This window comes from Shewanella halotolerans (assembly GCF_019457535.1).
GTDB lineage: Bacteria > Pseudomonadota > Gammaproteobacteria > Enterobacterales > Shewanellaceae > Shewanella > Shewanella halotolerans.
On the sequence record NZ_CP080417.1, the window covers coordinates 1,900,746 to 1,958,416 of the forward strand.

Below are 57,671 nucleotides of genomic sequence, written 5' to 3' on the forward strand. Positions count from 1 at the left end.
GAGTAGCAGGCGCTCGGGTCGGTAAGGGGTTTTGAGTCGTATGTGCATATCAACCTCCATAGAATGGCCTTAGACTACTCTTTAATGAGAATTATTCTCAACTAAATTTACACGTAAGCATAAGATTGCCTTTCTGTATTTGCGCCAACGCTGCGAGTGGTTTAAAGTTACTGTTAATTTATACAGTGATTTGATGTCAGCATGATCTTATACATAGCAGAGAAGCCCAGCCTAGGGCGCGCAATCGCCGATGTGTTACCTAAACCCCATAAGAAGGGCGAGGGCTATATTACGGCGGCCAACGGCGACACTGTCTCCTGGTGCATAGGCCACCTGCTGGAGCAGGCCGAGCCCGACAGCTATGATCCCGCCTTTAAGTCCTGGTCGTTCGACCACCTGCCCATAGTGCCGCAGCAGTGGAAGATGACCCCTAAGAGCAAGACTCGGGGTCAGCTCAGCGTGCTGAGAAAACTGGTCAAGCAGGCCAGTCAGCTGGTCAACGCCGGGGATCCCGATCGCGAAGGTCAGCTGCTGGTGGATGAGGTGATCTCCTATCTGGGGGTTAAGGGCGACAAGCTCGAACAGACCCAGCGCCTGCTGGTGAGCGACCTCAACCCCCAGGCCGTTAAACGTGCCTTGGGGCAGCTGCGTAGTAACCGAGAGTTTATCCCCCTGTCGACCTCGGCGCTGGCACGTTCTCGCGCCGACTGGCTCTATGGCATGAACATGACCCGCGCCTATACCTTGCAGGGGCGCAAGGTGGGCTATCAGGGAGTGCTCTCTGTCGGTCGGGTGCAGACGCCCCTCTTAGGCCTGGTGGTGCGCCGCGATGAGGCGATTGAACACTTTGTCAGCAAGCCTTTCTATGAGGTGCTGGCCAACCTCTACACCCAAGAGCAGGCGCATTTTAAGGCCAAGTGGCGCCCCAGTGAGGCCTGCCAGCCCTATATGGATGAGGAGGGGCGGGTGTTATCTAGGCGCCTGGCGGAAAATGTGGTGGGGCGGATCACAGAGCAGAGCGCTCGGGTGACAGATCTGCAGGCCAAAGACAAGCAGCAGGGGCAACCCTTACCCTATAATCTGTCGGCGCTACAGATAGATGCGGCCAAGCGCTTCGGCATGAGTGCCAAGGCGGTGCTCGATACCTGTCAGTCCCTGTATGAAAAACATAAGTTGATCACCTATCCACGCTCAGATAGCCGTTATCTGCCCAAGGAGCAGCTGGCCCTGGCGCCTAGCGTTATCGATGCCGTGCTCAAGGGGGCGGGTGAGCTTACGGCTCAGTGCGCCGCGCCAGATCCCAAGATAGTCTCCAAGGCCTGGAACGATGCCAAGGTCGATGCCCACCACGCCATAGTGCCCACAGAGAAGGTGGCTAATCTGAGCGCGCTGACTCAGGCCGAGAAGCAGATTTACCTGCAAGTGGCCCGTCAATATCTGGCGCAGTTTTACCCTGTCTATCGCTACCATGAGACTCAGGTCGAGGTGGAGATCGCCGGCGGGCATTTTCATACCAAGGCCAAGCAGGAGATAGCCCCCGGCTGGAAGCAGCTGTTCCCCAAGCGCGCCGATGACAAGGCAGATAGCGAGGGCTATGAGGCGCTGGCTCAGCTGCCGCCGCTGCATAAGGGACAGACACTGCATTCGGGCCAGGGGGAGCTTATCGAGAAGCAGACCCAGCCGCCCAAAGCCTTTACCGATGCGACCTTACTTAGCGCCATGACGGGGATCAGCCGCTACGTGACCAACCCAGAGATCCGTAAGATCCTCAAAGAAACGGATGGCCTGGGCACGGAGGCGACCCGCGCTGGGATTATAGAGTTGCTGTTCAAGCGTGGCTTTCTGGCGCGTCAGGGGAAGTCTATCGTCTCGACCCCGGTTGGCCGCGGCCTCATCAACAGCCTGCCGGAATCGGCCACCACGCCGGATATGACGGCGCTGTGGGAGAGTCACCTGGATGCCATCAGCCGTAAAGAGGCCAAGTACCTAAGCTTCATGGCGCCGCTAGTCGAGTCGCTCAATGGGCTTATCATGCAGGCCGGTGCCCAGCTGCCCAAGGCCTTGCAAGGTGTCGAAGCGCCTAAGCGTTCGTTTAAGAAGCGTGGCTATGGTAATCGACGCGGCGGTGCGACAGGCGTTAAAGGCAAGGCTAGCGGGGCGAAAAAGACTGCGACTAGAGCCGCGGCTAAGGCAAAGGCCTAAATAAGAATCTGAGCAAGAGATAAGGGCATAAGCAAGGGCCTAAGCAAGGGCATAGGCAAGGGCCTGAACGCATGGAAGCTTAAGCGACTCAGACCCTTGGAGTGGGACGTTTAACGTTTTATCAGCTGTATGGCATAGCCGCCGTTGGCCGCCATGTTGAGATCTAGGCTGTCGCCCTTGGTAACGGTTTTCTTGATCAGCTTATAGTCTTCGGCGAAGTTACCCGCGTTGATGCCATCTTGCAGCAGCTGCATCTCATACTCACCATCTCCCAGAAAGTCCAGGTTGATCCGCTGGCTTCTCGCCTGGGTATTGGTCATGGCGCCTATGTACCAGTTATCACCTGCGCGTCGCGCTATGGTGAAATACTCGCCTATGCTGGCATGCAGCACCTTGAAGTCATCCCATACTGTAGGAATGGCGGCGATGAAGCGCGGGATCTCAGGCTCGGCGCGGTAGCTGGTGGGAGTGTCGGCGAGCATCTGCAGCGGACTCTCGTAGATCACATACATGGCGATCTGCTGTGCCCGGGTGGTGAGGCTCATGGGACGAGACCAGACCTTGTTGAAGTTCTTCTGCTGGGCATTGGCCATGGCGCCCGGGGTGTAATCCAGCGGACCAGCTATCATGCGAATGAAGGGCAGATGCAGGTTGTGGGTCGAGGTTACCTCAGACCATTTGTTATTTTCCAGTCCTCTAACCCCTTCGCGGGTCATCACGTTGGGGTAGGTTCTGTGGATCCCCGCAGGCTTGTAGGATCCATGGAAGTTGACCATTAACTTATATTTGGCGGCCATGGCAGCGGCGCGCCAGTAAAAATCCACCCGCTTGATGCTGTCGCTGTCCATGAAGTCTATCTTGACGCCGTTGATCCCCCATTTGGCGTAGAGTTTAAACGCCTCTTCCAGGTTCTTGTCCAGCGCCGAGTAGGGCACCCAGAGTTGCACCCCGACGCCTTTTTCCTTGGCATGGGCGATGATCGCCTGCATGTCTATGCCTGGCAGCACGGTAAGCACATCTTCCTGTGATGACCAGCCATCGTCGATAAGGATGTTTTCGATACCAAAGTCGGCGGCAAAGTCGGCGTAGTATTGGTAGGTCTCGGTATTGATCCCCGCCTTGAAGTCGACCCCCTTGAGGTTGTTCTCGTTATACCAGTCCCAGGCGATCTTGCCTGGCTTGATCCACGAGGTGTCTTCGATGCGCGACGGCTCGGCCAGGGTATAGCTTATCTGGTTGTCGAGCAGCTCGGCGTCGCTGCGGGCGATGGCCAGGATGCGCCAGGGATAGCTGCGAGACTTGCTGACCACGCCATAGTCCTTTGTGTACTGCTCATCTTTATCCAGCTCAAATGGGTGCACGCCATAGACATTGCCATCGCCTTTGCCCCTTAGCCAGAGACCGGGATAGCTCTGCAGATCTGTCTCGGTCAGCAGTACATTGACGCCATTGACCACAAACAGGGCTGGCAGGCTACCCAGCTCGTCCTTGTCTATCCCCTTGGCGGCGATGGGGGTGAATCTGGGCTGGGTGGCGCTGGCAAACTTCTTCTCGAAGGGGAAGTAGGCGAAGGCGCCCTTGGCGAAGTTAAACTCGGCCTGCTCAGAGGTGAGGGCGCTCTTGCCAGACTGCTGGGCGCTGAAACGATAGGCGACCCCTTCGTCGAAGGCGCGAAACTCCACCCGGTAATTATCTTTAAAACTCAGGCTCAACTGGTTGTATTGGTTGTCTATCTTGGCGGTACGCACCTTGACAACCGGGGTGAGCTGCTCTGAGATGGCACTGTGTTTGACCTCAACAACCTGAGGCGCGTTGCCGAGGGCCGTGCCATCGGCAAAGGTCATGGCGATGTGTGATGGGGCCAAGATGGTCTGGCCGTCGACGCTGACGCGATAGCTAAGTTGCTCCTCGGCGATGACATCGACCAAGATGCTTCCATCCGGGGAGCTGAGTTGATAGGTCTCGCCCACGGCCAGTGCGCTGGGAAGCGTTAGCACTCCTGCCAACATCAGCTGCTTATACGCCTGGGGCGCCGTCAAAAAACGCTGCAACATGTTTCATTACTCCTGATTCATACGGGGAAATTCCCGAAGGTAAGTCATTGAAGCATGTCGATTGACGCCCCGGCGCATGAAAATGGGGCTAATGTTTCCCGAAAAATAACCTTATATCTGGCCTCGTTTGATCTGCCAATGTTTGATCCACCATAAAGGGATTTAGCTGGATTAAAATGTCATAGAAGTTAAGCCGTCCACTGTCGATATGCGTTGAGCGTGTGCTAGTCATTCTAAGGAATTTCCTTAACATCATCGATATAGCTGAGAGCGCTGTCTGCGCAGGCAAATGAAGCTGCCTAGGCGAGTTGGCGTTTAGGGTTTTAAAGGCGCTTCTCGTGCAAGCTCTCCCCTTAGATGGTGGTGGTTTTATAGCAATGACTATCTAAAAACTAAGTCATAGAGTTTGGCTCATTCAAGGCCTGTTTAGCCTAAAAGTCGTTTGCGAAAAAATTATAGATTATTCATTAATATCAGTTTGATAAACTAATTTTCTCGGCGAGAACTGGGCATAAAAAAAGCCCATCACCTAGTGGTAATGGGCGAACAAAACGATTGCTTAAATTGTCTTTGAGCGAATCATTTAACAAGGGAGATTAAAACTTGAAGCGAACCCCCGCACGATAGCTACGACCCCAGCTGGAGATATAGTCTACGTGGTTCTTGTCCCCATTCAGGTACTGCACGTAATCGGGGTCAAGCAGGTTGTTGGCCTCGAAGGTGAGGGTGATATTGTCTGTGACGTCATAGCCCACCTGCATATCCAGCTGGCCCCATTCGTCGACCTGTAGGGTCTCTGAGGTCCAGTCGTTGAGGGCATTTGACCAATACCACTGCTTGCCCAGGCTGTACTCGGAGCGATAGTTATAGGCCACATTGACCTTAAGCCCATGATTCTCGTAGAAGGCGACCACATTGTACTGATGATCAGACAACCCCTTGAACGGCAACGGCTCGCCATCCTCCGTATATTCACCCGACTCGCTGTTGTTATAGGTATAGTTGGCCTGCACACCGAAGCCTGCGAGGGCATCAGGCAGGAAGTCGTCGAAGGTCTGGAGCCAGTTCAGCTCATAACCCCGGATACGCGACTGGTTTTCATCGTCGTTGTAGGGGCGGGTGACCTCGAAGCTGGCGCCATTGATGGTTTCCCGCGTCGGCTCGTAGATCACGAAGCCATGCAGCTCCTTGTAGTAGAAGGCCAGGTTAAGGGTGCCGCTGTCGCTGTAGTACCACTCAAGCGTGGTATCGAGCTGATCGGCATAGTAGGGCTCCAGGCCGGGATCATTCTCATAGATGAAGTTTTCCGGCGGCGTCTTCTCCTCGTTCTGCCAGATAGAGGTAACCGGCGACAGATTGGTTAGCGGCGGACGAGAGATCGCCTGTGACAGCGACAGACGCCAGACCAAATCATCGGTTAGCCCCAGCTTACCGTTGAAGCTCGGCAGTAGCTTGTTGTAGTTGCCTTCAAACTCCACCAGGCCGACGGTATCCACCGCGTCGGTAAACAGGCCGTTTTCATCGAAGGCGATGTTGGCCGGATCCTGAGAGTAGCCCCAGGAAGTAACGGTAGTGTCTATATAGCGCAGACCGAAGTCGAGCATGTAGGGCATGCCGGCAATCTCATCTTCGAGGATCAGCTCGGCGTAGGCGTGAATGGTCTCCTCTTTCACCCCATAGGTGTTGCCGCCGGTGAGGTTAGGTCTGGGCACCAGGTATTGGTCGAACGCCTCGCTGTCCAAGGATCTGTAGTAGTCGAACAGTCCGGGAATGTTGATCCCCGCCCAGGTGTTGGGCAGGTTGGCGTTTGAGCTGCCCATGAAGTCGTCGAAGTTGCCCGGATTGAGCGCTGTTGCTGGTAGCGGCCCCCATAGGGTGTTGCCGGCGATATCCACCTTCTCGCTATCGGGGGCGTTGATCCACTCGCTCTCTGTGGTGCCGTTACGGAAGGTGTAGGCGCTGGGATTTTCCTGGCTCCAGTAGGTCTTGCCCTTGTCCTGCATGTTATAGCCGGTGCCGAACAGCACCTTGCTGATGATGCCATCGTCCGGCTCATAGGTGCCATTGAAGTTGAAGTTACCCGTCTTGTCCTTCACCTTGTCGCCGTCGATGCGGGCATACCAGGCGCCATAGTCGATACTCTCATCCAGCACGGTATCGCCGAAGGAGATGTCGGGCACCTGCTCGCCGTTGTCCCAGTTGACCGTGAGGGTGTCGATGGCGGTACGCACCACCACCCAGCTGACCGCCGCCGAGGCATCTTCTGCCTCAGAGTAGGCCAGGTCGACGTTAAAGTTAAAGTTGTCCCAGATGTAGTTGAGGTTCAGCCCCACCTGCATGGCATCGCTGTCGCGGGGATTTTGAGATTCCAGCAGCTCGGCGATGGCGGGGGAGTCCATGTTGCCTGGCTCACCGATTGTGATGCTGTTGGTGTGACCATCGGCGCCAAACTGCACATCCTGAATGTTATCCAGGTTGGTGCCCTCAAACAGGGCCAGGGAGATCATGTTCCCCGTGGATTCAATCTCATACTTGGTATAGAGGGCGTCGAAGTTGATGTCCAGGTTCGGGGTCGGACGCCACTGCAGGGCCAGCGTACCGCCGCTGCGCTCGCGCTGATCCGTACTTACCATGATGTTAGGCCAGCTGGGGAAGCGGCCCGATACGTTAGGATCGCCATTTGGCATCAGCTCGGCCTCGCTCCACTCGTTCCAGCCCCACTGGGCGCTGTGGCTGTCGAAGCGGGTGAAAGAGGAGGTGTGGTTGGCGGAGATCAAGATCCCCAGCTCGTCGTCGTTAAAGGTCTCGCTGATCAGCAGCGAGGCCTGGGGATCTGTCTCCCCGGCGCGCTCGTTATAATAACCCTCGATAGAGCCGGCTACCTTACTGCCCACGTTGAGGGGCTTGAGGGTGTCGATGTTGATGATGGCGCCTATGCCGCCTTCGGGCAGGGAGGCCTGCTGAGTCTTGTTGACCTGAATGCCGCCAATCAGCTCGGCGGCGATCAGATCAAAGTTAAAGTCGCGCCCGACGGTTTCCGAGGCGATCTTTCTGCCGTTGAGCGTAGTGACGTTGTAGTCGCCGGATAGTCCGCGCACGGTCACGCTCTGCCCCTCGCCGCGTAGGCGGTTAACACTCACCCCAGGGATGCGCTGCATCGCCTCGGCGACGTTGCTGTCGGGAAATTTACCTATATCTTCGGCGACCAGGGCGTCGACCACGTTGTCGGCTTCCTTCTTGATCGACTGCGCCTCTTTCAGACTGCTTAAGATCCCCCGCACCTCGATGACTTCCATCTCGGTCTCATCATTCTGTTGCTTCTCTTCGTCGTCGGCCCCGTAGGCGGGAAGTGAAGAGGCCAATGCAAGGCTAATCGCAAAGGCAAGATAATTTCTTTTCATAGTATTCCCTTCGTGTTTTCAGGCTTTTTGAGCCTTATTGTTTGGGCTGAATTAATTCTTATCAGGCTCAATAAACTAATTTTTGAAATCAGTTCACCCTGATATTTATATCCCCGAGACTGGAGGGGAAACTTCCCGAAATAGTGCCTATGATTTCCAGAAAATATCCTAACGAATATTTAACATTAGGCGCTTTCATGCTCGCTACTTGAGTAAGTTTCACTCTGAACCTTCCTGAAAATCAGGTATAACTTCCCGAAAAATAACTTATGTTTGTTAATCAAATGTATTTGGGTTAGGTTCGCTTGAGGTGGCTTAACCGGGGTTATCCTTATGTTCGAATGGGTCGAGAAAATTTCGTTTAGTGAAGCCAGTCCATTAACGGCGCAGGCGCAGGACAATAAGTTTGGCTTTCATCGCAAGCGGCCAGAGGTGATGGCGCACAGCCATTGGCATGGACACATAGAGATTAACTACCTCTTTGATTGTTCAGCCGATTATTTGATTAACGGTCAGGAGATCTCTGTGCCCGAGGGGCGGATGATCATCTTCTGGGCCTCGATCCCCCATCAGATGACGGCCTGTCATGGCGACGGTGAGATAGTCAATATCTACATTCCGCTGCAGGCCTTCCTCACCTGGATGCTGCCGGGGGAGTTTGTCAGCCAGCTGCTCCACGGCGAGGTGATGGTGTCGGACAGCCTCTATGTGTGCGATCGCCAGCTGACGCAGATCTGGGAGGCGGATATCGCCAGCCAGGAGCCTCTGCTCGCCAGCCAGGTGATCAACGAAATCCGCAACCGTATCCGCCGCATGGCGATAGAGCACTACAGCACCTTTAATCTGGCCCATCGCAGCGGCCATGGGGTCGACAAGCCTGTGTTTGGCGGGCTTAACCATATCCAAACCATGCTGCGCTATATCGCCGACCATTATGATCAGAAGATCACCATAGAAAACGTGGCCATGTCCACCGGGCTGCACAAGAACTATGCGATGAAGCTCTTCAATCGCGTAATGAAAGTCTCAATAAAACAATATATTAACCAGCTACGGCTGCAGCATGCCCAGGCCTTGCTGATCGATACCGAGAATCCTGTGCTGAACATAGCGCTGGAGGCGGGATTTGGCTCGGTGAGCCGCTTCTATGACATCTTTCAGCGCGAGTTCAACATGTCGCCGTTGGAGTTTCGCCGCCGGGTGGGATGAGGGTTATTTTTCGAGAAAGTGTCATTGTTTTTTAGTAAGCCTGTTGCCGCTCTCGCGTGCTTCAATCTGTAAAGCGCTCGCGCTTAGCCCGTCCAGACTGGCTAGTCAATGAAGGCGCAGCGAATAAAGGCTTAGCAGGTAAATAGAGAAGGCTATTTAACAAGAGTCTCTATTTCCTTGGATATTTATCGGCATGAGCCACTTATAAAAAATAATACTGAATAGTAATAACCGAGTGTCTTTGATTATTGGGTAAAGCCTTATCAGCTAATTTTATATTTTGACTTTATAAGCAGCCAAATATTCGAATGACACAAGATGAAAACGTTATTAATACCGAGAAGAGTATGAAAAAAAGCATTTTATTATCGGCATGCGCAATCTCCATCCTATCGGCCTGTTCTTACCAAGCGCCCCGTTCAGGCGATCAGCAAGTCGCCCCTGAAGCCCCTGAGGCCCAAATGCAGTTAAACGACTTGGCCAATACTCTGAATGACCGTTGGCAGTTGGGCGATGAGGGGATCACCTGGCAGGTACAGGACAAGCATGAGGACCATATCGAGATGAGCGGCGAGCAGATCTCGGCCATCATCTACTACGGCAGCGACGAGCAGGGGCAGCTGACCCTGAAGCGTAAGCTGGTCTGGCCCATGCTGCGCACCATTCCTAACGACACCCATGCCAGCCTGATCCATGATTTTCCACTCAGCGTCTCGCCTGAGATCATGCTTGGCGGTAAGCCGCCTGCGAAAGAGTCGCTTGAGCGTGTGACCATAGATGGCACCCTGAATCTAACCAGCCAGCTATCCGATGCCCAGGGCAGCAAGGTGAGTATCAGTCGTACCCTGTCACCCAGCACCACAGGGCCTAAGATGATCGAGCGCTTGCGGTTTACTAACCAGGGCGAACAGGCCATCACGCTGGAGTTTAAGCCTTTAAATTATAAGGTCGAGACGGATGCGGATAAGGGGGTCTATGGCCGCTATCTTATCCAGGCCAGCAGCGATAAGGTGGGGCAGTATAGTCTGGCGCCCGGCAGCGACCTGGAGCTCTTCGTGACTTTCGAGGCCCACAGAGCCGACAGGCAAGTAGGTGAGGCGGGGCCTGGTCAGGCGCTCACTCAAGCGAACGAGCTAACGCCGGCACAAGAGCTAACGCCAGCTCAGGAGATAAGCGCACGTAAGGATTATGTCGCCGAGCTGAATCAAAACCTTCGTCTAGAGACGCCAGATCCTGTGCTCAACAAGATGTTCGAGTTTGCCAAGCTGCGCAGCGCCGAGTCTATCTTCAGGACCAAGGGCGGCCTGATGCATGGCCCCGGCGGCGGTCGCTACTACGCGGCGATCTGGGCCAACGATCAGGCGGAATATATCAACCCCTTCTTCCCCTTCCTGGGGGATAAACGCGGCAACGAGTCGGCCATCAACAGCTTCGCCCACTTTGCCCGTTACATGAACGATGAGGGCCGGGCGATCCCATCCTCTATCATCGCCGAGGGTGACGATTACTGGAACGGCGCCGGTGACAGGGGCGATTGTGCCATGATCGCCTATGGTGCCAGTCGTTTCGCCCTGGCCTATGGTGACAAGCAGCAGGCCCGCGAGCTCCTGCCTCTCATCGACTGGTGTATCGACTTTAGCTACAAGAAGCAGACTCTTGATGGCGTAATAGCCTCCGACAGCGACGAGCTGGAGGGACGTTTCGCCGCAGGAGAGGTGAACCTCAGCACCAACATGCTGACCTATGGCGCGCTGATCTCCTCGGCCTACCTGAATCAGGAACTGGGCCGCACTGAACTAGCCAGCGACTATCGCCAGCGAGCCGAGGCGCTTAAGACCGCCATCGAGGCCTACTTTGGCGCGACCGTGCAGGGGTTCGATACCTATCAGTATTATCAGGGCAACGACAAGCTGAGAGCCTGGATCGCCTTGCCGCTCACCTTCGGCATCTTCGACCGTAAGCAGGCGACCCTGGATGCCCTGCTGTCGGATTATCTATGGAGCCCAGAGGGGATCTACAGCGAGGCGGGCAACAAGACCTTCTGGGACAGGGCAACCCTGTACGCCTTCAGGGGGATCTTCAGCGCCCAGGAGACAGACACCGCCATGCGCTACTTTAAGTATTATTCGCGCAAACGCCTGCTGGGTGAGCATGTGCCTTATGCGGTCGAGGCTTGGCCCGAGGGTAATCAGCGTCACCTCTCGGCCGAGAGCGCCCTCTACGCCCGGGTCGTGACCGAGGGGATCTTCGGCATGGAACCCACAGGCTTTAATCGCCTCAAGGTCGCCCCCTATCTGCCGACCGGTTGGAATAACATGTGTTTAAGGGGGATCCGCGCTTTCAACAGTAAGGTAGATCTCTGCGTCAATCGCACTCAGGCCAAGGGCGATGATGCCTATCAGATCAGCGTTCAGCAGCCTGGTGGCAAGGAGCAGAAGTTCAGCTGGGACGGCAAGGGACCTGTGTCGCTATCACTCTAAACAGTCATTGCCAATAGCGCCTTTCTGTCCTCAACGAGGCGGAAGGGCGCATCTTAAACTGGTTGCGCGTCAGATTTAGATCGCCTTAGCCCAAATCGGAGGCCCTAGCTGTGAGTATCTTATCCATTGCCATCGTCGGTGGCGGCGCCAGCGGCTGGCTGGCCGCCAATCATCTGGGGTTGGCGCTCAAGGGACGTAGCCCTAAGGTGAGCATTACCCTTATCGAGTCGCCCGATGTCCCCACCATAGGAGTGGGCGAAGGCACAGTGCCCATGATCCGCAAGTCACTGCAGGCGTTCGGCATTGAGGAGACGGCGCTGTTCAGGCGCTGCGATGCCAGCTTCAAGCAATCGATCAAGTTCATCAACTGGCGCCACCGCACGCCTGGCAGCGAGATGAGCGACTTTCATCACCTGTTCGATCCGCCGAGTCCCTTTGGTGTGGACCTCAGCGACTTCTGGCTTGATGGGCTCGCAAAGGGTGAGAACCCCATGGGGTTCGATGAAGCCCTGTCGCCCCAGAGTTTCAGCTGCGAGGCGCAAAAGGCGCCTAAGACGCTCGCCTCCGCACCCTATCAGGGTGCCCACGCCTATGCCTATCACTTCGATGCCGCCAAGTTTGCCGAGCTGCTCAGGGAGAACGCCATGGAGCGTTTCGGTGTCGAGCATATTCAGGATCATCTGCTCGAAGTTGAGACGGGCAGGCTTAGGACGGACAGTGTAGAAACGGACATGCTCACAGAGGGCAATGAAAGTAAAAATGATAAGAAGATAGTGGCGCTGCACCTGAGAGAGGGCGGTCGCCGCTGTTTCGACTTTTACCTCGACTGCTCAGGCTTTAGCGGCCTCTTGATGGAGAAAGCCCTCGGCGTAGAGTTCATCTCCCTTGCGGATAAGCTTTGGATGAATAAGGCGTTAGTGACTCAGGTGGCCAGCGCGCCCGATGCGCCGCTGCCGCCCTATACCCAGGCGAGCGCCCATCAGGCCGGTTGGATCTGGGATATCGCCCTGCCCAAGCGGCGAGGCGTGGGGCTGGTCTATTGCGACCGCTACCTGAGCGACGATGAGGCGCGCCAGAAGCTCAAGCGGTATCTGGGTGACGAGCTGCTAAGTGCCGGCGAGTTTCGCAGCCTCACCATGCGGGTAGGGCATCTGCAAAAGTTCTGGCAGGGCAACTGCGTCGCGCTTGGGTTGGCCCAGGGTTTCCTCGAGCCCCTGGAGGCGACCTCTATCCTGCTGACTGACTTTGCCGCGTCACTACTTGCACGAAAATTCCCCACAGACAGTGAGACACTGCCTGTGCTTGAGGCCAGGTTTAACCGTATCGTCGGCCACGCCTGGCAGGCGGTTATTGACTTCGTGGCGCTGCACTATCAGCTGTCGGATCGCAGCGACTCCGCCTTCTGGCGCGACTATCGTACTCATCTGAGTGCCCAGCCAACATCCGAGGAGCTGCCTCGGCGACTCGCCCTGTGGCAACACTTCACGCCCCATCCCGACGACTTCTTCTCTCAGTTCGAGGTGTTTGGGGTGGATAACTACCTCTATCTGCTCTATGGCATGGGCTTCAGTACCCAGCCCAAGGCGCTCGATGATGCGGCGCGCCAGCAGGCCAGGGCGCAGCTGGATAAGATCGCCCACGCCAAGGCTTTTCTGGCGCAGAAGCTGCCGGATCACAGGGCCTTTATCCGGGCGCTAATTCAGGGCTAGTCTCAGGGCTAATCTCTGGCTTAGTCTCTGGCCGAATATCTGGCTAAAGCGAGGTCAGGCTTAAGCCTGGTCAGGCCGATAAGTTCTTACCAGTTCGCGCTGCGCTCTGCCAACGCCTGCTTGAGAAAATCGATAAACACCCTGAGCCGGGCGGGTATATGTAGCCGCTCCGGAGTGAGGGCGTAGATGCCATGTGTCGGCGCCTGGTAATCGCTGAGCACTGGCACCAGAGTGCCCGCAGCCAACTCCTCTTCCACCAGATACCTGGGCATCAGGGCGATCCCCATGCCATCGAGCAGCAGGCGGCGGATCACCTCGCTGTTGTTAACTTTGATGTTGCCCCGGGGCTTGATTCGGCTCACCTCGCCGCGCCGCTCAAAACTCCACTCCAGTCCGCCGCGAAAGTACGAATAGAAGAGGCAGTTGTGCCCTCTGAGATCAGCAAGGCTTCTGGGATGGCCCTGGCGCGCAAGATAGTCGGGGGAGGTGCACAGCAGGCTGTGACAGGGGGCGAGCTTCAACGCTACCAGGCTAGAATCTGGCAGATCGCCTATTCGCACTACCATATCCAGGCCCTCTTTGAGCAGATCCACTACGCGATCGTCCAGGCTCACCTCTAAGTTGATGGCGGGGTATTGGCGGCTAAATTCGCTCAGCAGCGGCGCGATATGACGCTGACCGAAGACGTTGGGCAGGCTCACCTTTAAGTTGCCCTTTACTGCCCCCTGTTGGCTGGCCAGGGCATCCTGGGCCTGCTGCATCAGGGCAGCCGCTTGGTGCACATATTCATAGTACTGCCTGCCGGCATCTGTGAGGTGCAGTCTGCGGGTGGTGCGCTGAATAAGCTTGACCCCTAAGGCCTGCTCTAGGGCGCTGATGCGCTTACTCACCGCCGACTTGTTGATGCCTAAACGCCGCGCGGCCTCGGAGAAACTGCCCAGTTCGACGACCGAGACAAACAGGGGAATGTTGGCGTAGATGTCCAAATATAGTTTCCTATATAGCAACAAAGAGTTTCGAATGTAGCGGATTATCTATTTCATGGAAACAGATTAAAGTGGCGCCATCGAGATTAAGATGACTAATAAGACGCTATTTAGCGTGGAACGAGACGATGACGACAAAGCTAATTCGACAACTTATGCCACAGCTTATGCCACAAGAAGCGGCACAACTTATGCCACAAGAAGCGGCACAACTTATGCCACAAGAACCGAAAAGCCAGGCTTACATTGACCTTAAGCCACAGGCAAGCACGCCACTGAACCTGATGCTTGGGCTGCTGGGTGGAGTGGCCCTTGCGGTGATGATCGCCCTAAACAGCGAACTGGCCAAGTATGGCTCGCCGCTGCTGGCCTCTTGGGTGGCCCATGGGGTCGGCACCCTAGTCGCGCTCCTATTGTTGGGCGCGGTGCGCCTCAGACAAGCTGCCCTTACAAGGCGCAACGGTGCAGCGCCTTGGTGGGCCTATCTGGGCGGGCTGTCCGGCGCCTTCACCGTGGTACTAGGGGCCATGACGGTCAACAGCGCCCTGGGGCTGAGCGCCAGCATCGCCTTCATCATGGCGGGGCAGATCCTCTTTGGTCTGGTGTGCGATAGCCTGGGCTTGTTTGGCATGGCGAGGCGCCGCCTAAATTGGGGGCAGGGCGCATCTCTGACCGTGATGGCCCTGGGTGCACTTGTTGTCTTGCTGGCTCAGGAGGGCGCGTAATGCTAACGCTTCTTCTGCTTGCGCTGCTCAACGGCGTCTGTATCGGCCTGTGTCGCATCCTCAATGGTCGTCTGGGTCAGGCGAGCGATGCCTACTATGCCTCGCTGTGGAACCATGGCGTGGGCTTTGTCTTCTTGAGTCTGTTGCTGGTGTCTATGCCGACTCCGCCCATCGCGGGCCTGCTCGATGCCCCCCTCTATGCCTGGCTAGGCGGCGTCGTGGGCGCCGTGTTTGTGGTACTCAACACCCTGGTCATCTTAAGGTTGGGGGCCACTCTCTGTAGCCTGCTGGTGATCTCGGGTCAGCTGCTGAGCGGCGTGCTGTTTGACCTTGTGGTCAAGGCGGTCAATCCTCTGCAGCTGCTGGGAGTGATCATCATCTTCGTCGGCGTGCTGGCTTTTCGCCGGATGGAGGCGCGTAGTAACAGTCCCAAGCAGCAGCCGCTTCATAATCAGCCGCTTAAGCCAGAAAAAAGGTGATTGTAAATACTTTAGGCTGGGGAGGTGCTAGCTAAAGACTAATGGTCTTCAGCACCGGCGAGTTTGAGAAAGCTTAAATTCGCGGCGAAGCAAGAAAATGGGAAATAAAAGCCCCTTTTCAGGAATGACTGTAAAGGGCAACTGGCCGAGCATAGCGATCACTTAAGAACCAAGGATGTAGATCGCTATTATGTTTCAAAAGACCCAGGCTAAGCCGCAGTTTTCAACCGATGAACACCCCCATCGCCGTTTCAATCCCCTTACCGGCGAGTGGGTGTTGCTGTCACCCCACAGAAGCAAGCGGCCCTGGCAGGGACAGACCGAGGCGCTGGATCTAACCACGGCGCCCAGTTACGACAGCGAGTGCTTCCTCTGTCCGGGCAACAGACGCATCAATGGCGAGCAAAATCCCAAGTACGACACCACCTTCGTGTTTCAAAACGACTTCGCGGCCCTCAATAGTGACGGCCCCAATGCTCAGGGGGAGGACCCGCTGTTTCGCTTCGAGACGGTAGAGGGGGAGAGTCGGGTGCTCTGCTTCTCGCCGGATCACAGCCTGACGCTGGCGCAGCTTAGTCCCGAGGCGATGCAGGCGGTGATCGCCGCCTGGCAGAGTCAGAGTGAGCTTTTGGGGCAGAAGTATCTCTGGGTACAGGTATTTGAAAACAAGGGCGCCGCCATGGGCTGCTCTAATCCCCATCCCCATGGGCAGATCTGGGCCCATAACCACCTTCCCACCCTAGTGGCGACGAAACTGCAGCGCCTTGCGGATTACTACCAGCAGCATCACAGTAATCTGCTGGGCGACTATGTGGAGCGCGAGCTACAGCAAGAAGAGCGCTTAGTGGTGAGCAACCATGATTGGGTGGCGCTTGTGCCTTACTGGGCCAGCTGGCCTTTCGAGACTCTGGTTTTGCCAAGGTTTGATATTAGGCGCATGCCCGAGCTGACCGCCGAGACCCGCGAAAGCCTGGGGGAGATCATAGGCGCGCTCACCGTGCGTTACGACAACCTGTTTCAGTGCGCCTTTCCCTATTCCATGGGCTGGCATGGCGCGCCGTTTGATAGTCAGGACCACCCCGAGTGGCGCCTGCACGCTCATTTTTATCCGCCGCTGCTGCGTAGCGCCAGCGTGAAGAAATTTATGGTGGGGTACGAGCTGCTGGCCGAGATCCAGCGGGACATCACCCCAGAGCAGGCCGCCGCACGTCTGAGGGAACAATCCTCAATCCACTACAAGAGTAGCCATTACAAGAGCAGTCACAACAAGAATAGCCACAGCAAGAATAGCCACGACAAGCAGAGCCAATAAAAACACAGATAAAGCCAGGCTTTAAACAAAAGGACAGAAAGATGAAAAATGGCGAGCTAACTCAAGCCCATACCCTTGCCTTCAACCAGGCCTTCAACCAGGCCTTCACCCAGGCCTTCACCCAGGCCTTCACCCAGGCCTTCGGCCAAGAACCTGCGTTGGTGGCCTATGCCCCGGGGCGGGTCAACCTGATTGGCGATCATACCGACTACAACCTGGGCTGGGTTTTACCAGTGGCGCTCGACAGGGGCACCTTAGTGGCTGCATCTCAGCGCGATGATTTCCAGATCCAGGTGGTGGCCAGAGACATGGACAACGAGCAGGTTAGCTTTTCGCTCGATGACCAGGCAATGGCGCAGATGCCACTGGATAGCGTCTCGCCCTGGAGCAACTATGTGCGCGGCACGGTGAAGATGCTAAGTGCCTATCTGGCCGAGACGGGTCAGCCACCTCTCAGGGGCGCCAGCCTGATGATCACTGGCAATCTACCCAAGGGAGCGGGGCTGAGCTCATCGGCGTCCCTTGAGATGGCGCTTATCAAGGCCTTCGCCGGGCTATTCGATCTTAAGATCGATGGCATCAAGGCGGCGCAGCTGGGCCAGCAGGCGGAGAATGAGTTCGTTGGTTGTAACTGCGGCATCATGGATCAGTTGATCTCGGCGATGGGAGAGGCGGAGCGCGCCATGCTGCTCGATTGCAGCGATCTCGCTATCAATCAGGTAGCCCTACCGCGCAGCCTAAGCCTGATGATCATCAACTCTAACGTGAAGCGGGCGCTGGTGGGCAGCGAATATAACCTGAGGCGCGAGCAGTGCCAAAAAGTGGCGCAGTATTTCGGCGTGAGCTCGCTGCGGCAGGTGAGCTATAAGCAGCTGTGTCAGGCAGAAGCCTCGCTTGAGCCGACCCTGTTTCGGCGTGCCCGCCATGTGGTGAGTGAAAACGCCCGGGTGCTTGAGATGGCAGAGGCGCTAAGCGCAGGCGACAGCGCCCGCATCGGTCGTCTGATGGCCGCCTCTCATCGCTCGCTTCGAGATGATTTTGCCGTGAGCACTCCTGAGGTGGACTGTCTGGTGGCACTGGTTAGCGAGGTGCTGGGCATGGATGGCGGCGCGCGCATGACTGGCGGCGGCTTCGGTGGCTGCGTGGTCGCCCTGCTGCCGGAGCACAAGATAGCCGAGGTGCGCGAGACAATCGCCGCCGAGTATCAGGCCAGGACAGGGCTGACGGCAGATATCTATCTGTGCCATAGCGGGGCGGGGGCCTTCGCCTAAGCGCCTAAAGGCTTAAGTGCTTAAGCCTGTTTGGGGGCGGGCCAGGGGCTCGCTATAGAAAAAGTCATAAGAATAAGAGAAGACGACTATGTTAGAGACACTGGATATTGGCATATTGCTGGTCTACGCCCTCGGGCTGCTGGGGCTGGCGCTGTGGATCTCCCGCCAGGACAAACGTCATGAGCGAGACACAAAGGACTACTTTCTGGCGGGCAAGGCCTTGCCCTGGTGGGCGATCGGCGCATCTTTAATCGCCTCTAACATCTCCGCCGAGCAGATCATCGGCATGTCGGGCTCTGGTTATGCCATCGGCCTGGCCATCGCCTCCTACGAGTGGATGGCGGCGATCACCCTGATCTTGGTGGGTAAGTATATGCTGCCCATCTTCATCAAGAACGAGATCTACACCATGCCCCAGTACCTGGAGCAGCGCTTCGACAAGCGGGTCAAGACCACGCTGGCGCTGTTCTGGTTGTCTGTCTACATTTTCGTCAACCTCACCGCCGTACTCTGGCTCGGCGGCCTGGCGATCGAGACGGTGGCGGGGATCGACTGGCTCTATGGCATGGTGTTGCTGGCGCTGTTTTCCCTGGCCTACTCCCTCTATGGCGGCCTCAAGGCGGTGGCCTACACGGATATCATTCAGGTGGTGCTGCTGATCTTCGGTGGCCTGCTGCTCAGCTATCTGGCGCTGGACAGGGTCGCCGACGGGCAGGGCGTCTGGGCAGGATTCGACAGACTTTCCAGCGCCTTACCGGAGCATTTCGAGATGATCCTGAGTCAGAGTAACCCCCACTACATGAGCCTGCCGGGGATCTCTGTGCTGGTAGGCGGGCTGTGGATCATGAACATCAGCTATTGGGGCTTTAATCAGTACATCATACAGCGCGCCCTGGCGGCCAAGAGCGTGGCCGAGGCGCAGAAAGGAATAGCCTTCGCCGCCTATCTTAAGCTCTTAATGCCACTCATCGTGGTGCTGCCGGGGATCGCCGCCGTGCTCCTCTATCCCGGGCTGGAGTCGCCGGACCAGGCCTATCCTTCCATGATGGCCCTGATGCCCGCCGGGGTGAAGGGGCTGGTGTTTGCCGCGCTGGTGGCGGCCATCGTCTCCTCCCTGGCCTCCATGACCAATAGTATCTCGACCATTTTCACCATGGATATCTATGCCATGGTGCGCCCGGCCAAATCCGAGGGGCACTATGTGTTGGTGGGCAGGCTGTCTAGCTTGATAAGCCTGTTGATCGCCCTGGCGATGGCTCAGCCGCTGCTGGGTGAGTTCGAGCAGGCCTTTCAATATATTCAGGAGTTTACGGGGGTATTTACCCCAGGGATCGTGGTGATCTTCCTAACGGGCATGTTCTGGCGCCGGGCGACCTCTCAAGGCGCGCTGGCGGCGGCGCTGGGCTCGGCTATTTTCTCCTTCGGCCTTAGGTTCTACTGGCCCGAGCTGCCCTTCATGGATCGCATCGGCCTGGTGTTCCTGCTCTGTCTGGTCCTTAGCGTGCTGGTATCCCTCATGGGGCGCTCTCTCGAAGAGGGGACGAGTGTGGCTTTAGGCGGCGTCAGCTTCAAGACGGGCAGAGCCTTCAATCTCAGTGCCCTGGGGGTGGTGGTGATCCTCAACTTCCTCTACGTCACCTGGTGGTAGGGCATTACAGCAGATGAAAGGTGAAAAGATGAACGTTTTAGTCACAGGGGGCGCGGGCTATATCGGCTCCCATGCCTGCGTCGAGCTGCTGAGCGCCGGGCATCGGCTGGTGGTGCTGGATAACCTGTCACGGGCCAAATTTGAGTCCCTGGTGCGAGTCGAGCAGATCACCGCGGCCAAACTCACCTTCGTCGAGGGGGATATTCGCGACGAGCGGGCGCTGGATGCCCTGTTTTCCAGTTACCATATCGATGCCGTGATGCACTTTGCCGGGCTCAAGGCGGTGGGGGAGTCGAACCGGCTGCCACTGGAATATTACGATAACAATGTGGTCGGCTCCATGCGCCTGCTAAGCGCCATGACCCGCCATGGGGTGAAGACCCTGGTCTTCTCCTCCTCGGCCACCGTCTATGGGGCGAATCCAACATTGCCCATCACGGAAGCGGCGCCCTGTTCCAGCACTAACCCCTATGGCCAGACCAAGCTGGTGGTGGAGCAGATGTGCGCCGAGTGGGCCAGGGCGCGCCAAGATGTTAGCGTGATCTTGCTGCGCTACTTTAATCCAGCCGGCGCCCACGAGTCAGGGCTGATTGGCGAAGATCCCAAGGGGGAGCCCAATAATCTCTTGCCCTATATCACCCAGGTGGCCATGGGGCGCCGCCCCTATCTGTCGGTATTTGGTAGCGACTATGCCACAACCGATGGCACAGGCGTGCGCGACTATATCCATGTGATGGATCTGGTACAAGGGCACCTGGCGGCCCTGACACGGCTACATGGGGTGGCGGGCTGTCATACCTTTAATCTGGGTTCGGGGCAGGGCTATTCTGTACTTGAGATGGTAAGGGCCTTCGAGCAGGCGAGCGGTAAAGACATTGCGCTGCATATGGCGCCGCGCCGGCCCGGGGATATCGCCGCCAGCTATGCCTGCCCAGATAAGGCGGCCCGGGAGCTCGACTGGCGGGCGGCGCGAGATCTTACGCAGATGATGCAAGACAGCTGGCGCTGGCAGTGTCGTAATCCCCAGGGATATAGCTAAACAGCTTCTTAACTCGCTGGCAGGTTAGTCGCTATTTGCAGGCCTTGTATTGGTTGCTGATGGGGTCATATTCGAACCCTGAGGCCGCCAGCTTCTGCTCCAGCTGGGCGCTGGGAATGTCCAGCTGGTAGAAGAGGTCTTGCCTATCATGACAGTTCAGCCTGAGCTGCTCGTTGACTATGCCCACCAGAATATCGCCGCTTAGCTGGGTTAAGTGGTAATCCATCTCGTCCTCCTGCATCTGAGTATGCATCTGTTATAGGTTTAGCCCAGTTTTTATGGGCTGACAACGGCGCTGTTACCTGGCTTCGCCCTTTGATGACACCTCTTTCCATCGCTATTTACAACGATATTTAACTGTTAACACGATATTTAGTGATGACGTATCACGATATTTCGTGAACGTTTGATCTTATTCTAACTTCCTGTCGATACAGCCCTTTTATCCCGTGCTGGCACGTTAGCTGCTGGTAGAGAGAGGTCATTGGGAATACCCAAGCTAACAAAAAAACAGCGTAAACACTGATAAAGGGAAAATGTGATGAATAAGAAGTTATTGGCTCTGTTGATCCCATCTGTATTGATGGCAAGCTCGGCGCAGGCTATCGAGTTGTACAAGGATCAAACCAATGCACTGAATATGATGGGTTGGCTAGGTTTCGCCGCGGTTAACGATGGTGACGACACCGCCGTGGTTGATAATTTTTCGCGTGTCGGCTTCCGGTTCGACCGCCAGGAGAAGAACGGCTGGCGCAGCTTCGCTCACACCGAGTGGGGCATCAACATGGTCACCAGCGACGACTCGCTCAAATATGTGGGCGGCCAGCTGGGCGCGCAGAAGACATCAGACTTCCTGTTTAACCGTCTGGGTTATGTCGGCCTGTCACACGCCAAGTGGGGTAGCCTGAGCTTTGGTAAGCAGTGGGGCGCCTACTATGACGTGGCCTACACCACAGACGTGCTCAACGTTTATACCGGATACTCGGTTGGCGCCTATACCTTCGGTGACGGTGGCCTAACGGGCGCGGGCCGCGCCGATTCAGCCTTCATCTATCGTAACAGCTTCGGCGATCTGGATATCGCGCTGCAATACGCCGCCAAGCAAAATGGTGACGTCGCCCTGTTTGATAAGAATGGTCAGGCGGTGGATGATGGTTCTCACCTGAGCTTCGACACCAGCTATGGCGCCAACCTGACCTATCATGTGACCGATAAGTTTAAGGTACTTGCCGGCTTTAACCGCGGCGATTTCGAGGGTGAGCTGGCCGGAGTTAGCGTCGATGATACCAATGAGATCATAGGTATCGGCGCCCAGTATGGCTCCTTCTACCAGTATGCGCCGGGCCGCGACGCCAAGGGTCTCTATGTCGGTTTCAACGCCCATCAGAGCAAGCAAAACGAATTGGTGGCCGGTCAGCTGTATGACTCTACCGGCGCCGAGTTTCTGGTGGCCTACCACTATGACAATGGTTTCGTGCCTAGCTTCCTGATCTCTTACCAAGATCTGGATACCGACGAAACCACGGCCATCAAGGGTAACTGGACGCGTCAGTTTGCCGTAGTAGGCCTGCACTATCGCTACAGCCGCGATACCGTGATGTTTGCCGAAGCCAAGTTCGACTTCAGCGACATGGATGACAAGGGTTTCGAGGCGGCCCAAGATAACAGCTACGCCGTCGGTATCCGCTACTTCTTCTAGTTTGATTGTTCCCTGCAAAGTTCAAAGCACTCCTCGGAGTGCTTTTTTTGTCTCTGATATTTAAAGGCTTAGCGCCAGTTTCTAACGTTAAGCACTTAACACCAAGTGTTAAGCACCAAGCTTTTAACACTGGCAGTTAGCACAGTCCCAGCTTCTTCATCTTGCTGCGCAGGGTATTGGGGTTGATATCCAGCATCTCGGCGGCGCCGCCCGGCCCATAGAGTTTACCGCCGGTGATCCGCAGCGCATGGGCGATATACTTACTCACCATCACATCCAGGGGCACCAGTTTATCGCTGGCATGGCTGGGATCTATGATGATGGTCTCATGTTTGCCGTTGGCCGCAGGTTCCACCTTGTCCACCTGAGTCAGGTTGAAGTTAAGCGGTCCCTCTGGGGTTTCGATCATGGCCCTTTCCAGCACGTTGATCAGCTCACGCACGTTGCCCGGCCAATGGTAGTGATTCAGGCTGTCGAGTTGTTCACTGCTGACCCTGGGGAGCTTGTCCAGATTAAACTTGGCCGCCAGCACCTCGATAAAGTGCTGCACCAGCAGGGGAATGTCCGAGCGGCGTTGACGTAGCGAAGGGATCTCGATAGGAAAGACCGCCAGGCGATACCAGAGATCCTCACGAAAAGTCTGCTTCTTCACCATGGCCTGCAGGTTTCTATGGGTGGCGGCGATCACCCGAATATCTAGGTTGATGGCATCATAACCGCCCACCCGGGTGATGGTGCCGTTCTGCAGCACCCGCAGCAGACGCACCTGTACCGACAAGGGCAGCTCGCCGATCTCGTCTAAGAAGATGGTGCCGCCGTTGGCCTGTTCGAAAAAACCTGCCTTGCGATGCTCGGCGCCGGTGAAGGCGCCTTTCTCATAGCCAAACAGCTCAGAGTCGATGAGGCTCTCTGGGATGGCGCCGCAGTTGACCTTGATGAAGGGCTTGTCGGCCCGCTGTGACTTACAGTGAACGGCGTTGGCGATCACCTCCTTACCACAGCCGGTTTCCCCCAGGATCAACACGCTGGTATGCAGCTTGGCGATCGCCTCCACCTGGGTCATCACCCGCTTGAGGCCTGAGTCGGCGCCGATCACCCCGCAGGGATTGAAGGCCTGCTTGAGTAGGCGGTTTTGTTGGGTGAGTGCCTGATTGGCCCTGAGCAGGTTGCGCCCCTTGAGGTTAAAGGCGGTGATCAGCGACAGGGTATCCTTGTGGGGCTCGATAAGGTCGGCGTGGCGATGACAAAACTGCGCCTTCTGCTTGGCATAGAAACCCACCACCCCCAGATGGGTGTTGCCGCTGAGCATGCGCAGCAGAATCACCGACTGGATATTGGGGATCACCTGAGGCGCGACGAAGCCTGTCACCTGATCGTGCTCGAGATCGTTGATGATGCGGATCACCGGACGGTCGGGCTGGCTCAGCAGGGCCTGCATCTCGGCGGAGATCTTCACCTGTTTATTCAACGCCGTAGTCTGCGCCTCATCCACATGGGCCAGAAACTGGATGTCACCATATTCGGGGCGGTAGATGTTGAGGTAGATGCCGTCGATGGGCAGGTGTTGCCTGACATATTCGAAGTAGGCTCGCAGGGACTGCTCCAGCTCCAGGCTGCTGCACAGGCGCTGGGTGGCTTCGAAATAGAATTGTTTTTGCATTGAAATGTCACGGTGATCACGAAGTTTCGTGATTGTAGATCATCATATTTCGTGATTCTGTGCCCCCCTTCATAAATTGTTCCTTATCCCCCTCTTTTTAGGTAGTTGGCATGCCGGGTGCAATCTTATCTGCATGAAATCGAGGCGAATTCCCCCGATTCTACTTTGCTCAAATGGTCGAAAGGAAAATTAAAAATGAAACAGAAAGATCTGATAAGCCCGGGTCGTCGCCAGCTGTTAAAAGGCGGCGCCGCGATGGCCGTCAGTGTGGCGGGACTGGGCGCCATGAGCGCCCAGGCGGCCGAGTGTAGTGGCGATAAACCGCCCCATTTTGACGAGATAGTCGATGTCTTGGTGATTGGAAGCGGTTTCGCCGGCATGTCGGCGGCGCTGCAGGCCAAAGAGGCCGGTGCCAGCGTCATGGTGATCGACAAGATGCCCGTGTTTGGCGGCAACTCCACCATCAATGGCGGCGCCATGGCGGTGGCCGGTTCCAAGTTGCAGGCCAAGGAGGGGATCAAGGATTCGGTCGATACCATGGTGGCCGACATGCTCAAGGCGGGTCGCGGCATGAACGATGTCGAGATGCTCAAGCTGGTGTGTAACGGCACCGCCGAGTCTTGCCAGTGGCTGGAGGCCTATGGCGTTGAGTGGAAGCCTTTTGTGCAGCACTTCGGTGGTCACTCGCTGCCGCGCGTGCTGCAGACGGTGCAGAGCTCAGGCGCCGGCATCATTCGTCCCCTGATCAAGGCGGCGAAGCAGCATGGTATCGAGATGCGAAATCAGACCAAGCTCGAATCTTTCGTGAAAGATCCGGCCGGTCGCGTGATCGGTGTCCAAGTTCGCGATGGCTATTATTTCCCGCAGGAGCGCACGGGTAAAATACATCTTATCGGCGCACGCAAGGGGGTGATCATGGCCACCGGCGGCTTCTCCCGGGATCTCGAGTATCGTCAGATGCAGCAGCCTGAATTAAATGGCGATCTCGACTCGACCAACCATCCCGGCGCGACCTCTGAGGCCCTCAAGCAGATGATGTTGATCGGCGCCAACCCGATCCATCTGGACCAGATCCAGCTCGGCCCCTGGGCATCACCGGACGAGAAGGGCTTCGGCACCGCCTCTCAGTTCAACACCATTGCCACTTATCCCAGCGGCATAGTGGTGGATGTGCGTACCGGCGAGCGTTTCTTCAACGAACTGGCTGACCGTAAGGCTCGCGCCGACGCCATCATGACCCGCCGTGACGCCCAGGGTAATCCCGTCTATCCCGTGGGCTTTACTAATGCCAAGGGCGCGGCCCAGGCCCAAACCCTGGAGTGGGGCCTCAAGTACAAGGTGATCCAGAAGGCGGACACATTAGAAGAGTTAGCGGCCCTGTATCAGATCCCCGCCAAGGCATTGAAGGCCCAGGTGGCGCGCTGGAACGACGCGGTAAAAGCCGGCGAAGACAAGGAGTTTGGTCGCCCCATGCAGAAGGCCATGGCGCTGGAAGAGGGCCCTTGGTACGGCGTGCGCATGTGGCCCAAGGTGCACTACTGCATGGGCGGCGTGAAGGTGAATACCCAGTCTCAGGTGCTGCACCTGGTGAGCAACGAGCCTATCGACGGCCTGTATGCCGCCGGTGAGGCGACAGGTGGCATCCATGGGGCGAGCCGTCTCGGCGCCTGCGCCGTGGCAGAAGGTGTGGTGACGGGCAGAAACGCCGGTCGTATCTGCGCGGCGAGCGCGGCAATCGAATTAAAACAGGCATAGCACAGGTGTGCAGCCGAGAAAAATATTAAGGAATTGATGATGAAAAAAGTAAATACTCTGTTGGCAACTACAGCCCTGGCAACCAGCGCCCTGGCGATGACCTCTGGCGCCGCCATGGCAAGTGATACCGTGGTACTCGACGGTCAGCATCTGACTCAGGCCCAGGCCTGGGCGATCGCCGATGGCGCCAAGGTGGATATCGCGCCTCAGGCGGCCTCCGCTTTGGTGAAGGCCCACGATCTGCTGATGGAAGCGGCGCGTCTGGGTAAGCCTGTGTATGGTCTCACAGTAGGTGTGGGCTTGAACAAGGACCACAAGCTGTTCGATGCCAACGGCGAGCTAAGCGCCGAGGTGATGGCGGCCTCTAAATCCTTTAACTACAGCACCCTAAGAGCACACAGCGCGGGCGTTGGCGAGCCGATGCCGGTAAGACTCACCCGTGTCGCCCTGGCGGTTCGCTTAAATACCATCTTGTCTGGTCACACCGGCGTGCAGCCCTATGTGGCCGAGATCTATAAGGCCTACCTGAACCAGGGGATCACGCCTGTCATTCCATCGCTGGGTACAGTAGGCGAGGCGGACATTTTGCTGGCATCCCACGTGGGCCTTGCGATGATCGGCGAGTGGGATGTGTTCTATCAAGGCAAGCGCATGAGCAGTGTCGAGGCGATGAGCAAGGCGGGCGTCAAGCCGCTTAAGCCTATCGGCAAAGATGCGCTCTCTATTTTGTCGAACAACTCGGTCGCCGTGGCCTACGCCATGCAAGGTTATCAGGACGCCGAGCATCTGCTGCAGGTCTCGCCAACCGTGTTTGGCCTGAGCCTGGAAGGGCTAAACGGTAACGTGGCGCCGTTCCTGCCACAGACCAATGACATTCGTCCTTTCCCTTATCTGAAGGCGACTACTGAGGATATCTTAGGCTCACTGTCTGGCAGCTACCTGTGGGATCTCAACAGCGAGCGTCCGCTGCAAGACCCGCTGAGTTACCGCACCACCGCCTATACCCTGGCGAGTGCCCAGAAGGCGCTGTCTGATCTGGGGCAGGTGATCGATATTCAGATCAACCACTCAGACGATAACCCTGGGGTGATCCTGGGCGCGAGCAAGCAGTACGCCGAAAACTCTCAGGTGGCCAAGTATCTGGTCGAAGGCAAGGGCGGTGTGTTCCCAACCACTAACTTCGAGCCGCTCCCCGTGGCTCTGGCGGTGCAGCAATTGAGTGTGGCCCTGACTCATGTGTCTCACAACAGCGCCATGCGCACCATTCACCTATCGGACGATCACTTTACCCATCTGCCACGCTTTTTGAGCGCGCCGGGTAACAATGGTCACGCCTTCGGCGCCATCCAGAAGACCTTCGTGGACATGCAGGTGCGTAACAAGATGTTGGCGACCCCAGTGTCATTCGACGGCATTCAGATCGCTGGTAACATAGAAGACACCTTCACCAACCTTAAGCTGGCGAGCGACAACCTGATCCAGATCGTCGACAACATCAACACCATGTATGGCCTGGAGTTGTTGCACTCGACCCAGGCGATCGACCTGCGCAAGGCCGCCAATGCCGACCTTAAGCTAGGTAAGGCAACCCAGGCCATGTACCAGGCGTATCGTCAACAGGTGCCATTCGTCGAGCTTGACCGTCCGTTCACGCCAGACATTCAGGCGTCACACGACTTCATCGTCAAGTACTGATGGATTGGGCTTTAGCCTAAGCAAGTTATTAGCTGGGGCGCTGGTCGCCCCACAATAAGGATTCAAGATGTTAAGAGTATTATCGGCCCTCTGTTTGGCGGCGCTACTGAGCGCGCCGGGTGCACAGGCCATGAAGTTAAAAGATTATCACCAAGAGATCATGACCAACGAGCAGGGCAAGATCGAGTGCAGCGCCTGTCATGGTGAGGCGAAACGCAAGAGCATTCCTAAGATGAGTGCCTGCGAGTCTTGTCACGGCACGGCGGCCGAGATGGCCGAGCTGACCAAGCGCCCCGAGGGGGCAGGCCACAGCGTAGAGCCGAATCCCCACGACAGCCTGCACTATGGCAGCGATCTTCCTTGTACCTACTGTCACCAGGAGCACAAGGAGAGCAAGGTGTACTGTAACCAGTGTCATGAGTTTAAGTACCCTAAGATGAAACGTTAGCCAAGTTCGGCTAGGGCGCCCAGTGCCGAGTCTGGGGACAAGGGCCACAGCGCACGCTCCCGCTGCTGTGGCCTTTTTCTTTGCTTTTTCTTTGCCTCTTTCCCGCGATTTTCCAGCTATTACCTTCAGTTATTCGCTTAAATAGGCTACTTTGTCTTTGATTATCAACATCTGATGACTAATTTGGCGACTGATTAAGAACGCATAGGGGAGCTTATCTTGGATAGAATCGATACCATGAAGGCCTTTACCGCCGTGGTGCAGGAGGGCTCCTTTACCAAGGCGGCGGACAGGCTAGGGCTCTCCTCGCAGCTGGTCAGCAAGTATGTGTCCCAGCTCGAGGAGCATCTCAAGGTGCGCCTGCTCAATCGCACCACGCGGCGGGTCAACGTGACCGAGGCGGGCAGGGCCTACTTCGAGCGCTGTCAGCAGGTGCTTATCGATATCGAGGAGATGGACAACGCCCTGACCAATCTCAGCGAGACCGCCTCGGGTCTGCTTAAGGTCAGCGCCCCCATGTCTTTCGGTATTCATCATCTGCCCAGTGCCCTGGTGCAGTTTCAGCAGCAACACCCGGATGTCAGGCTGGATATCACCCTGACGGACAAGAAGGTGGATCTACTGGAGGATGGCGTCGATGTGGCGCTGCGCATCGGTCAGCTTTCGAGCTCCTCGCTTATCGCCAAGAAGCTCACCCCGATCAAGCTGGTTGTCTGCGCCTCTCCCGAGTATCTGGCCGAGCGCGGTGAACCCAAGACCCCGGCGGATCTTATCCATCACAACTATCTGCACTTTAGTTATTCGGATCTGGGCGCGGCCTTCGGTCGTTTCGGCGAGCACTTCTCGGCGCTGAAGATCCCAAGCGATCTGGCCTGTAACAATGGCGACATGCTGGTGGAGGCCGCCATCGCCGGTCGCGGAATAGTGGTGCAGCCTACCTTTCTGGTGAGCAAGGCCCTGCGTAGTGGTAAGCTCAAAGCGATCCTCATCGAGTATACCCCAGAGCCCTTCGGCCTGTACGCCGTCTATGTGCACCGTAAGTTTCTCGCCAGCAAGGTGCGCTGTTTCGTCGATGCCCTGAGCCAATACTATGGCAAGACCCCTTACTGGGATGCGATAGACGACTAGCTGGCTCACGCCTGCTTCCTCACATTAGCCAGCTTTCTCGTCCTCAAGCTTTCCGCGCCCGAGCGCTAATCCTTAAGCCCTATCTGCCGTCTAGGATTATTATCGCCATTTTGTTGTCAATCATTAAATGATAGTGATGTTTATCAATTTAACGTTGAGAGCTACATTTACCTCATCGGCAGCGAATGGCTAAAACCTAATCCAAGCCAAAGGCTGCAAACCAAACATCTTTGAGGAGAGCATTATGAACAAGCAAACATTAACCAAACTACTCAACAGCGATGCAGGACTGGCCCCCTTGGTACTGCGTCTACCCCTAGGACTCATCTTCGCCGCCCACGGCGCCCAGAAGCTGTTCGGCTGGTTCGGCGGCTATGGCCTGGAAGGCACAGGACAGTGGATGGCCAGTGTCGGCTTCGAACCCGGTTACCTGATGGCCCTGCTGGCCGGTAGCGCCGAGTTCTTCGGAGGGCTGGCACTGGTGCTGGGTCTGTTGACCCGTCCCGCCGCGGCGCTGACCGCCTTCACCATGGCGGTGGCTATGACGCTGCACGTGGGCAACGGCCTGTTTGTCTCTAACAACGGCTACGAGTTTGCCTTGATATTGCTGGCGGCCTCGCTATCTCTGGCGGTGCAGGGCGGTGGACGCTACTCAGTTGATAAGCTACTGACCGGTCGTCTCTAAGGTTAGCCAATTATGCGGTAGGGGCGGGTGTAGGAGACTATGCTCCGCATCCTGTTACGGGTTTAGAAGGAGAAGCAGATGTTAGTCGATGGTCGTTGGAATGGAGATTGGCAGCCGGTGCAGGCGAAGGATGATGAGGGGCGTTTCGTGCGTCAGATCTCTAGCTTTCGCAACTGGATAACGCCGACAGGCGAGGCTGGTCCTACGGGTGAGGGCGGTTTTAAGGCGGAGTCTGGCCGCTATCATCTCTATGTCGCCTATATCTGCCCCTGGGCCTCGCGTACCCTAATGGTGCGGGCGCTCAAGGGCCTTAACGAGCATATCAGCGTTAGCGTGGTCAACCCAGTGCTTTCGGAGCAGGGCTGGCAGTTTGGCGGCGCGCCGGATAGCAAAGTAGGTGGAGACCAAGATATCCTCAATGGCCACAAGTATCTACATCAGCTTTATACCCAGGTGGATCCACGCTTTACCGGCAGGGCGACCGTGCCCGTGCTCTGGGATAAGCAGCGCCAAGTGATAGTGAACAACGAGTCGGCAGACATCATACGCATGTTAAACACCGCCTTCGATCACCTTACCGACTCGGCATTAAATCCGGCATTGGATCTCTATCCAAAAGAGCAAAGCCAAGCTATCGATAGCCTGAATGAGCGTCTCTATCACCAGTTAAACAATGGCGTCTACAAGGCGGGCTTTGCCACCAGTCAGTTTGCCTACGAAGAGGCCTATCAAGGCGTCTTTAGCCTGCTCGATGAGCTGGAACAGACCCTGAGCGATGGTCGCCCCTACTTGCTCGGCGAGCAGCTGACCGAGCCGGATATTCGCGCCTTCGTGACCCTGGTGCGCTTCGATGTCGCCTACTATGGCCTGTTCAAGTGTAACCGTGAGCTGATCGCCCAGAAGCCGCAGCTACAGGCCTATCTGCAGCGCATCTATGCCCTCGATGGCATCGCAGCCACGGTCAACATCGAGCATATCAAGCAGGGCTACTATTCGATCAAGGCCCTTAACCCAACAGGTATAGTGCCTGTCGGCCCTCAGGTCAGCTTATGAGTTCAGTAAAGAGTTTAAAAGTGAGCACAAATATGAGTTCAAGTAAGAGCTTAAGACAGATCTCCCCTGAGGTGAGTGAGCGGCTAAAGGCCGCAACCAGTGCCGGTGTAATGCCGAGCCTGTTCGTCTCCCATGGCTCGCCAATGTTGGCCCTGGATGACAGCGACAACGCCGCGTTTCTCGCCGAGCTGGGCCAGGTGCTGCCAAGGCCCAAGGCGATACTGGTGTTTTCGGCCCACACAGATCTCAGTGGCAAGGTGCGTATCACCTCAAACGAGGCCCCGCGCACCGTGCACGACTTCTACGGCTTTCCCGACGCCCTCTACCAAGTTAACTATCCGGCCCCTGGCGCGCCCAAGCTGGCCGCTAAGGTCGCGGATCTTCTGCAAACCGCCGGGTTTGACGCCGAGTTAGATGAGCAGCTTGGCTGGGATCACGGCCTCTGGACGCCGCTGTGCCGCCTCTATCCCGAGGCGGATATTCCTTTGGTGCTGGTCTCTATCGACAGCCGCCAGGGCGCCAGCTATCACTACCGCCTGGGTCAGGCGATAAAATCTCTGCGCACTGACGGCGTATTGGTGCTGGGGTCGGGCGGCATCAGCCACAACCTGGGCGAGCTGTTTCGCCGCCCCGGCGACCCGCAAAAGGTAGAGAAGATGCAAAGCTTCGTCAATTGGATCGCCGATAAGCTTGCCCAGGGAGATCTGCCCGCACTGCTGGATGTCGAGCGCCAGGCCCCACACGCCAGGTTCAACCACCCCAGCATAGAACACCTGATGCCCTTCTACGTCGCCCTAGGCGCAGGGCGGGGTGAAGGGTTTAATGAGGCTAGCAAGCCGCCACTGCGACTCCACCAAAGCGTCGAACTACAAATCCTCGCCCTAGACACCTACGCATGGGTGGAGTGATTGTTAGGCAGAAATGTCTGGTGAGGAAAATAATTTAACTTAGATTAACACTAGGTTGTTGTCTAGGGTAAAAGTAAAATATCAAATTAACCTGTACCCTTGAAGTATTTATTCTAGGATTCTATAAGGCGTTAATGATTTTTAATTATTAGCGCCTTATAAATTTTACCACTAAATATGCCTTTCAGGTAATAAAGTGTCCGGTAGGTTTTTAGCTTTTTGCACACTCGGTTTCTTAAGCATGTGACGATGTTTCCCTGCACAAAGCTTAATCAAACTTCCAAGTTTATTTATGTTTGATTGCGAAGTATAGCTATATCTGTATTCGGCTTCCAATGCGTTAATTACGTCTAATAAGTAAAATGAATTCTTATCTACTGACAAGATATACTCAGCGACTATCTCTTCCCAGTTTTTTGGTCTTTTGGCAATTAACATAAGGTTCATGAAGTGTATCTTGAAATTATCACTTTCCTGAGTCATTCTATTGTTGAGTAGAGTTCCCATTTTCTTTGTGAACAATTTGTCAACATACCAGTCAACCATATTTGATGGTAGGCATCCTATAATTTGATTTAGTTTTACATCTAGCTTTTCACTAAATGATCCATATAAGTGAAAATGTACGCCTTCAACTTTAGCACTATTATTACTTGCCAATACTGGAGATAGTGCGACTAGAACATTAGTCAATTGCTTTATTCCCTGTAAGACAGAGTTTAATAAATTATGTTTAATATTCGTGTCCGCAAAGTCACTGTTTCTTAAGGCTAAAGAAGCTGCTTTAATACACTGTATTAGCCTTGATACTGAGTACTCTTCAAGAATACAGTTAAGGTTTTGATTTAAGGGGGTTGCCCTGTTATAACCTCTGTCGGCATATTCGTCTTTAACTTCATCAGGTAAAGAGGAAGCTGAAACGCCTTCTGAAATCTCCTTTTCTATTCGTTCTAATTGAATTTCGCTAGGTAGCCATTTTGCAAATTGATAAATATCAAACCCTTCAGGCAATTTGCATTTTCTATTAACAGTTCTTTCTATTTTATTCAAATCATTGGCTATGATAGATAAGGCACTATCTCGTCTCCGGTCAATTCCTGTGTAAAATTCAATTACTTCTGGATAGTTCACATAATTTAGGTTTTCTAATATATAAGTTGAGAAGTCGTTATCGTGAAGCATTCTGTGAGCGGCAAAATAATATATCCAGTAAGTGAATTTAAAACAAAACCCTTCATTTCTAAGAACTATTATGTTGTTTGTGTACAAAATATCGAAAATTATACTTACTTCTAAATCTAGTTCTTTTTTTCTACAGAAACCTGACAGCTTTTCAATGAACTGATTTCTTGTGAAGTATATTTTTTTGCTTCTGATTATTTGTTCGCAAAAATAACCTAGAGTAAACTCTGTGTCTTTTAAATCTGGTCTGGTTTTATAGTGGGGGATATCGTCAACATTAAAGAGTAAATGAAGAACTCTGCCTATCATTTCAGCTCTGTTTACTGGACTGTCGTCAAAATCACGTTCTGAAATTTTTAAAATTGTAAGACAGTTTTGCGGGGTTCTGGGTATATTTAAAGCTTCTAAATCATCAACGACCTTATTCAGAACCCTCGAATCGTCTCCAATTGCTCCTTCAGAGTTATAATTAGCAACTAAATTCCTGACCCCCTTTCTGTCTAGGGACCATAGGTATAATGGAATAAATTTTCTTGGTAATTGTACATTTTCTTCTATCAGTGGATTTGTGTCCATTGAATACATTAATATGATAGGTTTCTCTTTAAATTTATCATTCACCAAACTTAAGATTTTACTTCCGTTATTGAGAGATGAGGAAAATTCATCCAATATCACACACTCAATATCTTCATTGCTTAACCCATAACTTTCTAGAGCTTTATTAACCTCTTTATCTATTTCTTTTTTATGAGGTTTCAAGTGGCTTGCGTCTAAATAGAGCCAAAATGAAGGTTGCTCGGCACACCATGCCTCTTTGACTAGATAATGAGCCAGAGAAGTTGCTCCATATTGTTGTCTAGATTTTATGATAGTGGAAGTAGGGTTTTCGATAAGGGATTTGACATCAACTTTGTCACTGTCACCTGGTTGTTCTTCAGAATTTCTATCAATATTAGGTGTTACCCATGTATTTTTCTGTGTAGAAAAAGATGCCATAGCTCGATCAAATTTTTCTTGTAATTTTGACCTTACTATTCCCTTATTAACTTCATTTAAATGAGTTTTAAGTTTAATCTTGTTGTTTTGGCAAGCAACATTAATAGATACATCGATTAGTTCTGATAAGTGCTCAGAACTAATTGCGTAATTATCTTGTCCTGACTTAATGTTAACAACGCCAACGACGTTGTTTGTAACCTCGCAAAGCACAGGAGAACCACTGTAACCTTCACAAATGTCCTCATTGGGGTATAATTTTATAGACTTGACCGAATTTATTTCAACATCGTGTTTTACAGGGATGTTGGATATCATTTCTTTTTTACTTGTTCCAACGATCTTTGAATAACCAATTACTTTTACTTTAGTATCGCCTACTAAAGCTAACTCGAAAGGCTGCAGCTTTAGCCCTTTTACATATAAAACTGCGAGATCTAGTCCCTCGCTATATTTGTTGCAAATAATATCTGCGTTTCTTTCATCAACTAAAATCTCTTCACCACAACTAGCTACGACATGACCACAGGTTGCGACATATACACCATTGTCATCGACTTTAATAACAAATCCTGTACCTAGAGCACTTCCTCTTCTATTCGTTATCTTTAAAACTGAGCTATTCATCTAGACCTCTCATCACCATTTCCACTTGAATATGTGCTTCTGCTGTGGTTTTAGCTAAGACAAATCCGCCTTCACCACCCAATTTTACCCCCAAAGTAACTTTTGTTTCAGAAATCTTTACAGATTTATTAAGCTCTTTATAAGTATTAGATACTGGCTTTATGATTTTAGAGAGGAATTCATTGATATTCTCTATTGAAGTATCAATTCTATTGTCGAGTGAAATGTATCTGTCTTGGTTATCATATGTCTCAATTTCAACTTCTAGTCCATCATTGAGCTTAACTATCTTATTCATAAATCCCTCTATAAAATTTACCAAGTCACAGATTATTGAGATAGTGAACTGTGACTAAAATAATCCTTTAAGATATTAAATAAATGGGGACAGAGTTTACTTTTTGAGGGACTTGATTGGCGCATGTTGGTTTTTTCATTCCCTGAATGGCGTCGTCGATGTTTGATTCGAGTTGCCCTAGCTCTGTCCTTGATTGGTGATACTTTAATCTATCTTGTAGTCGGTATTCAACATGCCACGTCACATTTTAATGCGCTTTTTTCCTTAAAAATAATAGCTTGTATCAACGAGCAACGGATGAAGCTAAATCGAAGAGACGTTTAGATACTCGGTGTAGATACATTTGCGGACGTCGATGGCAGGGCCAAAAATGTTCCCTACATTTATTGGCATTTCCTACATCCATGTAGGTCAGATGCCATCGTCGAGCCTACATGGATGACTCCTTTTAAAACAAAGAGTCGGCGGGTAGCAAATGTATCTGCACACAAAGGTCGTTTATTCAAATCCCTGTGATCACGACATTGGTGCATCCATGCACTGCACCTGCGGCAGCAATTGATAGAGATGAAGATTCGACTCCAAACTCACTTAACAGATGAACAGTTAAAAATTACTACCCGCAGCAAATGAAGCCCAATCGAAGAGACGTTTAGATACTGGTGTAAGCACGCTTTTGGCTCTCGGCGGCATGGTCGCCGCCGTGAAGCCCACAAGGATGTGCTTGCGGCGTGCCAAAAGTGTGCTTGCACATCCCTCGCTGGGCAGGCGTTAGACAGCAATGAAGGTTAGACCTTCAAATCACCTTAATAAATGACAATTCTATTCAACGATTAAAGTGAATCGTTACCTTGAACGAGCGGCCGAAAAGAGCAGGGGAAAAGGGGCGAGCGATACGCCCCCGAGAAGATTTTACCTAAGTTGGTCCCCACGATTAATCCCAATCAACCTATCCAAAATATGCTCCCCATCCATTCGGATGCCATTATGCTCATATTCAGAGGTGAGCCAGTACTTCAGGTTACCCACCTGAGCCGCTGTCTCCAGGCTGTAATGCATCTCGACAAACATATCTTCGCTGTAGATGGCCGCCGCGACCGGCACCTGGTTGTCGGCCAGCTTGGCGGGATCGTACAGCATGGGCCAGTCGGTCTTGTCGGCCAGCAGGTGCGCCGCATGTTTCAGCGGCTTGAGGTTGGTAAACTGGTCGAAGAACCAGGGGTAGACCATCTCGCCGGTAAACAGGAAGGGCTTGTCCGCCTGGTAGTTAAACTTATCATAGCTTTGTCTCACCCTATGGGCCGCCCAGCTCGACGCCTCTTGCTGACAGTAGATGCTCTCGTGTAGCAGGGCGAAAATGGGGTTGGTGTTAAAGTCCAGCAGCTGGCAGAAGTGAGCCAAGAACAGCGGGTTAACCTGAGTGCCCTGGGCGGTTTCAATCAAGGCCTGTTCCAGCAGGTAATAGACGGGCTCGCCGCCTTGCTCCATGCCTATGTTGATGCCCAGAAGCTGCAGCATCTCAACCGTCAGGCGCTCGCCGGTGGCGATGCGCACTTCGTTCTCTTGTATATAGCTGGCCAGGTGTTTAACCAGCTCCTGCGCGTCTGGGAAACGGGCGAAGAAGTCTTGGTTCTTGGCCAGCACCCGCTTGTAGGTGGCCTGATAGACCTCATCGGCGCTGCGGGTCAGCGAAGGGATGCCGCCCGTGATATAGGCCTCATGCAGGCCATGGGGCGCATCGTTTAGGTATTTCAGCACGCAGAAGCCGCCGAAGCTCTGGCCGAGTATGCTCCATTTCTCATCGCCAATCAGCTGCGCGCGAATAAGCTCGGCATCCTGAATGATGCTATCGGCGCGAAAATGGCTCAGGTAATCGGCCTGGGCTTGTGAGTCCAGATGGGCCAGTGAGGCATAGTTGATCGGGCTCGACAGGCCGGTGCCGCGCTGATCCAGCAGCAAGACGCGATATTCCTGCAAGGCGCGCTTTATCCAGCCACCGTTGGCTGCGGGTCTGATGGCGCCAAAGCCAGGGCCGCCCTGGAAGTAGACCAGATAAGGCAGATTGTGCTCAATGTGTTCAGGCGCCACTAACTCCCGGGCGAAGACTGTGATGCACTCGCCATCTGGGGCTTGATGATCCAATGGCAGCGAAAAAAAGTGTTTGCGGCAATGGATGCCGGCGAGGCGTTGTAGATCGGACATGATGAGCCTTTAATTGATTCTTGTTGGTAATGCTTTTTGATGAATAAATGTGCGCTAATGTCAGGCAACAGGGTACTAAATGACGCGGATAGGTTATCCTAGATCAATCTTTTTGTCAGTGCCGTTAGAGAATCCCAACCCGATGATTTAACCTATGCCGGGGTGGATGAAAGTGGAAAGAATAAGATGAAGTATCAAATTGTGCCTGTGACGCCATTTCAGCAAAATTGCAGCATCATCTGGTGTGAAAAAACCAAGCAGGCGGCCGTGGTCGACCCGGGTGGCGACATAGAGAGGATCCAGCAGCAGCTGGCCCATCATGACCTGACCCTAGAGAAGATCTTGCTCACCCATGGCCATATCGACCATGTGGGCGGCGCCAAGGCCCTGGCCGATGCGGCGGGTGTGCCCATCATAGGCCCCCATAAGGACGATGCCTTCTGGCTTGAGACCCTGCCGCAACAGAGCAAGCACTTTGGTTTTCTGCCCGTGGCCGCCTTCGAGCCGGCCCAGTATCTTGTATCGGGCGATCGCGTCACAGTGGGCGAGCAGTCCCTGGAAGTGCTGCATTGCCCTGGGCATACGCCGGGCCATATCGTGTTCTACAGTGAGGCCGACAAGCTGGCCTGGGTGGGTGATGTGCTGTTTAAGGGCTCTATCGGCCGTACCGATTTTCCTCAGTCGAGTCATACGGATCTGATAAACTCCATCACCCAGGTGCTCTGGCCTCTGGGCCGTGAGGTGAGCTTTATTCCCGGCCATGGGCCTATCTCGACCTTCGGCGCCGAGCGGCAGCAAAACCCCTTCGTGGCGGATCAACTGCTGAACTGATCTCACTAACTAATCTTGATAATCAGGATTCTAAATACTTGTTTTAAGACGGCGGTTCATTCGAATCGCCGTTTTTTCGTTGTGAAATCTTTTGCAACGCTTTGAGTCTGTTTTTTATTTCTGTGTCTGCTAGGTTAAGGCATTAGTCCTTAATTTTGCCTAAGAGACACAGGGATATGTCACATCACATCGAAGATCTGCTCAACGCCTGGTCGGCGGCGCCCCAAGATGATTGGGTGCTGGCCGTGGTGACCCATGTGGAGGGCTCGGCCTATCGAAAGGTGGGCGCCATGATGCTGATCCACGGTATGGGTAAGAGTGTCGGCCTGGTGAGCGGCGGCTGCCTGGAGGCCGACCTGCGCCGCCGGGCCCAGAAGGTGATCCAGACGGGGCAGGCCGCCAGCGTCTGTTACGATGCCACCGACGAGGCCGATGCCAGCTATCAGCTGGGCTGTGGCGGACTCGTTCATCTCATGCTGGTGCCCCTGTGCGCCGCCAATCACTATCTGCATTTTCAGGCGCTTAAGGCCGCGCTCGCCAGCCAGGGGCGATGCCATTATCAGCTAGATCTTGTCGATGCTTCGCTGTCGCCTGGCGCTGCTGGCTCCTCAGATTCAGTTGGTCACAGTAATGTCATAGGCGCTCAGGTGTGGACCAGCCAGCAGGCCCTGGATGATGCCAAGGCGGGCTGGCAATTGAGCGACTTTCCCCGCCCCGGCATTTTACCGGGCCAGTCAGTGCCAGGTGAGTCGGTACAAGGTGAGTCTGCGAGTTTAGTCGTTCCGCTGCGTGAGCGTCATCGCATCGCGATCTTCGGCGGCGGCCTGGACGCCCAGCCCGTGTGTCAGATTGCCCAGCAGCTGGGCTGGCGTGTGGATGTAGTCGACCGTCGCACCAGCTATGCCAGGGAGTATGATTTTGTCGGCGCCAACATCATCAAGCAGCCGGTTAATGAGCTGCCCAAGAATTTCTGGACTCGCCTCGATGGCGCCATCGTCATGCAGCATAACCTGGAGCTGGATGCCCAGGCCCTGGCGGCAATTCATCAACATGCGCAGCAGCTTAGCTACCTGGCGCTGCTTGGGCCGGGCCATAGGCGTGACAGGGTGCTGGCCCTTGCCGGGCTCGACGCGGCAAGCTTTAACGCCTATTTCTCGGCGCCGGCCGGACTGGCCCTGGGGGGCGAGCTGCCATCTTCGATAGCCCTCTCCATATTGTCCGAATGTCACGGCGTGCTGCACGGCGCCAAGCGGGTCGCCCTCAAAGAGGTGATGGCGTGAAGCCTGATACCTGTATCCAAGGTAAGGTGATGATCGCCCTGCTGGCGGCGGGGCAGAGCCAGCGTTTCGGCGGCGTGAAGCTGGCGCAGTCCCTAACAAATGATGATTTGGCGAGTGATGACTTAATCGCTAATGACCTAGCAAGTGCTTCGTCAGAACCTAAGCCCACTGAATCTAAAAACATAGTGGCTCATTACGTTGCCGGTCCATCCCCGACGACCCTGATAGGTCACCAATTTCATGCGCTAAGTGAGGTGGCAGCCAGATTAGGCGCGAGTCTTTGTGTGATCACCGGTGCCTACCATGAGGCGGTGGCAGCCTGCTTGCCGCCATCGGCTAAGCTAGTGCATAACCCTGACTGGAAAGGGGGGCTTGGTCACTCCATCGCGGCGGCGGCAAAGGAGGCCTGGGCGCAACGGGCCGAGACGCTACTGATTGCCCTTGGGGATCAGCTGCTGCTGGAGACCGATGATTACCTCGGGCTGTTTCGCGCCCGCGCCCGGGCAAACACCCGGGTTTGTGCCTATTATGAGTTAACTCTGGGAGCACCGGCGCTGTTTCATTTCGACGATTTTGAGGCGCTGTCTAACCTGAGCGGCGATCGCGGCGCTAAGGCCCTCTTGTCCCGGCGCTATCAGGAGGGCAGCCTCATCGCCATGGCGATGGAGGATGCCAGCGTCGATATCGATACCCGATCTCAGCTAATGGCGTACCTGGCGAAGAGCAAGGCGGGCGCCCAATGACACAACCGACTCAAATTAAAGCAATTCAAATTAAAGCAAGGCCGTTAACCATAGCCTTTTGGTCAACAAGGAGAAACTGATGTCCCAATCGAAACTTGGACTCAAGATAAACGGAAAAGATTACACCTTAGATGCCGATCCAAAGATGCCCGTGCTCTGGGCCATCAGGGATCTCTTGGGGCTGACGGGCACCAAATATGGCTGCGGCGCAGGTCTCTGTGGCGCCTGTACCATACATGTCGATGGCGAGCCCGCCAGGGCCTGTCTCACCAGCCTAAAGCAGGTGCAGGGCAAGCAGGTGACCACCATAGAGGGGCTGGCGGCCGATGGCCTCAAGCAGGCCTGGCGCGACAATAACGTGCCCCAGTGCGGCTACTGTCAAGCGGGGCAATTGATGTCGGCGGCGGCGCTGCTGAGTCAATATCCTCAGCCAAACGATGCCCAAATAGAGGAGGCCATGGTGGGTAACCTGTGTCGCTGCGGCACCTATACCCGCATCAAGGCGGCGATCAAACAGGCGAGCGGCACAGCGGCTCAGCTTGATCTGAACAAAAGGGATCTGAGCGAAAGGGAGATTGAGGCATGAGTCAGTTCAGCGCGGTACAAAATTTCAGTCGCCGGGATGTGTTAAAGCTGTTCGGCGCCGCCGGTGGCGGGTTGGCCCTGGGAGCCAGTGGCCTCTCCTGGAGCCCGATGGCGCTGGCCCAAAACGGCGAAGCGCGCCTTAACCTGTTTATTGCCATCGGCGAGGATGACAGGGTCTACCTCACCTGTCACCGCTCCGAGATGGGGCAGGGGATCCGCACCGGCATCCCTCAGGTGCTGGCGGACGAGCTGGGCGCCGACTGGGACAAGGTCGTGGTGGTGCAGGGACTGGCCGACAAACGCTACGGCAGTCAAAACACCGATGGCTCCCGCAGCATACGCAAGGGGTTCGACAAGATGCGTGAGATGGGCGCCATGGCCCGTACCATGCTGGAGCAGGCCGCGGCCGAACGTCTCAAGGTGCCGCTAGCCGAGCTAAGCACGGCCGATAACAAGGTCACTCACTCGGCCTCCGGCCGCAGCCTCAGCTTCGGCGAGCTGGCCATGGCGGCCGCCAAGCTGCCACTGCCCGAGGTGACCGGCCTTAAACTCAAGTCAGCCAAGGCCTTTACCCATATCGGCAAGGGTCACACCATAGTGGATATGGAGGCGATTTTAGACGGCAGCGCCGAGTATGGTTACGACATTCAACTGGAAAACATGCTCTATGCCAGCATAGTGCGCCCGCCGGTGCTCGGCAGTAAGGTGGACAAGCTCGATGATAAGGCGGCCCGCGCCGTCGCCGGAGTGGTGGATGTTATTACCCTGCCGGGACATCAGGGCGCGCCAAGCTTTCAGCCGCTGGGCGGCGTGGCCGTGCTGGCCACTAACTCCTGGAGTGCGGCCCAGGGGCGTAAGGCGCTTAAGATTAGCTGGAGTGAATCACCAAACCATGGGCACGATTCCAGCGCCTATCTGGCGCAGCTGAAGCGCGCGGTGCAAAAGAGTGGCAAGCCCGTTCGGCAGCTCGGCGAGCAGAGCCAGAGCTGGCCCGCGGATAAGACCATAGAGGCGGTCTACAGCGTGCCCTATCTGGCCCACGCCATGATGGAGCCGCCGGCGGCGGCCGCCAGTGTGACCGATAAGGGCGCCGAGATCTGGGCATCGACCCAGACGCCACAGAGTGCCCAGGGCACAGTTGCCGCAGCCTTGGGACTGAAGGCCGAGCAGGTGACAGTGCATGTGACTCTGTTGGGCGGCGGCTTTGGTCGCAAGTCTAAGCCAGATTTCTGCGTCGAGGCGGCGCTGCTGTCCCAAAAAACCGGGCGGCCGGTCAAGGTGTGCTGGAGCAGGGAAGATGAGCTGCAAAATGGTTACCTGCATGCCATCAGCGCACAGTATTTCAAGGCCAGAGTCGGCGACAAGGCGGTCGAGGCCATATTGCAGCGCACTGGCTTCCCCAGCATCAGCTCCACCTTCGCCGAAGGCGTGGATGAGCCCAGCGCCTCCGAGCTGGATCTGGGATTCGTGGATGTGCCCCTTGCCATCGACAGCCTGCGCTGTGAGTCGGTAAAAGCCAGCGCCCATACCCGTATCGGCTGGATGCGCTCGGTATGCAACATTCAGCATGGCTTCGGCATAGGGGTGTTTGTCGATGAGCTGGCGAGCAAACGCGGCCTGGATACCTTTACCATGTGGCGCGAGCTGCTGGGTAAGGACAGGCAGGAGACCTTTAGCGATCAGCAGTTCAACTATGGCAACTATGGCGAGACGTTAGAGCGTCACCCTGTGGACACCGCCCGTTATAAGGGGGTGATCTCAGCGGTGGAGCAGAAGGTGAAGCAGATGGCTAAGCCTGAAGCAGGCCAGGGGTGGGGCTTTGCGGTGCACCGCAGCTTTACCGCCTATGTGGCCGCGGCGAGCCTGGTTGAGGTGACTCAGGATAAGCAGCTTAAGGTGCTTAAGACGGTTATCGCCATCGACGCTGGTACCCTGGTCAACCCCGACCGGGTGGCCTCTCAGCTCGAAGGCGCCGTGATGTTTGGCTTGAGCATCGCCCTGATGGGGCGCATTAGCTTTAAGGATGGACGGGTAGAGCAGTCTAACTTTCATGACTATCCGCTGCTGCGTCTGAGTCAATGCCCCGAGATAGAGACCATACTGGTGCCATCTATGGCGCCGCCCGCCGGGGTGGGCGAGCCGGGTGTTCCGCCCATCGCGCCCAGTATCGTCAACGCCATCTTTGCGGCCAGTGGCACGCGCATTCGCGATCTGCCACTGAGCGATCATTTCAAGATCTAGTCGCTATCCATAGTTAGGCTGTAGACCATTAGAGCCAGTCGTTATATCGACTGGCTTTTTTATCACCACGCTTATGCCTTTGCTGTGTTAAATTTTGTTCTTTTACTACAAATGGTGCCATTTTTTCAATTTAATAACATTTAATCCGGTTTATTTGGCCTAGATCCTGTTTTTGTCATTCAATTTGGAGTAATTTAACCAAAAATAATATTCCAATGTAATGAGGGGTCATACATGGAAAATCGTATGCAGGTCGCATTATCTGCAGGGCTACTTGCCGCCGTTTGGGCTGGGGTCGCCGATGCATTTCACTTAGTCACTTGGGTTGGCTTTCTCGCGTGTAGCACTTTCTTCGCTCAGCCAAAGGCGGGCTTTCAAGGGGTGTTAATGACTTGGTTCACTAATCTCTCCGGTGTGTTCTGGGCCTGGGTGGTGATCTCGGGTGGTAGCTATTTCGATACGCCGCTCGTGGGTTATCTGCTGACGGGTATCGTCACTAGCCTGATGTGCCTGCAAGCCAGCTATCAAAGACTCGCCTTTATTCCCGGCGCCTTCATCGGCTGCTGCATTACCTTCGCCCTGGGTGGCGATATGGCAAGCATACTGCCGCCACTCGTGATAGGTGCGCTGTTGGGTTATGCCATGACACTCCTGACGGGGCAGATGGTGGCTTTTACCGCCAAGACCATACCTGCCATAAAGTTACGTCTAATCAAGGCTCAACAATAGAAATTGTGCTTAACTTGATTCTGTAGGTCGAAAGAAATTGTCAATTTAGCCTGATAAACAAGTGGGTTTCCATGAAAGCTATCCAGTTTAGAAAGATAGATGCCTTGCTGATCAAACTCAGTCTTAACGGTAAATTTTGGGTGGTCTGCTCTATGGTGACGGCCATTACCCTGACCATCGCCTTGTTGAACTTAAATGCCGCCAACAACCAACTTCACGCCGGTTCGGCGGCCCGGGTACAGGCGAGCGTCGATGCCTATGCCAAGGTGGCGAGCCAGATGGGCTTAAGTGGTGAGGCGCTGGTGCGTTTTGCCCAGGATAATGGCCTGACGCTGGCATCTCGCGATGAGCAGTCGCGCCGCGGTGACAACGTGACCGCCAGCGCGCCGGTCGCCGGTCAATATCTGCAGCTGAGTCAGGAGGTGACCGCCTGGGAGGCCGAAGGCAAGAGCGATGCCTGGTGGATGCTGTGGGTCGCCCTTATCGCCCTCTATCCGCTGTATCAGCTAAGTTACTGGATCTCCACCTCCCTGGGCGGCGGTCTGTGGGACATGTATATCGCCATCAAGCGGCTGGCCGATGGCGATCTCTCCTTCAGACTCAATTTCTTCGGTAAGGATGACTTCAGTCTTATCGCCCGGGAGATCGACCGAAACGCGGACAACATGAGCGAGATGGTCAAGGCCATAGGCAACAATGCCAGGACGCTCGCTAATGCCTCCGATGAGTTTAATCTGCAGGCGAAGCAGAACGATGAGCTGGCGCAGTTCCAGCATCAGTTTCTCGATACCGTCGCCGTGGCGATGGATCAGATGACCGCCGCCATCGAAGAGGTGTCCCATAACGCGGCCAACACCTCAGATCACACCAAGCATAATGCGACGGCCGCTGCTGACAGTAAGCAGCGTATCGCCGAGGCGGTGCGCCGTATCGGCCAGTTGACCGGCCAGATTGATGCGGCCTCCAGCGCGGTGGATCAGCTGTCGGGCAACGCCACAGAGATTGGCGCCGTGGTGACCACCATCAACGGTATTTCCGAGCAGACCAACCTGCTGGCGCTGAATGCGGCCATCGAGGCGGCGCGTGCCGGTGAGCAGGGCCGTGGCTTTGCCGTGGTGGCCGATGAGGTACGCACCCTGGCGGGACGCACCCAGCAGGCGACGGTGGAGATACAGTCGATGATCGAGGGCTTGCAGTCGGGCTCGGGTCAGCTGGCGGATATTACCCATGAGATCGTCGAGCAGGCCGAGCTTGGCCGCGCGGCCATAGAGTCAGTGGGCAGCGATGTGGATACCATGGCCGATTCTATCGATCAGGTGTTCGACATGAGCTCGCAGATCGCGGCTTCGGCGGAGGAGCAGAGCGTGTCGGCGCGGGATATCGCCTCGCAGCTCAATGAGATCCGTGACCAGTCGCAGACCATTAAGGAGACCGCCGAGCGTTCGGTCGTCCTGGCCAGCGAGCTGCAGCAATCCTCCGCTGAGCTGGATGGGATACTGTCGCAATACCGCCTGCAGTAGCTAGATGAATCAATAGTTTATAAAAGTGACTCAATAAAAAAGGCGCCCAGGGCGCCTTTTTCGATCCATCAACTAATGATACCAATCGTAGTAAATAATTGATCATGCTAGCTGGTTAAAACCTCCGATAACGGCGTTACTATTTTTGATTGTAGAATAACTACTTATCGAAAAATACTGCCTTGTTCTCGACCGTTTTTCCTGCGCTATTTCTGATCACTTATTTACCGTGATTGGTATTAGTCTTTGAAGCAGCTCCAGATGGGCGCATGATCGGAAGGCTTGTCGATACCGCGCAGATCATAATCTACGTCAGATTCGGTCAGACGTTCAGCCAGTGACGGCGTTGCCAGGATCACGTCGATGCGCAGGCCGCGGTTATCGTCGAAGCCCTTGCTGCGATAGTCGAACCAGGAGTAGCGCTCACTTCGTGTCGGATGCAGCTGACGGAAGGTGTCGACTAATCCCCAGTCCAGCAACGTCCGCAGCCACTCACGCTCTTCGGGCTGGAAGCTGCATTTACCCGTCTTCAACCAACGCTTGGCGTTGACTTCACCTATGCCGATATCCAAATCGATTGGCGAGATGTTGATGTCGCCTATGATGGCGATATCTTCATCTGGACTATGGTGCTGCTGCAGATAGAGCATCAGATCCTGATAGAACTTGCGCTTGGCCGGGTACTTGGTTTCGTGGCTGATGTTCTCGCCCTGGGGGAAGTAACCGTTGAGCACTGTCAGTTGACGACCGTTGGCCTGGGTAAAGGTACCCATGATCATTCGGCGCTGGGCCTCGTCATCATCTGTGGGGAATCCCTTCTGCACCTTGATCGGTGGCAGTTTGGAGAGCATGGCGACGCCATAGTGGGCCTTGCCACCATGGTAGTGCACCTGATAGCCCATGGCCTCGACCTCGGCCAGGGGGAAGGCCTCGTCGTGGACCTTGGTCTCCTGCAGGCCGATGATATCCGGGCTATGGCTGTCGATCAGCGCTTGTAGCTGGTGCAGTCTGGCCCTGAGACCATTGATGTTAAATGAAACTATTTTCAAGTGCTTGCTTCCTGCGATTTTGGTTAAGGGAGTACGCGCTTAAAGGGTTTTACGATGACGCTTTGGTAGACGCCGGCGGCCACGTATGGGTCTTGGTCTGCCCAGGCCTGCGCCGCTCCCAGTGAGTCGAACTCGGCTACTACCAGTGAACCTGTGAAGCCGGCTTCGCCTGGATTGTCGCTGTCGATGGCTGGGTGTGGACCTGCGATCATCAGACGACCCTCGTCAGAGAGCTCCTGCAGGCGTGCCAGGTGGTCAGGACGGGCTTGAAGGCGTTTTTCTAAGCTGTTTTCAACATCTTGAGATGAGATCATGTACCACATTATTTGAGTTCCTTTTTATGTTCTTCAGGCATGTGTTTGTAGAGGTATACCACAGTGATCACTGTGTTGATCAGTGTCAGGGCCGTGAGGCCAAACACCTTGAAATTGACCCAGGTTTCCTGAGACAGGTTAAAGGCGACATAGATGTTAACCAGGCCACAGGCGAGGAAGAAGGTGACCCAATACCAGGTGACCCGTGACCAGATCTTGTCGGCGACGATAAGCTCCTTACCCAGCATCCCTTTGAGGATCGGCTTCTTCAGATATTGGCTCAGGGCCAGCGCCAGGGCGAACAGGGCGTAGACCACAGTGACCTTCCATTTGATAAAGGCATCGTCGTGAAAGACCAAGGTGAGGGTGCCGAAGAAGCTCACCATGGCGAAGGTGATCAGGTGCATCTTCTCTATCTTCTTATAGAGCAGATAGGTGACTACCAACTGCAGTGCGGTGGCCACGATCAGGGCGCCGCTGGCGATATAGATGTCGAAAAATTTATAGACGGCGAAAAAGATCACCAGAGGTAAAAAGTCGAGCAGTTGTTTCATGTAGGCTAGTTCACCAAACAAGGGATAAAGATGGCTGGCAGTGTAACATGCCTCTTGAGTGGGGCAAACGTTGGGGCGCGGTGAAAGCGGCGCAATTGGGATGAAATTCCCTTAATCTGGGCTAGCGCACACCTGGTGTTTGATAATTAAGTGACCTGGCTGTTGCTCTTTTGCGCAGTCAGGCTAGTCTTAATGCACGATTGTTGTTTGTATGTTAATGATTATTGGTGAGATTTTTGATTTGTCTCAAATCTTGATGCTATTGAGGCGCAGTTTTTTGTTTAAGCTTGTGTTACATTTTTGCAGATGATGCCAAGTAGGTTTTTGAAAACCTTGGCGTCTCAGAGCAAGCAGCGAATTTCCTCCTGGGGGCAGGCGTACAGCATATGAAAGTGGAACTGGATGTTTCTGAACTGGCCGTTGGCATGTATGTGGTTGAGATCACTCAGCCCAAGAACAAGTTTCAACTGGCGGAGCAGGGATGGATCACTAAACAGCAGGTGATCGACGGCTTTAAGCGCAAGGGCATTGAGAAGCTGTTAGTCGACAGCAGTAAGCGACGCCCACAGCCTAGTGAGCCTGCCAAGGTCAAACAAGCCGGCCAGCCAACAAAAACGCCTGGACTGTTTAAACAGCGACTGAGCCAGGCCAAGCAGCTATTCAACGAGTCTAAGGCGATACAGAGACGCCTGTTCGACGATGCCCAAGCTGGCGTGCCCCTGACGTTGGAGCCGGTAAGACGGGTCACGGATCAGTCAATCGAGGCGATATTCGATAATCCCGATGCGCTGGCCTGCGTGATCAACATACGCCATAAAGACCAATATCTGCTGGAACACTCAGTAGCCGTCTCAGTGCTGATGACGATTTTTGCCTGCTATCTCAAGATAGATAAAGAGATAGTGCGTGAGCTGGCGATCGGCGCCTTCCTACACGATGTGGGTAAGATCATGATCCCCCCAAGCATTCTCGATAAGCCGGGTCGGTTGACGACCGAGGAGTTTGAGGTGATGAAGACCCATGCCAATCACTCTATCCGCATCATAGAGAATACACCCAACATCAGCCCGCTGAGCCTGGAGGTCGCCAGGCTGCATCATGAGAAGCTCAACGGCAAGGGTTATCCCTTTGGCGTCAGCGCCGAGGCGATCTCCCGTTTTGGCCGGATGATCGCCATCTGTGACATTTTCGACGCCTTGACCGCCAATCGCTGTTATAAGGCGGGCTATCCTCAGGTGAAGGCCTTTAGCATACTGCGCGCCCTAGGGGAGAATAACGAGCTGGATGCCGAGTTGGTGGATCATTTCATCAAGTGCATGGGAGTCTATCCCGTGGGTTCTCTGGTGCAGCTGGAATCTAACCGTCTGGCGATCGTCGAGAGTCATAACCATCAAGACCCTATCCGCCCCAAGGTGAAGCCCTTCTACAGCCTGAATCCCAATCATTTCGAGATCTCCGCCAATATCGATCTGGCGGCGATGCGTGACGACATCATAGTCAAGAATGTCCGCGCCGATGATTTCGACCTTAACATGGATGAGATCATCGAGTTTCTCTCCCACGAGGGCTAGCGCTTTATTGGACGAGCGCTAGCTTATTAACGCCTTAGCTCATTTAACTCCTAGCTCTATAACGTACTGAGTTAATTGGGCTTTCCGTGGTCATTGCGAGGCCGGTGTGTATTGAATGGCCAGCTCGGCGAGTTGTAGCTCAAAATCTCCCGCCTGGCCATTGCCAATCAAGAGACCAACGGCGACCAGTTGCGTCAGATCTGGGTAGGGTCGCGTTGGATAATCCGCACCGCGAAAGGTCTCGATAAACTCCCCTGGAGCAAAGGTCCACTGCTCGAGTCTGCCCGCCTGGGTATCGAAGTTTGCCTTGTAGCTGACCAGTTCGCCCCGTTTAAGCACTTTGAGCCTGAGCTGGTAGTGCTTGCCATCACCTAAGGTGGTGAGGCGAATGCCGCCTGGATGAGCCTGTTGCAAAATCTGCTGCTCCTCCTGGCTTAGGGTGCGCGACACTGAGGCGAAGCCGCCGTTGTTCTCGAGGGAGACATTGCCGCTAAAGCGCAGTCGATATTGCTGATTGGCGTTGAGGAACTCACTCAGCTCACTCTGGGAGCGGCCGCCCATTACCCCATCGTTGACGATTTGCCAGTGACCTGGATGAGTCAGTAAGGCTAATGTTTCCATCTTAGTATCGACTCCTTGGATAGTGAGAAGGTAAGGGCCTAGCAAGGTCAAGCCTAGTAGCATCTTCATGTGCGCTGCTTATTATTTGCAAGCTCAGGCGCACAGAGAGATGGAGGGCAAGGCCCTGTGCAGCGCCATGAGATCCCTGAAGATGTAGCTGGCGCCATGCTGCTCGCCATAGGTTCTCTGCTCGCTGAGCAGCACAGATGGCATGCCCGCTCGTTTGGCGGCCTGGATATCATAGTGATGGTCGCCTACATAGGCTATCTGCGATGGCGGCAGCTGCCACAACTTTGCTAGCGCCAGCAGACAGCTGGGATCTGGCTTGGCCGGGCCATCGTCGCGGCTGAGAATGAGATCTATCGGCAGGGCGCAGCGCTCTATCTTTAATTCGGCCGCCTGGCGGCTGTTACGGGTGACTATGGCCGTTGGGATCTGTTGCAGCAGCAGAAAGTCCAGCAGGGCTAAGGCGCCACTCATCGCCCTCGCGCTCAGGGCATCTAAGTACTCGGCCTGGGTGATGATGCTATGGGCCTTCTTGGCACGCTCTGTTGGCAGCTGCTGCACGAAGGCGAGAATATCCTGGTCTAACGGGCAGCCGACCGCCTGCTTGAGGGCCTTAAAGTCGAGGGAGCTGCTCACTAGGGTGCCGTCGAGGTCGAAGATCACTCCCTTAAACAAGTTATTAAAGCTCTGCATGGCGTGTCCTTATCTAGATTGAAGGCGAAGGTTGTTGTTAAGAAGGCTGCTGTTAAGCAGGCCGATGTTAAAAAAGTCGCTGGCTTAATAGCTATAAGTATAGCCAGTAGCCGCCTGTCAGAGCTGACATTAGCGAGCGTTTCAAGCGCCAGCTCCCTTTGGGTTTTGCCTGAGGTGATACGGCGCCGGGCGACTAATGGATCAGTAATGGGGAGTAGCGGATACAAAAATCCCCGCTGGTGCGGGGATCTTGGGTTAGATGATAAGGGGGTTAGGTGTTAAGGCTTAGGTCGCCGCCTTCATTTCACGGGTAAACTGACCCAGAGCGCCGAGCAGGGCCTGCTCGTCGTCTTGATGGGCCTCGATGATCTTCACCACGGCAGAACCCGAGATGGCGCCCGCCGCGCCCGAGGCGATGGCGGCCTTGACCTGAGCTGGCTCTGCGATACCAAAGCCCAGTAGGGGCGGCGGGGCATCGAAGGCTTTGAGCTGGGCCAGGATATCATCCAGCGGCATGCCTGCCTTAGACTCTGTGCCCGTGACGCCGGCGCGTGATAGCAGGTAGGTGTAGCCCTGGCCCTGCTCGGCCACCTGGCGCAGCGTCTCGGCATCGCCATTGGGCGGCGCGATAAAAATTGGCGCTACCTCGTGGGCCTTGGCGGCGGCGATAAAGGGCGCAGCCTCCTCCACAGGCACGTCGGCAATAAGCACAGAATCCACCCCAGCAGCCTTAGCCTTGGCGTAGAAGGCTTCGACGCCGTTGGCATACACCAGGTTGGCATACAGCAGCAGGCCGATGGGTAGATCTGGGTATTTGGCGCGTACCTCAGTGATGATCTCAAAACAGCCACCCGGCGTGGTGCCCGCGGCTAAGGCGCGCAGATTTGCGCCTTGGATCACCGGGCCGTCGGCGAGAGGATCTGAGAAGGGAAAGCCCAGCTCCAAGGCGTCGGCGCCGTTTTCTACCAAGGTCTCGATGATCTTCAGTGACAATTCTTTATTGGGATCGCCTATGGTGACGAAAGGCACGAAGGCGCCACGCCCGCTTGCGTTAAGTGCGGCAAATGCTGCCTGATAACGGTTACTCATTGCCGCTCTCCTCGTTGTTTGCTTGTTGTTTCTCTAAGATGTCGGCGACGGTGAAGATATCCTTGTCGCCGCGGCCTGAGAGGTTGACCACCAATAGGGTCTCCTCGGTGGCGGCCTCGGCCAGCTTGATGGCGTAGGCCAGGGCATGGGCCGATTCCAGTGCCGGGATGATCCCCTCGCTGCGGGCCAGCAGCTGGAAGACTGCTAAGGCCTCGTCATCTGTGGCCGACTCATAGGTGGCGCGACCGGTCGCCGCAAGGTGGGCGTGCTGTGGCCCCACAGACGGGAAGTCCAAGCCTGCGGAGATGGAGTAAGACTCCTCAATTTGGCCCTCTTTATCTTGCATCAGCGGCGCCTTCATGCCGAAGAAGATCCCCGTCTTGCCGTGCTTGAGTGGTGCACCATGTTTAGGCGTGTCTATGCCGAGTCCTGCTGGCTCGACACCGATAAGCTTAACCGAAGGCTCGTCGATAAAGTCGGCAAACATGCCGATGGCGTTTGAACCGCCGCCGACACAGGCAATCACCGCATCGGGCAGACGTCCTTCACGGTCGAGTATTTGCGCCTTGGTCTCTTCGCCAATCATGCGCTGGAATTCGCGCACTATGGTGGGGAAGGGATGGGGACCGGCGGCGGTACCCAGCAGGTAGTGAGCCTTGTCGTAGCTGGCAGACCAGTCGCGCATCGCCTCGTTGCAGGCATCTTTCAAGGTGGCAGAACCTGAGGTGACCGGGATCACCTCCGCGCCCATCAGACGCATGCGGAACACGTTGGGTGATTGACGCTCGACATCTTTGGCGCCCATGTAGACCTTACACTTGAGGCCTAATAGCGCGCAGGCCAGGGCCGTGGCGACGCCGTGCTGTCCGGCGCCGGTTTCTGCGATGATCTCTTTCTTGCCCATACGCTTGGCCAGCAGGGCCTGACCCAATACCTGGTTGGTCTTATGGGCGCCGCCATGGAGCAGATCTTCACGCTTGAGGTAGATCTTCACCAGAGGATTGGGGCTGAGGTTACGGGTCAGCGTCAAGGCGGTCGGTCTGCCGGCATAGTTTTTCAGCAGATCGGTAAATTCGGCTTGAAAGCTCGGATCGTTCTGCGCATCGACGAAGGCGGCTTCGAGCTGCTTGAGGGCGGGCATCAATATCTGCGGTACAAACATACCGCCATATTCGCCGAAATAAGGGTCCAGCTTAGTCATCATAAAGCTCTCTCTGTATGGGGCGGCGCCGTTAAGGTGCGCCGCAAAACGTTAATATTGTCTAAGGGCGGTAAAGGCTTGCTTGATAAGCTCTGCATCCTTGATGCCGGGAGCCGACTCGAGGCCCGAGTTAAAGTCCAGGCCGAAGAAGCCCTGCCGTGCGGCGTCGAAGGCATTGCCTGCGTTAAGCCCACCGGCCAATATGGCATCAGCCTTTTGCGGCAGTTGCTGCTGCCAGTTAAAGGCATGGCCCGTGCCGCCAAACTGCACACCGTCTGTCGCCTTTGTCTTGCTGTCGTAGAGTAGGCGATCGGCATTGGCTGGCGTGGAGGGGGCCTGGCAATCGTCGCTATCGACGCTGACGGCTACCGCCTTCCAGATCTGGGTCTGGCAATCAAGTTCATTTAGCTTAAGTCTGAGCTGATCGATATCATATTCGCTCTCGCTGCCGTGAAGCTGCACCGCAAACAGGTTTAAACGTTTGGCCAGCTCGGCGATGGTGGTGACCTCTTCGTTGACGAAGACGCCGACAAAATTCAGCTCCTTACCATAGTTTCGCTGCTGCTCGAGTAAGTCTAGTGCCTGCTCTGGGCTCACGTAGCGAGGCGATTTCTTGGCAAAGATAAGTCCGCCGTAGAGGGCGCCGGCATCAGTGACGGCGCGCACATCTTCAGTGCGGGTCAGGCCGCACACCTTGTTGTGGCCAAGGGTCAGGGCGCGGCAGGCAAGATCCAGATCGGCCTCGGCCATCAGCGAGCTGCCTACCAGGAAGCCATCTACCAGGGGGCTCAGGCGTCTCACCTGCTGCTGAGTGTAGATGCCTGACTCGCTCACTACCACGCGGTCAGCTGGGATGTGCGGCGCGAGCGCCTCTGTGGTCGCCAGATCTGTGGTGAGATCTCTTAGGTTGCGGTTGTTGATCCCTATGATGGCGGCGTCCAGGGCGATGGCGCGCTTGAGCTCCTCTTCATTGCTAACCTCGGTCAGCACATCCAGCTTGTACTGGGCTGCCAGGCTGGCAAGCTGACGGTAATGCTCATTATCCAGTACCGACAACATCAGCAGTATGGCATCGGCGCCCTGGTGGGCCGCCAGTTTCACCTGATAGGGATCGACGAAGAAATCTTTACATAAGATGGGTTGGCTCACCCGGGCACGTACCTTGGGCAGGTAATCCATGTCGCCCTGAAAAAACTGCTCGTCGGTCAGTACCGAGATGGCCGCGGCATAATGATTGTAGACATCGGCGATGGCCTCGACGTCGAACGCTTGCCTGATAAGGCCCTTAGAGGGGCTGGCCTTCTTGCATTCGAAGATGAAGCCGGCATTGGGCGCCTTGAGGGCCTGATACAGGCTGCGATCCGACACCTTGGGTGTTAGTGATGCCTCGGGGAAGCGCAGTTTCAGGGCGGCGATGTGGGCCGGTTTAGTGTCGACGATACGGGTTAGCACGTTGCTGCTTGTCTTGGATTCGCCAGTTTGACTGTTTACACTCGCTTGCATCAGTTTGTTCCTAGGTTGTCACTTTGGCTCGCGCTAGCAAGCTGCTCGAGTAGGGTGTATGCCCTGCCGCTGGCGAGGGTCTGTAGCGCCAGCGCCGTGCCTTGCTGTGGACTGTCACAGCAGCCGGACACATAGAGGGCGCAGCCCGCATTGGCAGCTACCGCCTCAGTGTGCGCCAACTGGCCATGGCCTTGCAATATGGCGCGGGTGATTTCGGCGTTTTCTGCAGGGCCTGCGCCGGCGAGATCGCTTATCTCGGCGCGGCTTAGCCCCAGGGCCTCGGGTGAGAGGTAATATTCGACGATTTCGTCCTGTTTCAGCTCACAGACTAAGGTCTCGCCGTGTACCGCTACCTCATCCAGGCCGCTGCCGTGGACTACCATGGCGCGTTTTACATCCAGCGCCTTGAGCACGTCGCAGATAGGACGCACCAGCATAGGATCATAGACCCCCAGCAGCATGTAGTCGGGCCTAGCTGGATTGATCAATGGACCTAAGACGTTAAACAGGGTGCGGGTCTTCAGAGCCTGACGCACAGGCACCGCGTGGCGCACTCCGCCGTGATAGTGGGGCGCGAACAGGAAACAGAGCCCCAAGTCGTCGAGACAGTCCCGGGCGGTCTCGGGCGCCATGGTGAGATCGATACCAAACTGCGCCAGCAGATCAGACGAGCCAGACTTGCTCGATACGCTGCGATTGCCGTGCTTGGCCACCTTAGCGCCCGCCGCGGCGGCCACGAAGGCTGAGGTGGTCGAGATGTTGATGGTGTTGTGACCGTCACCGCCCGTACCCACGATATCCACTATGCCCTGGGTGCGTGTCGCCTCACTGGGGGCGGGAAAGGCCTTGGCGGCTTGCAGCAGGGCGTCGGCGGCGCCGGAGATCTCATCTATGGTCTCGCCGCGCATCTTCATCGCGACCAACATGCCGGCCATGGCCACGGGATCCATCTTGCCCTCGACTATCTCGCTAAACAGCGCCTTGGTCTCCTCGCGGCTGATGGTTTGCCCCTGATAAAGCCTGTCGAAAATCGGCTGTAGTTCACTCATTACTTTACTCCTTGGCCGCTGCTTAGTTGGGCATCTTGGGTCAGGTAGGTCAATGTCTGGGTCAGCAACTGGCTGCCGAGTGTGGTCAAGATAGACTCTGGGTGGAACTGAAAGCCCACCGCCTTGACGCTCTTGTGGGAGATGGCCATGGGCATCTCCTCTGTGGTGGCAATCACCTCCAGGCAGTCGGGCACCTGTGTCGCTACCAAGCTGTGGTATCGGGCTACCGGCAGAGGCGAGGGCAGACCGGCGAAGATCCCCTGGCCCTTGTGAATAGTCGGGCTGGCCTTGCCATGAACCACCTGCTTGGCGCGCTCCACCTTGCCGCCGAAGTGTTCGATCATCGCCTGGTGGCCCAAACAGATCCCCAGCATGGGCACCTTGCCAGCCAACAGGCCGATAAGCGCCATCAGGCAGCCCGCCTCATGGGGCGCTCCCGGGCCGGGTGACAACACCAGCGCCGCCTTGCCTTGCTCTTGCAGTAATTTGTCGGCGATAAACTGGGCATCTAAGTCGTTGCGGTAGATCACCACCTCGAAGCCCAAGCTGCGGAACTGATCCACCAGGTTGTAGGTAAAAGAGTCGAAATTATCCAGTAGGTAGAGCTTCATTGTCCGCCTCCCATCTTGATGGCTGATATGACCGCCTGAGCCTTCTGGCGGGTTTCGTCGGCTTCCGCCTGGGGATCTGAGTCATACACCACACCTGCGCCGGCTTGAATATGGGCCTTGCCCGCTTTAACGAAGGCGGAGCGGATCACTATGCAGGTGTCCATGTCGCCAAGGCCGTTGAGATAGCCCACGGCCCCGCCATAGCTGCCGCGGCGGGTCTTTTCGGCGCCGCGAATAAGCTGGGCCGCGCTCACCTTGGGCGCACCGGTAAGGGTGCCCATGTTCATGCAGGCCTGATAGGCGTGCAGGGCATCGAGGTCGGATCTAAGCTGGCCAGTGACCCGGCTGACCAGGTGCATCACATGGGAGTAGCGATCCACTTTCAGCAGCTCGGCCACCTTGCGGGTGCCGCTCTGGCTGATGCGGGCCACATCGTTACGGGCCAAGTCCACCAACATCAGGTGCTCGGAAAGCTCTTTCTTATCCAGGCGCAGTTCCAGCTCGATGCGGCTGTCGAGATCGAAATCGATCTCGCCGCTCTCAGTCTTGCCGCGTTTGCGGGTACCGGCGATGGGGTAGATCTCCACCTGGTTGGTGCTGGCTTCATATTTGAGGGCGCTCTCGGGTGAGGCACCAAACAGGGTAAAGTCATCACCTCTGAAGTAGAACATGTAGGGGCTGGGATTGGTCAGTCTCAGGGCGCGGTAGGCGCCTAGGGCATTCGGGCAAGGCAGGCTGAAGCTGCGTGATGGCACCACCTGAAAGATATCGCCAGCGACGATATGAGACTTAAGATCTGTCACTATGTTCTTAAACTCATCATCTGACACATTAACCTGGGTCTCGGCATCCACAGGGCAGAGCGGAGCGATATCGGGAAGGCTGCTACAGGCCTGGTGCAGCTGGGCGACTCGCTCGGCCAATGCCGCCTTAATTTCCGCATTCTGAGTAAAGTCATGGCTGATGATGTCGGCGCTGCGTGCTTGATGATCGACCAGGATCAGGGTTTCGGCGAGGTAGAAGAGGTAATCAGGGCAGGTATTGGCGCTCTGACTCACCTTGGGAAGCGGCTCTACCGTGTCGATAAGATCGAACGCCAGTACGCCGCCGAGGAACAGGCTCTCAAACTGGGCATCATTGCCCATGTCGATATGCTTTATCAGGCTGCGCAGGCCATCGAGCGGTGAGGTAGATTTTAATCTGGCATCTTCATCCAGGAGCGAGGTGTCTTTTTGCAGGACTAAGGTCAACGCCTTGCCATCGACCAAGTTTTCATCTTCGCCGAAGAAGCGGGCGATGGGGGCGAGCAGCGCCTGACCATTGTCGCTCAGCGCGGTGAAGCTGAGTTGGTAACCTTCACAACGTATGGCCAGGGCGGCGTGGGTCATGATGATGCTTTTAAGGTGGTCCTTACTGTCGATCTCAGCCGACTCCAGCAACATGGTATGTGCCGCATCCTGCGTCAGGTGCTGATACAGCTGGAGAGGATCATCATGATAGGTGATCCGCTCCTTTATGGTGTTGACGCTGGCCAGAAACTCTTGCCCCATATTTGCGCTCCTACTTGCCGATAGTAGACTAACTTGTTTATGCGTGTGGGTTAGTCGTTTATAAATCTATTAATAAAATTAGGCGATTAAATGCAAAAAGCCCGCATCGAGTGCGGGCTTTTTGTTTAAATCTTGTCTCTTTTACATGAGCACAGAAATTCACACCACCCGCTATGTTGGGAAGTGCCACCACCAGTTGATGTTGTTGAATAGCTGCGTCGTCATTTCAGTGTCTATCTCATGTAAAGGTAAAATCTTGTTGGTGGCTATATAAAAACATCCCCCCCGTTGCCTTGTCAATTGAATATTTTTCTATTTGGCTGTTATTTAGCACTTTAAGATCACAATCTGCAGTGATTGCCGAGGAGATTTAACGAATCTCATGCAATTTCGTCCATTTTCATCCAATTAGATGTTTCTAATAACAAAGTCGAGTAGAATAAAGGGATGACAGATGAAACGCGTTTAATCGATCTTCACAGCCACACCACGGCATCCGACGGCCAGTTAACCCCGTCAGAATTAGTGGCCCGTGCCCTGGATAATGGGGTGCAGATGCTGGCCATTACCGATCACGATACCTTAGCCGGTCTTAAGGAAGCCCACAGCTTCAACGACAGTCAAGCAGAGCCTTTGACTCTGATTAACGGCTGCGAGATCTCTACCCGCTGGAATAACTTCGATATTCATATCGTCGCCTTAAATATTGATCCTGAACATCAAGGGCTGGATGCCTTCTTGACCCAGCAGCGGGCCTTGCGTGAGGCGCGGGCGATGGAGATAGGCGTGCGCCTGGAGAAGGCGGGGATCAGCGGCGCCTATGAAGGGGCTAAGGCGTTAGCCGAAGGCGCCGCCCTGAGTCGCGGCCACTATGCGCGCTGGCTGGCGGACAACGGCTATGCCACCAATGCAGCCGCCGTGTTCAAGAAATACCTGGCGCGGGGTAAGACAGGCTATGTGCCGAACAATTGGTCTGACATGGAAACCGCTATCGCCATCATTCATGAGGCGGGCGGCGTTGCCGTGCTGGCACACCCCAGCGGTTACAAGTTGTCGGCCAAATGGTTAAAGCGTCTG

General features: G+C 55.2%; 47 protein-coding genes (2 of these 47 cut by a window edge). 27 read left to right on the forward strand and 20 right to left on the reverse strand.

Annotation, left to right across the window (positions count from 1 at the left end):
• Positions 1–48, reverse strand: partial view of a hypothetical protein gene (locus K0H81_RS08185; RefSeq protein ID WP_220060511.1) — the 5' portion only. 228 nt of this gene lie to the left of the window's left edge; the window shows 48 of its 276 coding nt (coding positions 1–48); the start codon lies at positions 46–48; the stop codon falls past the left edge of the window.
• Between the two features lie 153 nt (positions 49–201).
• Here K0H81_RS08185 and K0H81_RS08190 point away from each other — a divergent pair, with 153 nt between their 5' ends.
• Positions 202–2,202 carry a DNA topoisomerase III gene (locus tag K0H81_RS08190; protein WP_220060512.1) on the forward strand — a complete coding sequence of 667 codons (2,001 nt, stop codon included), beginning with the start codon at positions 202–204 and terminating at the stop codon, positions 2,200–2,202.
• A 110-nt stretch (positions 2,203–2,312) separates the two neighbouring features.
• Here the strand turns inward: K0H81_RS08190 and K0H81_RS08195 are convergent, their stop codons facing one another.
• Positions 2,313–4,256 carry a glycoside hydrolase family 97 protein gene (locus K0H81_RS08195; RefSeq protein WP_220060513.1) on the reverse strand — a complete coding sequence of 648 codons (1,944 nt, stop codon included), beginning with the start codon at positions 4,254–4,256 and terminating at the stop codon, positions 2,313–2,315.
• A gap of 596 nt (positions 4,257–4,852) precedes the next feature.
• Positions 4,853–7,657 carry a TonB-dependent receptor gene (locus K0H81_RS08200; protein ID WP_220060514.1) on the reverse strand — a complete coding sequence of 935 codons (2,805 nt, stop codon included), beginning with the start codon at positions 7,655–7,657 and terminating at the stop codon, positions 4,853–4,855.
• Between the two features lie 333 nt (positions 7,658–7,990).
• On the opposite strand from K0H81_RS08200, the gene K0H81_RS08205 reads away from it, so the two are divergent.
• From K0H81_RS08205 to K0H81_RS08215, 3 genes are all read left to right on the forward strand, one after another.
• The gene (locus K0H81_RS08205; RefSeq protein ID WP_011866092.1) at positions 7,991–8,866 is read left to right on the forward strand and encodes a helix-turn-helix domain-containing protein; all 876 of its coding nucleotides are present in this window, start codon (positions 7,991–7,993) and stop codon (positions 8,864–8,866) included.
• A 461-nt stretch (positions 8,867–9,327) separates the two neighbouring features.
• Positions 9,328–11,346: a glucosidase family protein gene (locus K0H81_RS08210; RefSeq protein ID WP_258406421.1), complete on the forward strand. Its 2,019-nt coding sequence runs from the start codon at positions 9,328–9,330 to the stop codon at positions 11,344–11,346.
• A gap of 110 nt (positions 11,347–11,456) precedes the next feature.
• Entirely contained in the window at positions 11,457–13,055 is a 1,599-nt protein-coding gene (locus K0H81_RS08215; RefSeq protein ID WP_220060516.1) for a tryptophan halogenase family protein, read from the forward strand.
• An 86-nt stretch (positions 13,056–13,141) separates the two neighbouring features.
• Here K0H81_RS08215 and K0H81_RS08220 read toward each other — a convergent pair whose 3' ends face one another.
• Positions 13,142–14,041 carry a LysR family transcriptional regulator gene (locus K0H81_RS08220; RefSeq protein WP_220060517.1) on the reverse strand — a complete coding sequence of 300 codons (900 nt, stop codon included), beginning with the start codon at positions 14,039–14,041 and terminating at the stop codon, positions 13,142–13,144.
• A 128-nt stretch (positions 14,042–14,169) separates the two neighbouring features.
• On the opposite strand from K0H81_RS08220, the gene K0H81_RS08225 reads away from it, so the two are divergent.
• The 6 genes from K0H81_RS08225 to galE all read left to right on the forward strand — a co-directional run bounded on the left by K0H81_RS08225 (position 14,170) and on the right by galE (position 20,515).
• Complete coding sequence (locus K0H81_RS08225; protein WP_258406422.1) at positions 14,170–14,766, forward strand: DMT family transporter; 597 nt, start codon at positions 14,170–14,172, stop codon at positions 14,764–14,766.
• Complete coding sequence (locus K0H81_RS08230) at positions 14,766–15,245, forward strand: DMT family transporter (RefSeq protein WP_220060518.1); 480 nt, start codon at positions 14,766–14,768, stop codon at positions 15,243–15,245. The genes K0H81_RS08225 and K0H81_RS08230 overlap by 1 nt, the downstream gene beginning before the upstream one ends.
• A gap of 190 nt (positions 15,246–15,435) precedes the next feature.
• A complete protein-coding gene (locus tag K0H81_RS08235; protein WP_220060519.1) occupies positions 15,436–16,557 on the forward strand; it encodes a UDP-glucose--hexose-1-phosphate uridylyltransferase in 1,122 nt (373 codons plus the stop codon).
• Between the two features lie 41 nt (positions 16,558–16,598).
• Positions 16,599–17,828, forward strand: coding sequence for a galactokinase (galK, locus tag K0H81_RS08240; RefSeq protein WP_220060520.1), 1,230 nt, complete (start codon positions 16,599–16,601; stop codon positions 17,826–17,828).
• An 88-nt stretch (positions 17,829–17,916) separates the two neighbouring features.
• A complete protein-coding gene (locus tag K0H81_RS08245) occupies positions 17,917–19,476 on the forward strand; it encodes a sodium/sugar symporter (RefSeq protein ID WP_220060521.1) in 1,560 nt (519 codons plus the stop codon).
• 28 nt (positions 19,477–19,504) lie between these two features.
• Positions 19,505–20,515 carry a UDP-glucose 4-epimerase GalE gene (gene galE, locus K0H81_RS08250; RefSeq protein WP_220060522.1) on the forward strand — a complete coding sequence of 337 codons (1,011 nt, stop codon included), beginning with the start codon at positions 19,505–19,507 and terminating at the stop codon, positions 20,513–20,515.
• Positions 20,516–20,546: 31 nt separating this feature from the next.
• Here galE and K0H81_RS08255 read toward each other — a convergent pair whose 3' ends face one another.
• Positions 20,547–20,741 (reverse strand): DUF4250 domain-containing protein, encoded by a 195-nt coding sequence (locus tag K0H81_RS08255; protein ID WP_041407236.1) that lies wholly within the window; start codon positions 20,739–20,741, stop codon positions 20,547–20,549.
• Positions 20,742–21,056: 315 nt separating this feature from the next.
• On the opposite strand from K0H81_RS08255, the gene K0H81_RS08260 reads away from it, so the two are divergent.
• The gene (locus tag K0H81_RS08260) at positions 21,057–22,214 is read left to right on the forward strand and encodes a porin (protein WP_220060523.1); all 1,158 of its coding nucleotides are present in this window, start codon (positions 21,057–21,059) and stop codon (positions 22,212–22,214) included.
• Between the two features lie 136 nt (positions 22,215–22,350).
• Here the strand turns inward: K0H81_RS08260 and K0H81_RS08265 are convergent, their stop codons facing one another.
• Entirely contained in the window at positions 22,351–23,874 is a 1,524-nt protein-coding gene (locus K0H81_RS08265) for a sigma-54 interaction domain-containing protein (RefSeq protein WP_220060524.1), read from the reverse strand.
• A 195-nt stretch (positions 23,875–24,069) separates the two neighbouring features.
• Between K0H81_RS08265 and K0H81_RS08270 the strand changes: the two genes are divergently transcribed.
• The 7 genes from K0H81_RS08270 to K0H81_RS08300 all read left to right on the forward strand — a co-directional run bounded on the left by K0H81_RS08270 (position 24,070) and on the right by K0H81_RS08300 (position 31,546).
• Positions 24,070–25,629, forward strand: coding sequence for a flavocytochrome c (locus tag K0H81_RS08270; RefSeq protein ID WP_144202836.1), 1,560 nt, complete (start codon positions 24,070–24,072; stop codon positions 25,627–25,629).
• Positions 25,630–25,665: 36 nt separating this feature from the next.
• On the forward strand, positions 25,666–27,324 hold the full coding sequence (locus K0H81_RS08275; protein ID WP_220060525.1) for an HAL/PAL/TAL family ammonia-lyase: 1,659 nt from the start codon (positions 25,666–25,668) through the stop codon (positions 27,322–27,324).
• A 67-nt stretch (positions 27,325–27,391) separates the two neighbouring features.
• Entirely contained in the window at positions 27,392–27,772 is a 381-nt protein-coding gene (locus K0H81_RS08280) for a cytochrome c3 family protein (RefSeq protein WP_144202838.1), read from the forward strand.
• Positions 27,773–27,991: 219 nt separating this feature from the next.
• Complete coding sequence (locus K0H81_RS08285; RefSeq protein WP_220060526.1) at positions 27,992–28,900, forward strand: LysR family transcriptional regulator; 909 nt, start codon at positions 27,992–27,994, stop codon at positions 28,898–28,900.
• Between the two features lie 244 nt (positions 28,901–29,144).
• A complete protein-coding gene (locus K0H81_RS08290; RefSeq protein WP_220060527.1) occupies positions 29,145–29,585 on the forward strand; it encodes a DoxX family protein in 441 nt (146 codons plus the stop codon).
• A 78-nt stretch (positions 29,586–29,663) separates the two neighbouring features.
• The gene (locus K0H81_RS08295; protein WP_220060528.1) at positions 29,664–30,638 is read left to right on the forward strand and encodes a glutathione S-transferase family protein; all 975 of its coding nucleotides are present in this window, start codon (positions 29,664–29,666) and stop codon (positions 30,636–30,638) included.
• 32 nt (positions 30,639–30,670) lie between these two features.
• Complete coding sequence (locus tag K0H81_RS08300; protein WP_258406423.1) at positions 30,671–31,546, forward strand: DODA-type extradiol aromatic ring-opening family dioxygenase; 876 nt, start codon at positions 30,671–30,673, stop codon at positions 31,544–31,546.
• Between the two features lie 171 nt (positions 31,547–31,717).
• Here the strand turns inward: K0H81_RS08300 and K0H81_RS08305 are convergent, their stop codons facing one another.
• The 3 genes from K0H81_RS08305 to K0H81_RS08315 all read right to left on the reverse strand — a co-directional run bounded on the left by K0H81_RS08305 (position 31,718) and on the right by K0H81_RS08315 (position 36,854).
• On the reverse strand, positions 31,718–34,354 hold the full coding sequence (locus K0H81_RS08305; protein ID WP_220060529.1) for a S1 family peptidase: 2,637 nt from the start codon (positions 34,352–34,354) through the stop codon (positions 31,718–31,720).
• Positions 34,347–34,652: a CU044_2847 family protein gene (locus K0H81_RS08310; protein WP_220060530.1), complete on the reverse strand. Its 306-nt coding sequence runs from the start codon at positions 34,650–34,652 to the stop codon at positions 34,347–34,349. The genes K0H81_RS08305 and K0H81_RS08310 overlap by 8 nt, the downstream gene beginning before the upstream one ends.
• A 912-nt stretch (positions 34,653–35,564) precedes the next feature.
• Complete coding sequence (locus K0H81_RS08315) at positions 35,565–36,854, reverse strand: alpha/beta fold hydrolase (RefSeq protein WP_220060531.1); 1,290 nt, start codon at positions 36,852–36,854, stop codon at positions 35,565–35,567.
• A 186-nt stretch (positions 36,855–37,040) separates the two neighbouring features.
• Between K0H81_RS08315 and K0H81_RS08320 the strand changes: the two genes are divergently transcribed.
• The 7 genes from K0H81_RS08320 (at position 37,041) to K0H81_RS08350 (ending at position 44,783) form a co-directional block, all read left to right on the forward strand.
• Positions 37,041–37,685: an MBL fold metallo-hydrolase gene (locus K0H81_RS08320; protein ID WP_220060532.1), complete on the forward strand. Its 645-nt coding sequence runs from the start codon at positions 37,041–37,043 to the stop codon at positions 37,683–37,685.
• Positions 37,686–37,861: 176 nt separating this feature from the next.
• Complete coding sequence (locus K0H81_RS08325; RefSeq protein WP_220060533.1) at positions 37,862–38,965, forward strand: XdhC family protein; 1,104 nt, start codon at positions 37,862–37,864, stop codon at positions 38,963–38,965.
• Positions 38,962–39,708 (forward strand): nucleotidyltransferase family protein, encoded by a 747-nt coding sequence (locus tag K0H81_RS08330; RefSeq protein ID WP_220060534.1) that lies wholly within the window; start codon positions 38,962–38,964, stop codon positions 39,706–39,708. The genes K0H81_RS08325 and K0H81_RS08330 overlap by 4 nt, the downstream gene beginning before the upstream one ends.
• A 79-nt stretch (positions 39,709–39,787) precedes the next feature.
• Positions 39,788–40,294, forward strand: a complete 507-nt coding sequence (locus K0H81_RS08335; protein WP_220060535.1) for a (2Fe-2S)-binding protein — start codon at positions 39,788–39,790, stop codon at positions 40,292–40,294.
• Positions 40,291–42,534, forward strand: coding sequence for a xanthine dehydrogenase family protein molybdopterin-binding subunit (locus tag K0H81_RS08340; protein ID WP_220060536.1), 2,244 nt, complete (start codon positions 40,291–40,293; stop codon positions 42,532–42,534). Before K0H81_RS08335 ends, K0H81_RS08340 begins: the two co-directional genes overlap by 4 nt.
• 234 nt (positions 42,535–42,768) lie before the next feature.
• Complete coding sequence (locus K0H81_RS08345; protein ID WP_144202875.1) at positions 42,769–43,263, forward strand: DUF1097 domain-containing protein; 495 nt, start codon at positions 42,769–42,771, stop codon at positions 43,261–43,263.
• Positions 43,264–43,334: 71 nt separating this feature from the next.
• Positions 43,335–44,783 carry a methyl-accepting chemotaxis protein gene (locus tag K0H81_RS08350; protein WP_220060537.1) on the forward strand — a complete coding sequence of 483 codons (1,449 nt, stop codon included), beginning with the start codon at positions 43,335–43,337 and terminating at the stop codon, positions 44,781–44,783.
• A 239-nt stretch (positions 44,784–45,022) separates the two neighbouring features.
• On the opposite strand, the gene xthA is transcribed toward K0H81_RS08350, so the two are convergent.
• From xthA to K0H81_RS08365, 3 genes are read right to left on the reverse strand one after another with little or no spacing between them, the layout of a single operon-like run.
• Complete coding sequence (gene xthA, locus K0H81_RS08355) at positions 45,023–45,832, reverse strand: exodeoxyribonuclease III (RefSeq protein WP_220060538.1); 810 nt, start codon at positions 45,830–45,832, stop codon at positions 45,023–45,025.
• Between the two features lie 23 nt (positions 45,833–45,855).
• The gene (locus K0H81_RS08360; protein ID WP_220060539.1) at positions 45,856–46,155 is read right to left on the reverse strand and encodes a YciI family protein; all 300 of its coding nucleotides are present in this window, start codon (positions 46,153–46,155) and stop codon (positions 45,856–45,858) included.
• Positions 46,155–46,700, reverse strand: a complete 546-nt coding sequence (locus tag K0H81_RS08365) for a septation protein A (RefSeq protein ID WP_011866058.1) — start codon at positions 46,698–46,700, stop codon at positions 46,155–46,157. Before K0H81_RS08365 ends, K0H81_RS08360 begins: the two co-directional genes overlap by 1 nt.
• A 386-nt stretch (positions 46,701–47,086) precedes the next feature.
• On the opposite strand from K0H81_RS08365, the gene K0H81_RS08370 reads away from it, so the two are divergent.
• Positions 47,087–48,271, forward strand: coding sequence for a cyclic di-GMP phosphodiesterase (locus tag K0H81_RS08370; protein WP_220060540.1), 1,185 nt, complete (start codon positions 47,087–47,089; stop codon positions 48,269–48,271).
• Positions 48,272–48,361: 90 nt separating this feature from the next.
• Here the strand turns inward: K0H81_RS08370 and K0H81_RS08375 are convergent, their stop codons facing one another.
• The 8 genes from K0H81_RS08375 to K0H81_RS08410 form a co-directional block, all read right to left on the reverse strand.
• Positions 48,362–48,892, reverse strand: coding sequence for a CIA30 family protein (locus K0H81_RS08375; RefSeq protein ID WP_220060541.1), 531 nt, complete (start codon positions 48,890–48,892; stop codon positions 48,362–48,364).
• 93 nt (positions 48,893–48,985) lie between these two features.
• A complete protein-coding gene (locus K0H81_RS08380) occupies positions 48,986–49,591 on the reverse strand; it encodes an HAD family hydrolase (protein ID WP_220060542.1) in 606 nt (201 codons plus the stop codon).
• 285 nt (positions 49,592–49,876) lie between these two features.
• Entirely contained in the window at positions 49,877–50,680 is an 804-nt protein-coding gene (gene trpA / locus K0H81_RS08385) for a tryptophan synthase subunit alpha (protein WP_220060543.1), read from the reverse strand.
• Entirely contained in the window at positions 50,673–51,881 is a 1,209-nt protein-coding gene (gene trpB / locus K0H81_RS08390; protein WP_220060825.1) for a tryptophan synthase subunit beta, read from the reverse strand. Before trpB ends, trpA begins: the two co-directional genes overlap by 8 nt.
• A gap of 51 nt (positions 51,882–51,932) precedes the next feature.
• Positions 51,933–53,384: a bifunctional indole-3-glycerol-phosphate synthase TrpC/phosphoribosylanthranilate isomerase TrpF gene (trpCF, locus tag K0H81_RS08395; RefSeq protein ID WP_220060544.1), complete on the reverse strand. Its 1,452-nt coding sequence runs from the start codon at positions 53,382–53,384 to the stop codon at positions 51,933–51,935.
• The gene (gene trpD, locus K0H81_RS08400; RefSeq protein WP_220060545.1) at positions 53,384–54,433 is read right to left on the reverse strand and encodes an anthranilate phosphoribosyltransferase; all 1,050 of its coding nucleotides are present in this window, start codon (positions 54,431–54,433) and stop codon (positions 53,384–53,386) included. The genes trpCF and trpD overlap by 1 nt, the downstream gene beginning before the upstream one ends.
• Positions 54,433–55,044, reverse strand: coding sequence for an aminodeoxychorismate/anthranilate synthase component II (locus tag K0H81_RS08405; protein WP_220060546.1), 612 nt, complete (start codon positions 55,042–55,044; stop codon positions 54,433–54,435). The genes trpD and K0H81_RS08405 overlap by 1 nt, the downstream gene beginning before the upstream one ends.
• Entirely contained in the window at positions 55,041–56,594 is a 1,554-nt protein-coding gene (locus tag K0H81_RS08410) for an anthranilate synthase component 1 (protein ID WP_220060547.1), read from the reverse strand. Before K0H81_RS08410 ends, K0H81_RS08405 begins: the two co-directional genes overlap by 4 nt.
• A gap of 447 nt (positions 56,595–57,041) precedes the next feature.
• On the opposite strand from K0H81_RS08410, the gene rnm reads away from it, so the two are divergent.
• Positions 57,042–57,671 carry the 5' portion of an RNase RNM gene (rnm, locus tag K0H81_RS08415; RefSeq protein ID WP_220060548.1) on the forward strand. 231 nt of this gene lie beyond the right edge of the window, so only the first 630 of its 861 coding nucleotides appear in the window; it begins with the start codon at positions 57,042–57,044; its stop codon lies off the right edge, out of view.

What these genes read in the sequence shown, in the direction of transcription:
- K0H81_RS08205 (WP_011866092.1), top strand. Translation starts at nt 7,991, where the DNA reads ATGTTCGAATGGGTCGAGAAAATTTCGTTTAGTGAAGCCAGTCCATTA.
- trpB (WP_220060825.1), bottom strand. Translation starts at nt 51,881, where the DNA reads ATGACTAAGCTGGACCCTTATTTCGGCGAATATGGCGGTATGTTTGTA.
- trpD (WP_220060545.1), bottom strand. Translation starts at nt 54,433, where the DNA reads ATGAGTGAACTACAGCCGATTTTCGACAGGCTTTATCAGGGGCAAACC.
- K0H81_RS08350 (WP_220060537.1), top strand. Translation starts at nt 43,335, where the DNA reads ATGAAAGCTATCCAGTTTAGAAAGATAGATGCCTTGCTGATCAAACTC.
- K0H81_RS08300 (WP_258406423.1), top strand. Translation starts at nt 30,671, where the DNA reads ATGAGTTCAAGTAAGAGCTTAAGACAGATCTCCCCTGAGGTGAGTGAG.
- K0H81_RS08290 (WP_220060527.1), top strand. Translation starts at nt 29,145, where the DNA reads ATGAACAAGCAAACATTAACCAAACTACTCAACAGCGATGCAGGACTG.
- K0H81_RS08280 (WP_144202838.1), top strand. Translation starts at nt 27,392, where the DNA reads ATGTTAAGAGTATTATCGGCCCTCTGTTTGGCGGCGCTACTGAGCGCG.
- K0H81_RS08345 (WP_144202875.1), top strand. Translation starts at nt 42,769, where the DNA reads ATGGAAAATCGTATGCAGGTCGCATTATCTGCAGGGCTACTTGCCGCC.
- K0H81_RS08310 (WP_220060530.1), bottom strand. Translation starts at nt 34,652, where the DNA reads ATGAATAAGATAGTTAAGCTCAATGATGGACTAGAAGTTGAAATTGAG.
- K0H81_RS08405 (WP_220060546.1), bottom strand. Translation starts at nt 55,044, where the DNA reads ATGAAGCTCTACCTACTGGATAATTTCGACTCTTTTACCTACAACCTG.
- K0H81_RS08270 (WP_144202836.1), top strand. Translation starts at nt 24,070, where the DNA reads ATGAAACAGAAAGATCTGATAAGCCCGGGTCGTCGCCAGCTGTTAAAA.
- trpCF (WP_220060544.1), bottom strand. Translation starts at nt 53,384, where the DNA reads ATGCAAGCGAGTGTAAACAGTCAAACTGGCGAATCCAAGACAAGCAGC.
- K0H81_RS08275 (WP_220060525.1), top strand. Translation starts at nt 25,666, where the DNA reads ATGATGAAAAAAGTAAATACTCTGTTGGCAACTACAGCCCTGGCAACC.
- galK (WP_220060520.1), top strand. Translation starts at nt 16,599, where the DNA reads ATGAAAAATGGCGAGCTAACTCAAGCCCATACCCTTGCCTTCAACCAG.
- K0H81_RS08260 (WP_220060523.1), top strand. Translation starts at nt 21,057, where the DNA reads ATGAATAAGAAGTTATTGGCTCTGTTGATCCCATCTGTATTGATGGCA.
- K0H81_RS08315 (WP_220060531.1), bottom strand. Translation starts at nt 36,854, where the DNA reads ATGTCCGATCTACAACGCCTCGCCGGCATCCATTGCCGCAAACACTTT.
- K0H81_RS08200 (WP_220060514.1), bottom strand. Translation starts at nt 7,657, where the DNA reads ATGAAAAGAAATTATCTTGCCTTTGCGATTAGCCTTGCATTGGCCTCT.
- K0H81_RS08305 (WP_220060529.1), bottom strand. Translation starts at nt 34,354, where the DNA reads ATGAATAGCTCAGTTTTAAAGATAACGAATAGAAGAGGAAGTGCTCTA.
- K0H81_RS08365 (WP_011866058.1), bottom strand. Translation starts at nt 46,700, where the DNA reads ATGAAACAACTGCTCGACTTTTTACCTCTGGTGATCTTTTTCGCCGTC.
- K0H81_RS08230 (WP_220060518.1), top strand. Translation starts at nt 14,766, where the DNA reads ATGCTAACGCTTCTTCTGCTTGCGCTGCTCAACGGCGTCTGTATCGGC.
- trpA (WP_220060543.1), bottom strand. Translation starts at nt 50,680, where the DNA reads ATGAGTAACCGTTATCAGGCAGCATTTGCCGCACTTAACGCAAGCGGG.
- K0H81_RS08360 (WP_220060539.1), bottom strand. Translation starts at nt 46,155, where the DNA reads ATGTGGTACATGATCTCATCTCAAGATGTTGAAAACAGCTTAGAAAAA.
- K0H81_RS08410 (WP_220060547.1), bottom strand. Translation starts at nt 56,594, where the DNA reads ATGGGGCAAGAGTTTCTGGCCAGCGTCAACACCATAAAGGAGCGGATC.
- K0H81_RS08335 (WP_220060535.1), top strand. Translation starts at nt 39,788, where the DNA reads ATGTCCCAATCGAAACTTGGACTCAAGATAAACGGAAAAGATTACACC.
- K0H81_RS08245 (WP_220060521.1), top strand. Translation starts at nt 17,917, where the DNA reads ATGTTAGAGACACTGGATATTGGCATATTGCTGGTCTACGCCCTCGGG.
- K0H81_RS08255 (WP_041407236.1), bottom strand. Translation starts at nt 20,741, where the DNA reads ATGGATTACCACTTAACCCAGCTAAGCGGCGATATTCTGGTGGGCATA.
- K0H81_RS08340 (WP_220060536.1), top strand. Translation starts at nt 40,291, where the DNA reads ATGAGTCAGTTCAGCGCGGTACAAAATTTCAGTCGCCGGGATGTGTTA.
- K0H81_RS08195 (WP_220060513.1), bottom strand. Translation starts at nt 4,256, where the DNA reads ATGTTGCAGCGTTTTTTGACGGCGCCCCAGGCGTATAAGCAGCTGATG.
- galE (WP_220060522.1), top strand. Translation starts at nt 19,505, where the DNA reads ATGAACGTTTTAGTCACAGGGGGCGCGGGCTATATCGGCTCCCATGCC.
- K0H81_RS08225 (WP_258406422.1), top strand. Translation starts at nt 14,170, where the DNA reads ATGACGACAAAGCTAATTCGACAACTTATGCCACAGCTTATGCCACAA.
- K0H81_RS08325 (WP_220060533.1), top strand. Translation starts at nt 37,862, where the DNA reads ATGTCACATCACATCGAAGATCTGCTCAACGCCTGGTCGGCGGCGCCC.
- K0H81_RS08375 (WP_220060541.1), bottom strand. Translation starts at nt 48,892, where the DNA reads ATGGAAACATTAGCCTTACTGACTCATCCAGGTCACTGGCAAATCGTC.
- K0H81_RS08320 (WP_220060532.1), top strand. Translation starts at nt 37,041, where the DNA reads ATGAAGTATCAAATTGTGCCTGTGACGCCATTTCAGCAAAATTGCAGC.
- K0H81_RS08370 (WP_220060540.1), top strand. Translation starts at nt 47,087, where the DNA reads ATGAAAGTGGAACTGGATGTTTCTGAACTGGCCGTTGGCATGTATGTG.
- K0H81_RS08190 (WP_220060512.1), top strand. Translation starts at nt 202, where the DNA reads ATGATCTTATACATAGCAGAGAAGCCCAGCCTAGGGCGCGCAATCGCC.
- K0H81_RS08235 (WP_220060519.1), top strand. Translation starts at nt 15,436, where the DNA reads ATGTTTCAAAAGACCCAGGCTAAGCCGCAGTTTTCAACCGATGAACAC.
- K0H81_RS08295 (WP_220060528.1), top strand. Translation starts at nt 29,664, where the DNA reads ATGTTAGTCGATGGTCGTTGGAATGGAGATTGGCAGCCGGTGCAGGCG.
- K0H81_RS08265 (WP_220060524.1), bottom strand. Translation starts at nt 23,874, where the DNA reads ATGCAAAAACAATTCTATTTCGAAGCCACCCAGCGCCTGTGCAGCAGC.
- K0H81_RS08380 (WP_220060542.1), bottom strand. Translation starts at nt 49,591, where the DNA reads ATGCAGAGCTTTAATAACTTGTTTAAGGGAGTGATCTTCGACCTCGAC.
- K0H81_RS08210 (WP_258406421.1), top strand. Translation starts at nt 9,328, where the DNA reads ATGCAGTTAAACGACTTGGCCAATACTCTGAATGACCGTTGGCAGTTG.